The organism is Gluconacetobacter aggeris (assembly GCF_014174395.1).
Lineage (GTDB): Bacteria > Pseudomonadota > Alphaproteobacteria > Acetobacterales > Acetobacteraceae > Gluconacetobacter > Gluconacetobacter aggeris.
Window position 1 is genome coordinate 113,865 of sequence record NZ_JABEQD010000009.1, and the last position, 57,671, is coordinate 171,535.

Below are 57,671 nucleotides of genomic sequence, written 5' to 3' on the forward strand. Positions count from 1 at the left end.
TGAATGCGGCCATGATCGACCGGGTGAAAGGCTTCGCCGCCACCCTGCTGCAGGCGCCCTATGCAAGGGCCGAGATCGACGCGACGGCCTCCGGCGCGGCCGACGACGTCTCCACGCCCCGCCGCCTCTCGCTGGCGCGCGGCCTTGCGGTCCGGTCGATCCTGATCCATACCGGCATCGCCTCGACCCGGATCTATGTCCGCGCGATCGGCGTGCCCCCTCCCGGGGCAAAAAGCCCAGACAATGTGCCAGACAGCGTGAATGAAACGTTTCCGGATCATGTTGACGTGACCCGGTCGGATATGGTCGCCTCGGCACCCCCGCCTTCCCCCGCCCCTTCGGAGCAGCGTCCCGCGCCGTGACCCAGCCGACCACATATCTTCTGCGTATCGTCCTGTTCCTCACCGTCGTCGTGCTGGCGGCCGGCGCCCTGGGGCGCATGCTGTACACCGCCTTCTTCAACAACCCGATCCTCGATGGGCTCATCCTGGGCATCCTGGCGCTCGGCATCGTCTGGAACATCCGGATGGTCCTGCGCCTGATCCCCGAGGTCCGCTGGGTGGAAACGCTGCGCCAGCCGCGCGACGGTCTGGCCCAGCCCACCCCGCCGACCCTGCTGGCGCCGATGGCCTCGATGCTGGCCACCCGCAACCGCGCCGACCGGCTGGTCCTGTCCACCCCCGCGATGCAGTCGATGCTCGACAGCCTGTCCTCGCGCCTCGACGAGGGGCGGGAACTGTCGCGCTACATGACCAACCTGCTGATCTTCCTGGGCCTGCTGGGCACGTTCTACGGCCTGCTGCTGACGATCTGGTCGATCGCCGACGTCATCACCAGCCTGTCGGTCGGCTCGGGCGACCTGAACGCGATGTTCGACCAGTTGAAGACCGGCCTGGCCAAGCCGCTGCACGGCATGGGCACCGCCTTCTCGGGGTCGATGTTCGGCCTGGCCAGCGCGCTGGTGCTGGGCTTCCTGGACCTGACGGCGGGACAGGCCCAGAACCGCTTCTTCAACGAGCTGGAGGAATGGCTGGCCGGCCTGACCCGCATCGGCTCCGCCATCAGCGCCGGCGACGGCACCGACGCCGGCATCCCCGTCTACGTCCAGGCCCTGCTGGAACAGACGGCCGAGAATCTGGAAAAGCTGCAGGCCCTGATCGCCCGCGGCGAGGAAGGGCGGCACCAGCAGCAGGCCCTGCTGGTCAGCCTGAACGACCGGATCGGCGTCATGACCGAGACCATGCGCGCCAGCCACGTCCTGATGCAGCGCATGGTCGAGGATTCGGGCCAGCAGCAATTGCGCGGCATCGAGGCCCAGCTGACCCGCATCCTGTCGGACCTGGAACAGGGCCGCACGCAGATCGCCAGCGACATTCGCGGCGACCTGCGCCTGCTGACGCGCACCATCGCCGCGTCCGCACCCGCCGGCGCGCGCGCGCCCTGATCGCCCCCGGGATCGCGAGGTAACAGCATGGCACGCCGCCGCCGCCAGACCCATGCCGGGCTGGACGCCTGGCCGGGATATGTGGACGCATTGTCCACCCTGCTGATGGTCGTCATCTTCGTCCTGCTGGTCTTCGTGCTGGGGCAGGCCTTCCTGTCCGTGGTGCTGGCCAAGCGCCAGCAGGCGATGGAGCAGTTGACGCAGCAGGTCAGCAAGCTCAACGACATGCTGGCGCTGGAGCATGACCGCACCCGCACGCTCCAGCTCTCCGTCGCTTCGCTACGCTCGGCGCATGACAAGGACGTGGCGATGGCCTCGTCCCTGACCGCCCAGGTGTCCCAGCTCACGGCCGAGCGCGACAACCTGGCCCAGGCCAGCCAGCAGCAGGTCGCGGCCCTGGGCGCACAGCTCGAGGAACTCCGCCACCAGCTCGGCGCTGCGATGACGATGCTGGATATCTCCCAGCAGCAGGTCCACGACCGCGACCACAAGATCGACGATCTGGGGCTGAAGCTGAACGTGGCCCTGGCCGACAAGGTCGAACAGCTCCAGCGCTACCGGTCGGAATTCTTCGGCCGCCTGCGCGACATCCTGAAAGACCAGGAGGGCGTGCAGGTCGTCGGCGACCGCTTCGTGTTCCAGAGCGAGGTCCTCTTCCCCCCCGGCAGCGCCGAGCTGTCGCCCAAGGGCGTGGCCGAGATCCGGACCCTGGCCCGCACCTTCCGCCAGGTCTCGGGCCAGATCCCGTCCGCGATCCCCTGGATCATGCGGGTGGACGGCCATGCCGACCGCCAGCCGATCCACAGCGCCTTTGCCAGCAACTGGGAATTGTCGTCGGCCCGCGCGATCACCGTGGTCAAGCTGCTGATCGCGGAAGGCATCAGCCCCCAGCATCTGGCAGCCACCGGCTTCGCCGATTTCCAGCCGTTGGACAATCACGATACCCAGGCGGCCTACGCCCGCAACCGGCGCATCGAGTTCCGCCTGACCGACCGCTAGTGTCTTCCCAACCGCCCGGGCAGGTCGCCCGGATCTTCCGCAATACCGGTTACCTGCTGGGCGGCAAGGGGATGGCGGGCGTGCTCGGCTTCCTCACCACCGCGCTGGTCGTACGCGCGCTGGGGCTGGAGGGATACGGCACGCTGCTGCTGATGCATGTCTGCGCCTCGTCCTTCTCGGTCGGCACGCGCTTCCAGTCCTGGCAGCCCCTCCTGCATTTCGGCAACACGCTGTTCGCACGCGGCGAGCAATCACGCTTCCAGACCCTGCTGCGCCACTGCATGATGCTGGACGGGCTCGGGGCCCTGGCCGGCACGGCGGTGGCCCTGGCCGGGGTGGCCGCCTTCGGCCGGATTCTCGGCTGGCCGGCCAGCGCCCAGGGACCGGCGCTGGTCTACATGACCTCCGTCCTGTTCATGAACAGTTGCTGGGCGCTGGGCGTGCTGCGCCTCACCAATCGCTTCCGCCAATCCGCCCTGGCCGATCTGGCAATCAACACCACCCGCCTGACGGGTACCCTGCTGGGCATGGGCCTGCACTGGCATCTGGGGGGCTTCCTGACGGTCTGGTATCTCGGCACCGTCATGTCCTTCCTGGCCAATTGCAGCCTGGCATGGGTGGCCATCCGGCATGCACCCAGCATGCGGGGCTTCCGGCTGGCGGGCACGCTCTGGCAGACGGGCTTCGAGGGTATCTGGCGCCTCACCCTGTCGACCAGCGGCAACCAGGCGCTCGCGGCCCTGACTTCCCGCGTCACCGTGCTGCTGGTGGGGGCGGCGACCAATCCGGCCGCCGCCGCCATCTACAGTGTCACCTGGCATGTCTGCGACGCCCTGGCCCAGCCGGCGCAATTGCTGACGCCGGCATTGTATCCCGAACTGATCCGCCTGCGCGACCAGGGCGACCGCGCGGGCATGCGGCGCATCATGGTCCGAATCTTCCAGGTGCTCGGCCTGTTTTCCGCCGTGGCGCTGCTGGTGGCCGCCACGGTCGGTCCCTGGGTGTTCCAGACCCTGCTGGCGGTCCGAACGGACGATCTGGCGCTGCTGATGCTGCTGACTTCGGCGGCGATCCTGGATCTGTGGGACGTGCCGCTGGAACCGTTCCTGGTTTCGCTGGGCTATGCCCACCGCCTGTTCACCGGACGCATCGCCGCCACCACGCTCTGCCTGCCGGTGCTGTATGGGCTGGCACGCCTGTGGAGCGTGAACGGGGCCGGCCTCGCGACCCTGCTGGCCGAAGCCCTGATTCTCTCCACGCGCGTCGTCCCGTTCCTGCGCCTGCGGCGCTTGTAACGCGACAGGGGCCTCAGTTCCTGCAACCGCTCTCCAGAGGCTGACCGGAAATGTGGGCTGGCGAGCGAGAGCGGCCCTAAGGGCCGACAGCACCGAAGCATAGGAAACGCGCGTCGGATCGCCGCCAGCGCGCGTTTCCGGTCAGTCTCTCAGGCTTCGGCGGGAACGGGCACCGGATCGGTCGGATGCTGGGCACCACGATAGCGGTCGAACATGCTCATCTGATGCACGCAGCTCAGCGTGCAGGTCGGACTGCACGATTTCTCGGTATGATATTCGCGCTTCAGATCCGCGGGACCGTATTCCAGCAGCGGTATGGCCGGATAGCCGCGCTGCTGCGAACACCAGTGTACCTTGCCGTCCTCGGTCACATAGAGGTAGCGCGCCCCGGCGCGGCATTTCCAGTCATTCGGCTGGCCATGCATCAGGTTCTTCTGGAACAGCCGATAATTCAGCGTATGGACCAGCGAGGGCGAGATCTCGGTCACCCGGCGATAGGCCCGCATCTGCTCGTCGCTCAGCGCCTTCAGCCCGCCATGGTGGTCGTGCAGCACCCCCACCGAATGCTGCAATCCATAGCGTGCCGCCGTCTCGGCGATCGTCACCACATCCTGGGTCCGTTCACCGGTCACGCCAAGGACCGAATTCACATTGACCTTGAACTGCGCGTGCTTCGACAGCAGCGCCAGCCTCCCTTCGACCGAGGACAGGCTCTTCATCGAAATATCGTCGGGCGTGATGTTGTCGATGCTGACCTGCATCCCCTGCAACCCGGCCGCATTCAGCCGGTCGATCCAGGCGCGCGACAGGCGGAAGCCGTTGGTGATGGTCGTCACGATCATGCCATGGTCGCGGGCCACACGCACGATCCGGTCCAGGTCCGGATGCAGCAGCGGCTCGCCACCGGTAAAGGTGATCGAGGCCGTGCCGAGCTTCGCCAGATGGTCCACCCGCGCCTTGAGTTCCGCGAACGGAACCGGGGCGGAGAAATCGTCGAATTCATTGCAATAGCCGCAGGCCAGGTTGCAGCGGCGCGTCACCACCACCTGCGCCAGCAGCGGCGTATAGCGCGTGGCGATGGCCTTGGCCGCAAACCGCACCCCCGCACCCAGATTACTGATGCGGCGGGCCAGGGGAATATCGTTCATCGTTGCCATATCGTCCGAGGAACCGGCAAAAGCCGGAAAAGGGGGCGCATCATAGGGGCGACCCGGCATGCGCGATAGCCCGGCCCGAGGAGGAATCCGTCCCGCCATGGGCCTGGACCAGATCGTCATACCAGCATTCCAGCATCTCCGTCTGCCGCCGCAGGTCGAATCGCTCGACGACGAAGGCACGCCCGGCATGGCCCATCGCCGCGCGCCGCGCCGGGTCGGCCGCCAGAATGTCCATGGCGGCGGCCAGCGCCTCGACATCGCGGGGTGGGACGATCAGCCCGCTGCGCCCCTCCGCCACCCCCTCGGGGATGCCGCCGACCCGCGTGGCGACCACCGACACGCCGCAGGCCGCCGCCTCCAGCATCACCATCCCCAGCCCTTCCGCCCGCCCGTTGGCGGTCAGGACACTGGGCAGCACCAGCATCATCGCCCGGCGCATCCATTCCATGACCACCGCATGCGGCCGCAAGCCCAGGAACAGCACGCGCTCCCCCACGCCCAGCGTCCCGGCCAGCGCCTCCAGCCGCGCGCGCTGGGGTCCGTCCCCGATAATGGTCAGGCGCAGCCCCGGCCGGCCGGCCGCCATACGCGCGAAGGCCCGCAGCAGATATTCCGTGCCCTTCAACTCGATCAGACGCGCGACATGCAGGATAACCGGCGTTTCCTCCCCCGGCTCGCGTGGCTGGTATGCGCTGCAGTCCACTCCGATATAATGCACGCGCGTCCGTGCGGCCGGAAAGCCGCGCGCCAGCGCCTGATCGCGCAGAAAACTGGAATTGCACAGAAACAACTGCCCCTGCCGCGCCAGCGCGCGCCGATGCAGCGGATAGTTTACCCAGGCGGGCGAACGCAGAAAATACCGGTCGGGCAGGGTGACGTCGAAACCATGGAACGTCGTGACCAGCGGCACATCCAGCCGGCGCGCCACTTCCATGGCATAGACCCCATCGACCCCGAAATGGGCATGGACCAGCGCCGGCCGGTGCCCCGCCAGCAGCCGCAGATAGGGCGCAGGATCGCGCGTCAGCATCTGCGCCAGCATGCGGGGCCACGCGGCATGCCGCCACAGGTCCCGCAGCAGCAGCGTACGCGCCCCATCCGGCCCGTGCCCAAAGCGCATGCGCCCCAGATAGAGCGGCGCATAACGGCGCAGGGCCTGCGCCTGCTGGGCAATGAAAACCTCGGAAACCCGGAACTGATTCTGACGGAAGATGACGATTTCACGCAATAGCAGGGACTCTCTCGATCGCATGGGATCTCCGGGAGATGACGGGCAAACACGCGCCGGGTCACCGCCGGCGCGCATGCCCAGCCAGGCTCGGAGGCGGGCGGCACTCTACCGTCGGGCAACGACAAAACAAAAGGGCGCGGACTTGACGGCGATGCCGATAGTTCCGAAACCGGGCGCCGCAATCACTGCTCCCCCGGCCGAAACAGGCCGCCCTTCTTCCCGCGCCACGGAAAGCCGGCTGCCATGACCATTCCCGCCCGCATCCATTTCTGCTGGATCGGCCCGCGCCTGCCCTGGGCCTATGTCTTCGCCGTCCTCTCGGCCGCCGCGACGGGCGAAATGGATTCGGTCATCCTCCACCACACCGATCCGCTCGAGGATGGCCCGCAGAAACAGGCGCTGGAACGCGCGCCCGGTGTCATGCTGTCCCACGTCGACCCGCAACGCGACCTGCGGGTGGTGGAACAGGTCGCCGACCTGCCGGCGGGCAGCCTGGTCGCACTGTACGAAGGCGTACGCACGCCGGTCCAGCGCGCGGATATCCTGCGTACCGCGATCCTCTACCGCGATGGCGGTGTGTATCTGGACATGGACACGATCACCACCGCGTCGCTGCGTCCGCTGCTGCAATCCGGTCCCTTCGTCGGCACCGAGCGCATCGTCTGGCCGCCCCACGTCCGGGCCTCGCGTTCGCCCCTGCTGCGGGCAAAGCATATCGGGCTTTCTCTGGTACGCCAGGCGTTCCGCACACTGCCCGGCGGCTGGAGGGGGTTCCGCCGCATCGAACGCTTCTACCCGCTCGGACTGAACAACGCGGTTCTGGGGGCACCCCCCGGCGCACCCTGGCTGCGCACCTGCCTGCGCGCCATGCTGGCCCTGTCGCCCGAGGAGCGGCTGCGTCCCTACGCGCTGGGCCCCCACCTGCTGCAACGGGTGGCGGAGCAAAGCGGCACGGACGCGCTGACCATCCACGACCCATCCGTGTTCTATCCGGTCCCGCCCGAAATCTCGGAACATCTCTTCCGCACCACCCGGCGGGCACGGGCGCAGGATATCCTTCTGCCCCAAACATGCGTGGTCCATTGGTACGCATCGGTCCGCACCCGCTCGCGGGTGGCACAGATCACGCCGGCCTATGTCCGGGCGCATCGCGACAGCCAGTATTACAGTGCCCTGGTCTGCGCCACGATCCCCAGCCTGCACGACGATATCGATCCGGGCTGAGCATTCCGCCGGGTAACCCCTTCACCATTGACGGCAAACCCGGCAATCTCCAGAAACGGGCAATCGCCTGGGGGACGGTTTTGCAACCGCCGGTCCCGGGCGAGGGCCCGGACACGCATCTGCACCAAGCGGGGGAAACATAATCATGTCGATCGAGAGCATGAAATCACAACTCTCTGCCAAGCCTGGTTTTATCGCAGCACTGGACCAGAGCGGGGGCTCCACGCCCGGCGCCCTGAGCCATTACGGCATCCCCGAGAGCGCCTATCATGGCGACGACGAGATGTTCCGCCTGATGCACGAGATGCGTGTGCGCATCATCACGGCACCCTCCTTCATCGGTGACAAGGTCATCGCCGCCATCCTGTTCGAGCGCACGATGGACGGGCTGGTCGGTGAAAAGCCGGTTCCCTCCTATCTGTGGGAAGATCGCGGCGTCGTCCCGTTCCTGAAGGTCGACAAGGGTCTGGAAGACGAAGTGGACGGCGTGCGGCTGATGAAGCCGATCCCCGGTCTGGACCCGCTGCTGGCCCGTGCCGTCAAGCTGGGCATCTACGGCACCAAGGAGCGCTCGGTCATCAACCTGGCGAACCCGGAGGGCATCGCCGCCATCGCCGCACAGCAGTTCGACGTCGCCCGGCAGATCGCCGCCCACGGCCTGGTACCGATCCTGGAGCCGGAAGTCCTGATCAAGAGCCCGCAGAAGGCCGCCGCCGAGGCGATCCTGCGTGACGAGCTGGCGCGCGGCCTGGACGCGCTGCCCGGCGACTATCAGGTGATGCTGAAGCTGACGATCCCCGAAACCCCGGACCTGTATCTCGACCTGGTCCGCCATCCGCGCGTACAGCGCGTCGTGGCCCTCTCCGGCGGCTACACGCTGGACGATGCCTGCGCGCGCCTGGCCGCCAACCACGGCATGATCGCCAGTTTCTCCCGCGCGCTGGTCGGCGAACTGAAAGCCTCCATGACCGACGCCGAATTCGACGCCACCCTGGCGGCCGCGATCGACAAGATCTATCGCGCCTCCACCATCAAATCCTGAAAACCTGCCTGGAAATGCGCGCTGGCGGCAAGCCGGCGCGCGTTTCCTGCGCGTCGGTGCTCACGGCCATCAAGGCCGCTCCGCTCCGATGCTCGAAAACACACACCGGGCGCGGCCCTGACGGGCCGCTCTCGCTCACCAGCCCACATTTCCAGGCAGGTTTCTGAGGGCCTGACCGAAAATACGCGCTGGCGGCAAGCCGGCGCGCGTTTCTGGCATGACCGGCTTCCGCCCGGTCACACCGTCACGTCGACCGGGCGAAAGCGCATCCGCTCCAGCGCCTCGCGCGTCTCCGCGATCATCGTCCGGGGCGGCAGCAGCAGGCCCGGGCCGCTCAGGCCGGCCACCGCGCCCGCCAGCAGCACGACATTGCCCTCCCGCCCCTCCGCCTCTTCGAACAGGCGCGCATCGCCCCGCGGCGCCACGGCGCGTCCGGCAGTGACGGCAGCACGCACGGCCAGGTCCGGCCGGCCGGGCGACTCGAACAGATTCATGGCCAGAAACCCGTCCTCCGCCAGGCGATAGGCGGCATCGGTCAGAAACCCCGCCCCCAGCAGATGGCCGGGCACGACATCCCCCTGGAACGCATCGACGATAATCGCGCCGAACCGCCGGGTCGCAGGCAGCCCGCGCAGATACGCAGCACCATCCGTCGGATGGCAGGCAATCCACGGAGGCAGGCCGAAATGCTGACGGGCAATGGAAAAGGCCAGCGGATTCACGTCCACCAACTCGACCGAACGCTCCGCCCTGTCCAGCATCGTGGCCAGCGACCCACCGCCGCAGCCGATCACCAGCACCGGCTCGTCCGGCCGGGTCCCGGCCGGGGTCTGCATCAGGAAGCCGAACAGCGCATGGACATAAGGCGCGTAGCTGATGCCGTCGGCGTCGCTCTCGCTTTGGCAGCAGCGCCCCTGCCAGTAGATACGGCTCTCGGTCCGGATATCCTCGCTGATCCAGATATCGCCCTGATCGCTGGCATAATGGGCCAGCACCTCATGGTCGTCGGGGATGAACGCCGGCATGTCAGTGAACCGGCCCCGGCGGCGAACCCGACAACCGGTCGCGCAGATCGGCCACCGCCCCCGGCAAGGCCAGCCAGACCAGGATCGGCGCCAACCCCAGCAGCGCGCCCGCCCGCCACCAGCCATAGGCCAGGGCCCCGGCCACACCGCCGCCGGCAAAGGACAGGACGATCCCGCCATGCAGCGCCAGCCGCTGGCGGACCTGCGCCATCCACGCCAGGTCACCCTGCCTGCACACGGCGTCCAGCCAGTCCGCCAACTCGATCCCGAAATCGGTCAGCATGCCGGTCATATGCGTCGTCCGCACCCGCGCACCGGAAATGCGGGTGACCGTCGCATTCTGCAACCCCATCAGAAAACTCAGCCCATAGGCCAGCACCGCGCCGCGCAAACCGGCCTGCAACACCATGTCCAGCGTCCCCAGCATGGCCAGCAGCACCGCCTCCAGCAGGATACTGTAGGCATAGATGGCCCGGTGCCGGCGATGCCGCCCGGCATTGACCAGCAAGGCCGACAGGACCGCCCCCGCCACGAAGGCGGCAACCAGCCCCAGGCAGGAAAGCGCCGATGGCAAGTCGGCCGCACGCACATCCATCGACAGGCTGGAAAGATTGCCCGTCATATTGGCCGAATAATAGCCGACCGCGAGAAAGCCGGCCGCATTGACCGCACCCGCAACCGCCGCCAGCGAACAGCCCAATCGGCGGTCCATGACAAAGGTCCGGGCTTCCCCCTCGCGCAGCAGCATCCTACCCGCCCCGTTTCACGCCATCCGCCGCCATGAAGGATTGGAGCCCGGCATTCAGCGCGCGCTCGAAGGCGGCAAGCGTCTCTTCGCTGGCATAATGCTCGATCCCCTCGGCATCGATGCGAACATTTTCCGTGCTGATCCCCAACGCGGTCAGAAAGGATTCGACGATCCCATGGCGCCGGCGCACGTTGGTGGCCAGCGCCTCCCCGGCCGGGGTCAGGAACACGCCGCGATACGGCTTCTGCGTGACAAGCCCCTCATTGGCCAGCCGGGCCAGCATCTTCGCCACCGTGGGCTGGGAAACGCCGAGCCGCGCGGCGATATCGACCTGCCGGGCTTCCATGCCTTCATCGAGCAGATCGGCGATCAACTCGACATAATCCTCGACCAGCACATTGCGCCGGGCCGCACGATTGGCCCGAAATCCCTCGGATTGCACCTTCGCATCCACGATACGCGGCACGTTGGCGGCGGCCCCCGCTTGTCTTTTCAAAGGACTACTCTCGGCGAGACAATATTCTGCAAAGCATAAAACATTCCCTCCCTTCAGTCCATGAAGGCGACAGGGAGGAATGCCTAGCTCTGCCCCCCCCTCTTCCATGACGCTGGATACAGGGGCCTCGAACGTCCACGTCACGCCGTCCGGCTCATAACGATAGACGACCGACGCCCCGCGCACGGCCCGCGGATTCCGTTCGATCACCGCCGTCCCGAACCCCCGGACGGCGGGCGCCTGCACAGGGGGGCCACCTTTCTCCTGCCAGGCCAGGCGAAAGCGCTCATCATCACCCTGTTCCTGGATCGCCCAGTCTATCGTCACCGTCCCGCTTTCATTGGAAAGCGCACCATATTTGATGGCGTTGGTCGTCAGTTCATGGATCGCGAGCCCGATCCGTTCCGCCGTTTCGGGCAGCAGGCACAGCCCGCCCACACCGTGCAACAGCAGGCGCTTCTGGTTCACATCTCCGATCACCGCGGTCTGCGAGGTTAGAAGCATCTCGATCGTAATGCCCGACCACTGTCCGTTGATCAGCAGGTCCTGGTTGCGCACGATCGCGGCGATACGCTGGCCCAGGACCGAGACAAAGGGCGCATGCGGGTCCGGCACGGTCCGCCGGATCAGCGCCTGCACTACGGCAAGCATGTTCTTGGACCGATGGGTCAGTTCATGCATGAGCGACGCAATCCGCCGTTCGCTGGTGCGCTCCCCGGTCACGTCGCGGGACACGCAGAGAATGGCCTCCACATCCCCCTCCGCGTTTTTCACCGGCGTCAGCATATTGTCCCAGTGGCGCGGGTCCTGGCCCGGCAACTGGCTGACCCCGAGGAAACGCGCATTCTCCCCCTGCCGCGCCTTCAGCAGCGCCTGGCGTCCCGCCGGATGCGACTCTTTGGGCAGCAGGTGAAGCCATTCCATGCCGAAGCCGGACGCCTCGCCGACGTTCAGCGCCAGGCAACCGGCCCGGTTCATCTGCAGCAGCGTCCCATCCGGCCGAAGGAGCTTGATGCAATCGACGCTGACATTCAGCATTTCCGCCTGGAATCTGATATCCCGCAGAAGCGTCAGCTCGCGCCGTTTACGGGCATCGATGTCCGTCAAACTATGGAGCCAGCGGCACGCCCCATCCGCCCCACCGGGCAGCGGCCGCGCTCTCAGCAGAAACCAGCGCGCACCGTCGACCGGATGCACAAGCCGCAGATCGCTCTCGCACCCGCTGCCGGACAGCATGGCCTCCCGCAACGCCTGATCGACCCGGTGCCGATCCGCAGGAAGAACCCATTCCCTCCATCGCGCCGAAGCAAAGACCGCCGTCCCGTATGCACGCCAGGCCTGGTTGAAATAATCATGAAGACCGTCGCTGCCGCAGACGCAGACCATATCCGGCACCAGATCCAGAGACCCGTATCGATCTTCGGAAAATCCGTCTTCCTGCGGCATGCCTGCTTCTGACTGTCCAAACCTGTTCATCAGGGCCGATCGTATGACAAGCCAGCTAACAAATTATGGCATCAGCTCCTCATGAAGGAAAATTCATCCCTCACCCGAGATCGTTTCGGGAAATCTCCTCTTCCCGGCGACATGCGGCCCGCATGCCGCCGGGCGAGACAGTTGCTGTGGCGCCGGCTTCCTGCCATGCAGGCCCGATGACGCAAGACCGGGATTTTGAAATCTTCCTCGCCACCGCACCGGGCCAGGAAGACGCGCTGTGTGGCGAAATACGCCTGAAGGGCTTCAGGCAGCCGCGCGCCGTCCCCGGCGGGGTCGTCATCAAGGGCGGCTGGCCGGAAGTCTACCGGGCGAATCTGTGGGTGCGCGGGGCCAATCGCATTCTGGCGCGGATCGATGCCTTCCGCGTCGTCCATCTCGCCCAGCTCGACCACCGCGCCCGGCTCGTGCCATGGGCCAGCGTCCTGCGCCCCGACATTCCCTTCCGGGTCGAGGCCTCCTGCACCGGGTCGCGCATCTACCATGCCGGGGCCGCCGCCGAACGGATCGAGAATGCGATCCGCAAGACACTCGGCGCGCCCTGTTCGCCCGATGCCGCCCTCATCGTCCGGGTGCGGATCGACCATGATCTCTGCACGATCAGCATCGACAGTTCGGGGGAATTGTTGCACCGGCGCGGTCACAAGCAGGCCGTCAACCGCGCGCCGATGCGCGAAACCATGGCCTCGCTGTTCCTGCTGCAATGCGGCTATGACGGGACCGAACCGGTGTTCGACCCGATGTGCGGCTCGGGCACGTTCGTGATCGAAGCCGCCGAGATCGCAGCCCGGCTCAATCCCGGCCGCTCGCGCCATTTCGCGTTCGAACTGCTGGCCAATTTCGATGAACCCGCCTGGCAGAAGCTGCGTGACGTCAGGAGCATGCGTGTGCCCACGGCCCATTATTACGGCAGCGACCGCGATGCCGGCGCCATCACCATGAGCCGCGCGAACGCCGAGCGCGCGGGCATCACCGACTATACGACCTTCCAGCAGACAGCGATCAGCGACATCCGCCCCCCCTGCGAAACGCCGGGACTGGTGATCCTGAACCCACCCTACGGCACCCGCATCGGAGACAGGAAGGCCCTTGTCCCACTCTACCGCGCGCTCGGCCGCACGTTGGCGAGCCATTTCGCCGGCTGGCGGGTGGGGATCATCACCACGGAGCCCGGCCTGGCCCACGCCACCGGCCTGCCGTTCCTGCCCCCCACCGCGCCGATACCGCATGGCGGCCTGCGCGTAACGCTGTTCCAGACCGCACCCCTCGCCTGATACGCTGGCAACGGTGGCCTGCGGGCCGCCGCCAACGAGGCTTCCGGCACAGCCTCCCAGCCTCTCGCGTGCGGATGACCTGCCATGATCGACATTCGACAGATGCGCTATTTCGTGGTGCTGGCCGAAACGCTGCATTTCGGTCGCGCGGCCGAGCGCCTGCATCTGAGCCAGCCGCCCCTCAGCCGCCAGATCGCCGCCCTGGAAAAGGAATTGGGCGTCCGCCTGCTCGAACGTCATTCGCGCCACGCGACGCTCACCCATGCCGGACGCCGCTTCCTGGCGGATTCCAAGGCCGTCCTGGCCGCCTTCGACCAGGCCTGCCTCAACGCCCAACTGGCGGAACGCGGCCAACTCGGCGAACTCTCGATCGGCTTCATGATGTATGCGACCTACACGGTCATTCCGGGCCTCGTGCGCCGCTATGTGGCGAATTATCCCATGGTCCATACCCGGCTGCGCGAGGTCGTCCCCGGCTCGCTCGCCGCCGATCTCCTGGCAGGCCGCTTCGATGCGGGGATCATGTTCGATCCGGGCTTCATCCGTGGGCTGGAAACCAGCGCGATCCTGAGCGAGCCCCTCTGCCTGGCGGTGCCCGCGGACCACCCGCTTGCCGTCCGCCCGCTGATCGAGGCCAAAGACCTGGAGGACGAACCCCTGATCGCGGCACCGGTCGAAGTCTCGTCGATGCTGCGCGACGCCATCGTCCAATATTGCCGCTCAGGCGGCTTTGAACCCACCATCCGGCTGGAAACCCAGCTCCAGCACACGATCGTCAATCTGGTCGCGGAAGGGCTGGGCATCGCTCTTGTCCCCCAGGGAATCCGGAAAGTGACAGTCGCCGGCACCATTTTCCGCGACCTCGAAAATGCGCCGATCGTCAACCATGTCGTCGCATGGCGGCCAGGAAACCTGAATCCCGCACTCATTCCGTTCCTGAAGGAATGCGAACAAAAAGCCTAGAATATCCCCTTATATCTTCAAAATATCTTTCAGCTTCCACCCTGCCGGTCATGGCAGAAGCATGCCGGGTCATGATCGTCGATCATGCCGACAGCCTGCATCCAGGCATACACGATCACCGGTCCGACGAACCTGAACCCCCGCGCCTTGAGGGCTTTCGCCATGGCCTGCGACAGCGGCGATTGCGCCAGCACCACGCCGGTGGTGTTCCGGACCGGCGCATCCGGCACCATGCCCCAGGCGAACGCCGCGAAGTCCTCGCCACGCTCCCGCATGGCCAGATAGGCCCGCGCATTGCCGATCGTCGCCTCGATCTTGGCCCGCGCCCGGATAATGCCGGGGTCCGCCATCAGGCGCGCCACATCCCCCGCCTCGAAACGCGCGACACGCTCGGGGTCGAAACCCGCAAAGGCGCGACGAAACCCCTCGCGTCTGCGCAGCACGACCAGCCAGGACAAACCCGCCTGGAACCCCTCGAGGCACAGCATTTCCCAGAGCATCCGGCTGTCATGCACGGGCACGCCCCATTCCTGATCGTGATAGGCCCGCAGCAATGGGTCGGTCTGCGCCCAACGGCAACGGCTCAAGGCAAGAGTGGCATCATCCATTCCGGCAACATAGCACGGCACCCCTACCCGGCCGCCAGGGCCACATGATGCCCAGCGCCTGTGAACGCCGAAGCCTGCCGGCGCTCTTCACGTTGCACAATATGCTCCGCTCCCGGCAGGCATGCATGACCTATGGCTTTCCGGTCAGCGGCGCAACCATTCGCCCCTGGTCTTCTATTGTGCAGCGCTTTTGATCCAGCCCGCCGGATGCTTCCTGTTGTGCCGCAATTTCCCGCCGTGCGGCATCCAGCAGTTCCGCATGAGCCGGGTCGCTGACAAACTGCGTGAAGACGACACTGCCTGTCACAAAGCCGGCCCAGACATCCGACGCCCAATGTACACCGCATACGACACGGCTTTCACCATATTCGCGCCCACGTGCCAGAATCTGCCCCGTATGGGTGGGGAAAAGCGACGACAGCAGCAATGCGGCCGACCAGCCCGTGGTGGCATGACCTGACGGATAGGCATAATCCTCCGCCGCATCCTTATTGCGCGCCACGCAGATAGGGGCATCGTTTCCGACAAAAGGGCGCGGCCGGCGCACGATATTCTTCTGGATCTTGACCTGAACCTTAACCGCATCGCGCAGGGCGGAAACCAGCTTGAACAAGGCCGGATTGCTCTTGTCTGTCAGAGCATGACCGATCGCACAGGAAAAATCCGCCAGCAGAGCCTCGGGCTTGGCGTCCGCGTCCGCGCGCGCCAGCGCCCAGCGCGCGGTACCCTTCAGTGCGCGCGTTTCCGCGAAGACCGTGCGGTCATACGCCTCCATCGCCGAACCCTGCGCCGGCGGCGGTGGCGCGAAAAGGACCGGCGCTTCGGGCATGGTTTGCGCATGCATGGGAGCGGCCTGCGTCGTCGCGCAGAATCCGGCTAGGGCGAGGGCAAAGGCCGCCCGCCCGGTTGTCCTGAATGGGACCATGAAGCATGTCTCCGGAAAAAACGGCCCGCCGCACGAGGCGGCGGGCCCAGGATAAGAGAACGCGACCGATTGGGCGGATCAGAACCCGATGGGCACCGAGATCGACCCGAAGAAACCGCGGCCGGGCTGGGTGTTCCACAGCGCCACGCCCTCGGCCGTCGTCCCGGAATAGGCAAAGATCTTTTTGCTGTCGGCCAGGTTTGTCACGCTGAGCTGAAACTTGATCGGCGGCACGGAATGGTCCTTGCCGTGGACCGTGTAGCCGATCGAAACGTCGAGCTGGTTGAACGGATCAAGCCCGTTCATGGCCTTGCCCGCCGAACTGATCACGCCGGCGCGCGCGCCGATCCATTTATCGATCACCGAGGCATAGAGCCCGTTACGTTCATAGATCAGCCCTCCCGCCGCCGTGGAGTCCGGCGCGTTGGCGATCGGCGCGCCGGTACCCTGGGTCTTGGACTGGTTGAGGCTGCCATTGGCGAACAGCGTGAAGCCCGCACCCAGATGATAGGACGCTTCGCCTTCGATACCGTAATAATCGACGCCACCCTGGTTGTAATAGACCGTCATCGGACCATAGCCGGGGACGTTCTGATTGGCGCTGGTCACGAAATTACTGAAGTTGATGTAATACACATCGCCCGACAGGGTGAAGCGCCGGCTCTGCCAGGCCGTACCGATCTGGTAGTTCATGGTGTTTTCCGGACTGACCTTGTTGGCCGCCGGATCGGGTGTGTAGAAGTAGGCGGCATCGGGCGCCAGGAAGCCGCGCGCGACCTGCAGATAGGCCGACCAGTTCGGGTTGACCATGTAATGCACATTCAGCGACGGCATGGGCGCGCCGTAGGTCTGGTCATAGTTGAGCGGCGTACCAGTCTTCTGATTGACCGGCGCGTTGATCTGGCGAACCATGAGCGCGTATTTGAATCCCGGCGAAATCTCCAGGTTCGGCAGGGGCCGGAACGTCAGTTGCACGTATGGCTGCGCACTGAAATTGTCGAGCGTCATGAGCCGGTTGAGGGGAGCCGCCTGGTTGGTGAATGCACCGGTCGCCCAGTTGATGTTGCCCTGCTGGCGGGTGTCGCCCTGATGTTCCAGCCAGAAGCCGAGCTTCAGCTTCGCCAGACCAAAATCACGCTTGACGGCGAACGTATCGCCCCAGGCACGATAATCCTGCCGCATCGCCTGGCCGTATTCGCAACCCGGACCTGAATTATAGGTCATCTTGTTGGCACCGTACGTTCCGCCGCACGCAACGACATGTCCCTTCCAGACCGGCGCGACATTGAGATACTGCGCCTGGGTGGTGCCGTTCACGTCATTTTCGTTATGACCGTGATGGTAATAAGCGTAAGTATAGGCCTTGTTGTCGATGCTCCAGCCCCCGCCGATATCGGAATTCAGGCCGATATAAGCCATGTCGGTCTGGATGGTATCGACATTGTATTTGAAGTAGTTCTGCGAATTCGGGTTGTTCGACAGGCCGTAATCGGAACCGTAAGCGGCGATTTCGCCTGTCGTCACGCCGGGTGGCGCATGCTGGACCAGATTGTTGTACATCCCCATGAACGTCAGCGTAGTGTGGTCGTTGATCGGCTGGACCCACTTTCCGTAGAAATTGTAACGCTGCTGCCCCGCATAAGTCTGGTAGCCATCGCTCTGCACGCCACCGGCGTCAAAGACGAAAGATGCGTTGTTCAGTTTCTTCATCCGGCCGCTATTGAATTCGCCGCCATAAGTATAGGTATTCCAGGCCCCCATGCTGCCATAGGCTTCGACCGCGCGCCGGTCGGTCGGTGCCTTGCCGTTGACCGCAATGGTGCCGCCGAACGTCGCATAGCCCATCGTGCTGGCATCGCCCGGTCCGCGATCGACGCTGATCTCGCCAAGGTCGTGCGCGGTATAATAACCGGTGGTGTGATGCGTGAAGTTGTTGCCGTCGGCGAATGGTATGCCATCGAACAGGACGTTATACTGACCATCGGAGAATCCGCGGACCGACACCTTGTTTTCTGCCAGACCGGGCCCGTTCGATCCGATGGTCATGACGCTGGGCGAGAGCGCCACCATAGTGTCGTAACTACCCGACGGCGGGATGTTGTTCTCGATAAAGTGCTGGCTGATGACCGATGTCGGCTGGAAGGCTGTCAGCGGCGCCTTGGTCGGAGCCTGATAGGCTGCGGAATCGACTTTCGTGCGGCCGATCGTCTCGATCTGCTCGCCCTTCGGCGCTGCGGCGGCAGCCACCGCCGCACCGTTCTTTCTCGCCGCCCCCGACGTCACCCGGCCTTTCTTCTGCATGGTGTCGCGGGACACATCGGCGGTCGGCGCGGCGTGGGCGGCGGATACGCCAGACATCATGCCCATGCAGACCAGCGCGGTAGAAGCCAGGCCACGTGCCTTGCGCCCCGCCAGACGGCGTGACGATCGCTGACGAAAAAGAACAGGTTGTAACATTTGATCCTCGGAATAGTCGCCGCCGCCTCGGACCCCCCGTAGCGATCACGACACGACCGGCCTTCTATCACGCGACTCAAATCATTTTTGTGAAATTGATATTCCAGTTTTATGAAGAAAATATTTTTTTGTCTCTACTTTGCTTCGCATTCTCAAATAAAATTGCAAAAATATCACGGGAAATTAAAATAAAACGTCTGATGCCTAAAAGATTAGAAATGTAGCTTGAACTACAACCCTCCTTCTGACGCGACTCACCGCGCCAGATGGTCCAGCCGCAATCGTCCCCGCGCGTCGCTGAGCCGCGCCGACGTCAGGACGGCGGACATGGTGGCGCCGATCATGTTCCCGCTGACGATCAGGCTCATCAGCACGATCTGGTATTTCGACGCGTCGAGCGGATTCATCCCGGCCAGGATCTGGCCCGTCATGATCCCCGGCAGGGTGATGACCCCTGCTGCGGCCATCTGGTTCAGGGTCGGGATCAGCGCGGTACGGATCGCCTGGCGGATCAGGCCGTTCATCGCCTCGGCGCGTGTCGCCCCCAGAATCAACCGTGCCTCGATCGCGGCACGCTCGCGCGCGACCATGGACAGAAGCGTGTTCATCGACAGGCTGGTCGCATTCATCACATTGCCCAGCAACAGGCCCGTCATCGGAATGGCGGTGCGCGCCTGGTACCAGGGATGCGGCTGCAAAGCGGTCAGCAGCCCGACCAGCACCACGATGACCGTGCCTGTTGCCGTACTGAACCCGCCAATTCCAAAATGCCATACCGGCGTCAGTCGCGTGACCTGGCGCGACCCGACCTCGAATGTCGCCGCTGAGAACATGAAGGCCAGCACCAGCAGGGTCAGCCAGACCGACGACCGGCCGAAGACGAACAGCAGCACGCTTCCCGTCAGCACCAGTTGGACCGCCATGCGTATGCCAGCGACGATCAGCGTGCGGTGAATGCCCAGCGACAGTACCAGCGACAGCGCCACGCAGCCGACGATCAGCCCCCCCGCCAGGATCATGTCGCCGGTATCCAGCAGAATCGGCGTCATGACTCCGCTCCGACAAAATGCCCCTGCGCCAGTTCGCGGCGCAGGTCGGCCATCCGCGTCGCCTGCGCCGCATCGTGCGACACCAGGACGATCGCGGTCCCTCCGGCCATGGCCTCACGCATCATCGCCTCCACCATCAAGGTCGTCCCGCCGTCCAGGGCGGAACAGGGTTCGTCCATCAGCAGCGCGCGCGGTGCCAGGCGCAGCCCGCGCACCAGGGCCAGGCGCTGCCGTTCGCCGGTGGACAGGCGATGCACCGGATCGTTCAGCACCCCCCCACGCAGGCCGGCCTTCGCCATCAGATCGCGGGTCAGCGCATCGTCGGGCATGTGGTCCAGGACCGAATCCGACCACCAGCCCGGCTCGGCCGGCAGGTACACGACCTGCCGCCGCCAGCGATGGGCCGGCATGCCGGAACAGAACCGCCCGTCCAGCGCCACGTCGCCCTGATGGGGGTCGAGATCCGCCATCATGCGCAGCAGCACGGATTTGCCGGCGCCGGACATGCCGGTAATGACCAGGCACGCTCCCGCCGGCACGTCGAATGCGAATGGCCCGGCATGGCCATTGCGCAAGGCGCGCACGGAAAGACCCCGCGACAGCACATCGTCGGCCCGGGGCGCGGAAACGCCTTCGATCACGCTGATACCACCCGTTCGCTTCGACACGGCTCAGGACGCCGGATAGGCGAAGAGGTGCTGACCGTCGAACGTCAGGAAAGCCTGCTCGGGTGGACTCTCGGCCTCCAGACTATGCACCGACCAGTCCAGGGACGGCAGATGCCACAGGGTGCGCCAGCGCCCCGCCTCGAATGTCATGTCCATCCGCATCGCGACATGACCGCGCGCCCCCCGCCGCACACCTTCGGGACGCAGATAGGCACAAGCCGGTCCCTCATTGTCCACACCGACCGTCGTCACGTCCTGAAACCCGCCGGCACCGTCGAACCCCCATTGCCTGTCACGGCGGCGCAGCATGACCGGCAACGCGCCCTCGGCGCCGGTCATACGCGCGATGCGCGGCGAAAGCGGGCGGCGGTACAGCCCGTCCGGCGCGGCATCCTGCACGATCTGCCCGCCTTCCAGCATCAGGACACGGTCGGCCAGGCGCCAGACATCGACCGGATCGTGGGTCACGAACAATGCGGAACATCCCGTCTCGCGCACCAGGCGGCGGATCTGGTCGCGCATGCGGCCGCGCACCTCGACATCCAGCCCCGACAGGGGTTCGTCCAGCAGCAGCAGGTCCGGCCGCGCCGCAAGCGCCCGTGCCAGGCCGACCCGCTGCTGCTGGCCGCCCGACAATTGCGCGGGATAGCGCCCCTCCAGCCCCGCCATGGACATGTCACGCAACAGCGCGCGGGCCCGCTCCCCGCGGTCACGCCCGCGGCCGGGCATGGCTGTCACGATATTATCCAGACAGGTCAGATGCGGCCACAACGCATAATCCTGAAAGACCATGCCCAGGCCGCGCCGTTCCGGCGGCACGAAAATACCATCGGCATGATTGTCGACCCGCCTGCCGCGCAGCGTCACGCACCCCGCATCGGGCCGTTCCAACCCCGCGACCAGGCGGATCATGGTTGTCTTGCCGGACCCGGAGCCCCCCATCAGCAGCACGAACTGCCCGCGCGGAACATCGAGGGTAACGCCGCGCAGAACCCTTGTCCGACCATGGGATTTCACGATTCCATCCAGAGACAGGATGTTTTCAGGCATTTTCTTGCTCCAGGGACGGGGCTGTCCGGGCATTTCCGGCCCCTCCCATCCGTTCCGGTCCGGAACCGACCACCAGGCGAGGCACCAGGATAATCGCGGCCGCCGTCACCGCCAGGCAAATCCCCATCGCGACCAGCGCCAGCCGGGCCTCGGCACCGTAATGCAATGTATCATCCAGAGACAGCAGCTTGACACCCAGGGGCGCACTGCCCGCGGGATACAGGATTTCCGACAGGGGCAGTTCAAAAAACAGGGTCACGAACACCATGCCCCACGCCCAAGTCAGCCGCCGGAACAGCAGCGGCAGGTAGATCCGTTCCACCCGCCGCGCCAGCGACACCCCGTGCACGCGCGCAGCCTCGCCCAGCCCGCGATGCAGGTGCGCGAACGGCGCGTCGAGAAAGCGGATGGCGATCGGAAGGTGGCTGGCGGTATAAGCCAGGATCAGCAAAGCTGGCGTGCCGTACAGGGACAGGACACGCCCGTTGAACGCAATCACATAGGCGGCACCGAGTATGACGCCCGGCACTGCCATGTTGGCCGATGTCAGCCACAGCAGCATGCGCGCCACCACACGTCCCGAACCGCCGGCACGCATGCGCCCGCCCAGGATCAGGGCAGCCAGCAGAACGGCGAAGACCGCCGAAACGAAGGCATAGCGCAGCGACAGGCCGATCCCGCGCCACCCTTCCCCGTCGATCAACAGCGCATCGCCGCTACCGGTGTCGCCCATGGCCTGGGCCGCCAGGGCCAGCAGCGGCACCACCTCCCCCGCCAGCAGGATGCCCACGGTAAGAGACCACGCCAGCACGGTCATCCCCCGGCCGCAGGGCGCGACACCGGGACGATGCCGATGTCCTCCGCCCGCCATCGCGCTGCGCCGCGCCAGCACGGCCTGCACCACCAGGGCCGCCAGGGCCAGCAGTACCAGAACCCAGCTCAGCCGGGCGGCCCGGGTGAAATCAAGCGGAACGGTCGAGAGATCCTGATATATGGCATAGATGACCAGCGGCATGCGCGCCTGCGCGCCCAGGGTCGCCGCGATGCCGAAATCCTGTGATGCAGCCACCACCTGTATCGTGAATATGCTGCCGGATACCGGCAGAAGAAGCCGCAGCGTCAACCATGCGCGCCGCCACGCCGCGGGCACATGCACCCGCGATGCCGCATCCATGTCCGCACCAACCGCGTGCCATCCCGCGCGCGCCGCCACCGACGAAAAGGCCAACCCCTTGACCGTCAGCAGCGCAACGATCCCAGCCTCGCCATACAACAGGTGGCCGGCCGCCCCACCGGCCAGGAACGGCGCGGCAACCACGATCTGCCAGCCCATGGTCAGCAGATAGCTTGGCATCAGGAAGATACCCCACAGCGCCGCGGACAGCAGCCCCGCCCCACGCCACCGCCGACGTTCCAGCAGGAAACCGGCCAGAAGCCCAGGCGGAATGACCAGCAGCCCGGCTTCGGTGCTGAGGCGCACCGTGTTCCACAACGCTCCGGATGACAGGCCAGGGCCGGACGCCGCCCCCAGGCCGGGCAGAGGCGCCCAGTCCGGCATCAGCGGCAGCATCAGGAAGCGCGTCAGCGGATAGAGGAAACAGACTGCGATGACGGCACCGAACAGCACCGACGGCCCGCAAATTCCCATAAACCCGATCCAACGCCGCGCACCGCTCACCGCATGATCTCCTGCTGGAACCAGCCGGTCACCTCAGCCTGGCGCGGCCCCCAGATATCGGGGTCCGGATGCGACAGGACGATCCCGCCCGCATCCGGCAGGTCGGGCTGGGCGGGCCGGGCGGTCACGGGCCAGAACAATCGCTCGGCACCGGGCTGGCGCATGCGCTGGGACTGGATATCGGGGCGCATGATGAAACGCAGGAAAGACGCGGCCTCCTGCTGGCGGGCCGCTGGCCGGTCCGCCGCCACCGCCGCGACGGCAGGCAGGACGAAGGCCGGAGAGGGAATATCGACGACATAGTCGGGATTGGCGCGCGCCAGGGCAATCGCCGCCGCACTCTGCACGATCGCGGTCCCGATCCGCCCCACGCGCAGGGCCACCAGGACCGATGGGTTTGAAGGCCCGACCAGCAATCCACCCGCGACCATTCGCCGCAATGCCGCCTGTCCCGCCGGCCAGCCGCCATTCAGCGCCAACATCCCGGCCAGAAGCGGATAGGCCGGGCCGGACAATGCCGGATTGGCCATCCCCACGCGCGCGGCCCCCATGATATCGCGCCAGTTTCGTGGCGCGTGGCCCTGATCGCGGCGCGACAGGAAAACGCCCGCCAGCGTGAACCCGGTCACCTCATAGGATCTGTCGGCCGGCTGCAGGTCCCGTCCGGTCGGCGTCCAATCCAGCTCCGGCACCACGCCATGCGCCAGCAGGCGCGCCCGATCCAGGGCCACGGCGCCGCCATCGCCCTCGAACCACACGGCGTCCCAACGCGGATGATGCGCCTCGGCCGACACGCGTGCCAACAGCATCCCGCCTGGCATCGTCAGCACGGTTGCCGGCCGACCGGTTTCGCGGGCATAGGCGGCGACGATGGCAGGCGCCACGCCGACCGAACTATAGATGACCAGCCCCGGCCCACGCCCGCCCGTCAGGCTGGCCAGACACCACAGAACCAGCAGCAGCAGCGCGACGGAGGCCACACGCACGCGTGTCATGTCGGTCCCGTCATCCTGATCCGCACTCCGTAGCCGATGCAACGTGGTTCCTCTACAATTGTCGCAAACACTACGGAATGAAGGTTTGATGAACTTGGTGTCCCAACCTGCCCCGCCTGCTATGCCGGCGCGTTCGTGACGAATCCGGAGGCCCGAAACGTCTTGAAACCCGACCCGATCGCCGAGAGCCTGCGTCCCGATTCGGGACTGACCCCGATGGCGCGTCGGGTCGTCCAGTTCATCCACGCCAACCGTCCGCTGGCCCTGGCCAGTTCGGCGGCCGAATTGGCCGAACGGATCGGCACCTCCGATGCAACCGTGATCCGTTCGGTGCAGGCCATGGGATTCGACAGTCTGGCGGCCCTGCGTGCCGCATTGATCGCCAGCCTGACCCATGCGCGCGACCCGGCATCGGCATTATCCAGGACGATCGAAGATATCGGTTCGGACCTCGACGACGCCGTCGGCGGCATCCTGCAGACCCATGCGGACATGGCGGCCGCCCTGCAACATCCGGCCACGCGCCGGCATATCGCCGACGCCGTGCGGGCGCTGCATCCCTGTCCGCGCATCGTGGTCTTCGGCATCGGTCCTTCCAGGGGGCTGGCCGACTATATCTGCCGGGCCCTGAACCGAAACGGCCTCACCAGCCTGCCGATCGGCACCACCGGCCGCGCCTTCGCCGACGATCTGGTGGCGCTGCGTCCGGGCGACGGCGTCATCATCATGGCCTACGGGACGCCGTATCGCGAAATTGCGCTCCTGTTTCGCGAAACCAGGCGAATGGGCCTGCCGGCCGTGCTGGTCACCGACCGGATCGCGGCAGCCGATGTGCCGCCCGGCACCGTCATCGTATCGGCAATGCGCGGCAAGGAGGAACATATCGCCCTGCATTCAGCGACAGTGGCCGTTCTGGAAGCCATTGCCTTCGGCCTGTCGGTCGCCCGTCGCGATCATACTATGGCAACATTGGACCGCCTGAACGATTTCCGGAACCAGATCGAACAGTTCTGAACATTCTTTTGAAATGCGCGTGAGCGGGATCGGCTCGGAAGAGGACGGAGGCGGATTCCAGGCGATTCCGCAGGATGTCGCGCTCCCGTCGATCATGGTCCGGACTGGCCGGCCTGGATGCGTGCCCTGTTCTCGCATGGAAGGGCGATCAGGCAGCGCAATCCAGGCCCGTTATCACTCAATGTGATGGTGCCGGCATGCAGATGCACGATCGCACGGACCATGCTGAGCCCCAATCCATTCCCCGCTTCCGAACGACTATTATCGAGCCTGACGAAACGGTCGAACACCCGCTCAAGATCGCCTGCGGGAATGCCGCCGCCATTGTCGGAAATGACAAGCTGCACGCCGCCTTCCCCGATCGAGACCTCGAGCGTGATCGTGCTGCCCGGCGGTGTGTGATGAATCGCGTTTTCCAGAAGATTCGCGAGCATCTGGCGCAGCAGAACCGGCTGACCGGTCACGATCGCCTCAGGCGGGTGCGTCACGCGGAGAGTCTGCCGATGGTCTTCGATGATCGGCAGATAGATCTCCACCATTTCGCTGATCAGGACGACAAGATCCACCGCGCTGAACTCGTCACTCTGTGTCCGGGCCTCGATCTGGGCCAGGTCGAGGAGCGAGCCGAAAATCTCCAGCGCCCTGTCGAGTTCCTCTATCGAAAGATCGATCTGGTCTTTCAGCCCATCGACCGTCTCTTCACGATCCCTTGCCCTCTCCAGCCTGTGCCGCAGGCGTGAAAGGGGGCTGCGCATGTCATGGGCGATATCATTCGACACCTGGCGCAGGCTGACGATCAGGGTTTCATTCTGCCCCAACATCGCATTGAGGCTCTGCGACAGATGGTCGAATTCGTCGCCCGTCCCGCGCAGCGGTATACGGCGCGCGATATTGCCGCGCATGATGCTGCGCGCCGTCATGCTGATGCTCTCGATCCGTTTCAGGACCGCATTGCTCAGCAGCATGCCGCCGGCCAGGCCCAGGGTCATGAAGCCGAGGGAACTCCAGGCGACCGTGTTCCACAGATCATGTCTCAGCCGTGTCAACTGCGACGCATCGATCCCGACAAAGTAATAGCCGCCGTCAGAAAGTCGATATCCCTCGCCATAGACCGCGACCCGATGCGCGTCCTGGGGCAGCCGATGCGCCCAGGACAGCCATCGCGGTCCGGTGACCGGCCGCAGATGCAGCATGTTGCCCGCGACGACAATCTGTGCCCTGTCCTGCAAAAGATAGAAGAATCCAGGTTCGTTCCTGACAAGGGCTTTCACCACGGGCAGAAAATGGCTGACATCGGGCTGTCCCGCCGCGGCAAAGGTCTCCTCGCCTTCGTTGGTGATCGCCCGGCGGATCTGGCGCTCGAACAGGTGCTGGTTATGAAATCCTGTCAGGATGGTGATCAGCATGCCGGAGAGCAGGAAGAAACCGACGAAGCTGGTCACGATCCGGAAAGAGGATGTGCCGGCAATCTGCCTGATCGCGGCGATCCCACGCCTAGGGCTCAAGATCGGACTCTCTCATCACATAGCCGGCTCCCTTGATGGTATGGATCAGCGGCCTGTCATGTCGTCCCAGCTTCTCCCGCAACCGGGAGAGATGCGTTTCGACGATATTCGTGCGAACCGGGAAATCCATGTCCCACACATCCTTCAGCAACATCCGGCGCGAAATGATCGTTCCGGGATTGCGCATGAAATATTCAAGAAGCTTCAGCTCCTGTGGCTGCAGGTGGATCTTTTCTCCGCGCCTCGTGGCCTCCCGGCTCAGCAGGTCAAGCGCGACGTCGGCGACGCACAGCATTGTCACGTGCTGGCTCGGCGTGAACCTGCGCAGCAATACCTGCACCCGCGCGACAAGCTCCCGCAGCGCAAACGGCTTGATCATATAATCATCGGCGCCATGGCGAAGACCACGGACGCGACTGGATACCCCATCCATCGTCGTCAGAAACAGCACGGGCGTCATGATGTCGCGTTCGCGCATCTGGGTCAGGATCTCCAGCCCGCCCAGCCCCGGAAGCATCCGGTCGAGAATCACGATGTCCCATCGCTCCGAAAGGGCACGCCGTAATCCGTCCGGCCCATTCGCGACGGCAAAGACATCGATATCATGCTCCGCCAGGCCTTCCCGCAGATACGCCGCCGTCGCCGGGTCGTCCTCGACCAGAAGCAGGCGCGCGCGCGCGGTCAGGGCCATCGAAACAGAAAGATCATCTGGCTTGTCTCTCCTCCTTGCTGTTGCCCGTCAGGCCGCCAGCCGGACGAAACGGGCGGCATAGTAGCAGCAGAACCCGCGGAGAAAGCACCAGCAATGGCCTGAGCGGCCCTAATTGGCATTTGTTAATTTTTTGATTGCAATGCTTTGGAAGAAGATGCCGACAGGTCTATGCCACCGGAAACGACAATGGATGTCCGTCTTGCCGCCTCTTTGGCGTCTCTTTTTTATGCTGTCTTGACAGGCGTGGTCCTTATTGTCTGGTACGGTGCGTTCTAGGCCCCACGCCGTGGCGATTATCGCATCATGTTTACCGGGGACAATTTCTCCCGCGCCCGATGGATGGATGAACAATATAGCGCCAGTCTGCCCAGATAGAGGTAGATGACCGGCGTGGTATAAAGTGTCAGTGCCTGGCTGACAGCCAGCCCCCCGATGATCGCGATGCCAAGCGGCCGCCGCAGTTCCGCGCCATAGCCATGCCCCAGGATAAGCGGCAGCGCCCCCAGTGCGGCGGCGAATGTCGTCATCATGATCGGGCGGAACCGGAGCAGGCAGGCCTCACGCATCGCCTGCTCGGGCGGGACGCCACGTTCGCGCTCGGCATCCAGGGCAAAATCCACCAGCATGATGGCGTTCTTTTTGACAATGCCGATCAGCAGGATCACGCCGATCATGGCCATCAGCGAAAAATCCTCCCCGAACACCCACAGGGCCACCAGCGCACCCACCCCGGCGGAGGGCAGGGTCGACAGGATCGTCAGCGGATGGACGTAGCTTTCATACAGAATGCCCAGCACCATATAGACTGCCGCCAGCGCGGCGACGATCAGCAACGGCTCGCTGCTGGAGGAACTCTGCAACTGCGCGGCATTCCCGACAAACGCACCATGGATCGAAGGGGGCAGATGCAGGGCCAGAACCTGCGCCTCCACAACCTGCATGGCCCGGCCGAGGGGGACGCCCGTCGGCAGGTTGAAGGATATGGTGGTCGCGACTTCCTGCCCCTGATGGTTGATGGCAAGCGGCGTCAGACCCGCAATGGTGCGGGTGACGAAGGTCAGCGGCACCATCGTTTCCGCGCCGGTCGATACGGCTGATCCGGTCGAGGCCGAGCGACCGCCCGCCAGCGTGTTGGCGATCTGGTTGAGGAAGGATTGCGCGCCCTGCGCGCCCGCAGCACTCGTCGCCGCGGCTATGCGCACGCGCACGGTATTGGACTGCGTGCCGCCAGGCGGACTGCCGCCGGAAGTGCTGATCCACGCTTGCCGCAGGGAAGACGGGTCCTGCCAGAAACGGGGATCGACCTCCATGACCACGCGATATTGATTCAGGCTGTTATAGATGACGGACGCCGCGCGCTGCCCATAGGCGTCGAACAGCATGTTGGAGACAAGCTGCGGCGTCAGTTGCATCCTGGCTGCCAGGTCCCGGTCGATGGCAACGTTCACCGCCTGCCCGCCCAGCAGCACGTCGGACGACACATCCATAAGGGCCGCCTGGTGGGTCAGTGCGGTCGTCAGCCTCTGGGTCCAGTCATAAAGCTCCGCCGGATTGTCGCCCTGCAGCGTATATTGGTAGGCGGCATTGCTGGGCCGCGCGCCGATGCGGATGGCACCGCGCTGCAGGGCGAAGAAGCGGGCGCCCGTCATACCCGCCAGCCGCCGGTTCAGATGGGCGATGGTCGTCGAGGGCGGATAGGGGCGCCGGGACTTGTCGGTCAGGCGAATGAAGATATTCCCCTGGTTCGAAGATCCGCGACCGCCCAGAAAGCCGGCCACGGCCGCCACATCCGGGTCCTTCAGAAGCGCGGCCTGCGCCTCGTCCATCTTGCGGGTCATCGCCTGGAACGAAATGGCCTGGTCCCCCATCACCCGCCCCAGCAGCATGCCGGTATCCTCGTCGGGAAAGAGGCCCTTGGGCATCTGCGTATAGACCATGATCGTCAACCCGACCGTTGCGGGCAATGTCAGCACCATGATGCGCCGGTGACGCAGCGACCATTCAAGGCTGCCTGCATAGGCACGCAAGACCCTGTCATGGACCTGTTCCAGACGGGTCGCGAACCGCCCCGGTGTCTGCGAAGCAGCCCGCACGATCCGCGCACAGAGCATGGGCGTGAGACTGAGGGACAATGCCAGGGAAACGAGAAGACTGACCGAAACCGTCATGGCGAATTCGTGAAACAGGCGGCCGGCAATCCCCCCCATCAGGAGAATCGGCAGAAAGACCGCAATCAGCGAAAGGGTAATCGACAGGACGGTAAAGGCGACTTCACCGGCGCCCCGGATAGCGGCTTCAAAGGGCGTGGTCCCCGTCTCGACATGGCGACTGATATTCTCCATGACCACGATGGCGTCATCGACCACGAATCCGGTCGAGATGGTCAGCGCCATCAGCGACATGTTGTCGAGCGAATAGCCCAGCATGCTGATCACCCCCAGCGTGCCCATGATGGACGTGGGAATGACCAGCGCGGGCACGCATGTCGTCCGCCATGTCCCGAGAAACAGCAGAACCGTCAGCACGACAAGCAGGACGGACAGGACAAGCGTCATGCGCGTGTCGGCCAGTGAAGCCCGAATCGTCAGCGAACGGTCCATGACCGTCTGCAGGTCGATCCCCGGCGGAAGCGAAGCCTGGAGACGCGGCAACGTCATGTTGATCTGGTCGAGGGCCTGTACGATATTCGCCCCGGCCTGCATGAACACCTGCACGACAATGGCGGGCTTGCGGTCGAAATAGCCGGCATTGCGCACGTCTTCGACACCATCCTCTACCTGCGCGATATCCGTCAGCCGTACCGGCCGGCTGTTTCGCCAGGCGACGACGAGGTCACGATAGGCCTGCGCGCTCCGGGCCTGATCGTTTGTCTCCAGCGTGAAGCGCCTGTCCCCCTGGTCGATGAAGCCCTTGGGCGTATGAGCATTCGCCGAAGCCAGGGCCGCGCGGATATCCTCGAATCCGATGCCGAATTTGTACAGCGGCAAAGGGTTCATCTCGACGCGCACGGCAGGCAGGGCGCTGCCGCTGACCTGCACCAGCCCGACCCCCTTCACCTGTGCCAGGCGCGGAAGGATGAGATTGGACGCCTGATCGTAGAGCTGGGGCAGCGTGTAGGTATCCGACGTCAGCGCCAGGATCAGCGATGGCGGCCCGTTGGGGTTGGCCTTCGAATAGCTCGGGTTCTGGCGAAGCGTGGTCGGCAGATCCGCCCGTGCCGCCTGGATCGCGGCTTCCACATCGCGCGCCGCGCCATTGATGTCGCGCGAGAGCGCGAATTGCAGCGTGACGCGCAACTGCCCCTGGCTGGACTGGGACGTCATTTCGGTCAGGTCGGCGATACTGCCCAGATGCCGCTCCAGCGGTTCGGCGATGGAACTGGCAATCTGCTCGGGCGAGCCTCCCGGCTGCTGTGCCTGAACCTGGATGACGGGAAAATCGATATTCGGCAGGTCTGCGACGGGCAGCGCGACATAGCCGACGACGCCGCACAGAATGCACGCCACACTCAGTAATATGGTCGCCACGGGCCGGCGGATAAAGACAGTCGTCAGAAACATCGCGCATACTCTGGATTCCACCGGGCAGACAGCAGGATGCGGCGCATCCCATGGTGGTGGTCATCGTCTTCCGACAGGGAATCTCCATCCCGAAATATTGTGCGTCCAGCACATGAACCCTAAAATCTTCCCAACCGGCTCAGCGATATTCAGACACAAGACCGACCCAGACCCGCATTTTCAGCATCGGGACGCTTTAGCCTGACGGGAGCGCAATCCCGGGCGGCATGCCGGGTCCCGCCCGCATCCAGCTTTCCACTGTCGCCAATTCATCATATGGGCGCACTTCGTCGATTGTGATACGTCCCTCATAGATGCTGCCGCTTTCTCCATCGAGCGTGATCTCCGCCCCGCTGTCGAAACGCCTTCCCGCGATCACACAGTTTTTCCGGTCGGGCGCAACCACCAGGTCGGCGCATCCGACAATGGCGACCTTGCCGAGTTCGCGCGCCACGACCGCCGCATGGCTGGTACGGCCGCCATGCGCCGCAAGCAGCCCCTCGGCACTGGCGATTCCTTCGATATCCTCGGTCAGAAGGTCATTGCTGACCAGGATGGCCGGCCGCCCCTGCCGGGCAAACTGCCGGGCGACGTCCGCGCTCATGACAATGGCGCCCGTCGCGGCACCTATCCCGGCCGGCGTTCCTTTGGCAATCGCATCGCCATGCGCGCCCACCACGCTCCGGCGCGTGATGGCAGCGTAATCCAGCCCGTCCAATTGCCGCAGCGCCTCCTCGACGCCGATCAGGCCCTCGCGCACCATATCGACGGCGATCTTCAGCCGCGCCCAGGCGGATCGCTTGCCCGCGCGGGTCTGCAACAGGAAAAGCCGCCCGTCTTCCACGGTGAATTCGAAATCCTGCATATCATGGAATCTGTCTTCCATCTGCCGGGCGACATGCTCCAGGCCCTGTGCGACCTGCGGCATGATGCGGGACAGCGTGATGGCGGGGGTGACACGCCTGCGGCCGGACACCACGTCATCGCCCTGGGCGTTGAAGGAAAAATCCAGATAAAGCCGCCGCTCGCCCGTCGCAGGGTCACGCGTGAATCCCACGCCCGATCCCGATTTCGGTCCCGAATTGCCATAGACCATGCGCTGCACGGTCACCGCCGTCCCAGGCTGGTCCGTCAGGGACCTGATCCGCCGATAGGTTTTCGCGCGCTCCGACTCCCATGACCGGAACACCGCATCCACCGACAGCAGAAGCTGCTCCATGGGCGTATCGGGAAAGGCCCGTCCGGACAGGTCCTCGAAAATATCCAGATACCGCGACGCCAGGCCGCGCAGGGACAAGGTATCGAGATCGGACAGGCTCCCCGCCTGCCCTGCCAGCAGGGCCCCTGCCGATGCATCCTCGAAGGGCGCCGGGTCCAGGCCATGCACCACCTGCCCGTACGAGCGGACCAGTCGCGCATAACAGTCCCAGACAAGGCGGGGATCGCCCGTCAGCGCCATCATCCCCGGCAGGGTCGCGCGCGTCAGTCCCACATTCAGGATCGTATCGAGCATGCCGGGCATCGAGATAGGGGGACCCGAGCGGACCGAAACCAGCAATGGCCGCCGCGCGTCGCCGAACGCCAGGCCGGTCGCCTGCTCCAGACGGCTCAGCGGGCCGGCGACGCGCGCCCGGAATTCGTCCATCGGCGGCGGCCCATCGGCGATCCATTGGGCGCAGAGCGAGGTCGGCAGGACGAACCCGGGCGGTACAGGCAGGCCCATCGCGGCCAGAACCACAAGATTGAAGGCCTTCCCGCCAAGCAGGGACAGCGCCTCCGCCGGGGGCGGCAATATGCCCGCTTCGATGATCTGGATGGGGTCAGGTTGCAAACCACTCTCCCACGGCATGATCCGAGACGAGGCGACCCGCATTCAGCAACGCATCCGCCACCTCCTCCAGCCCGCCGCCCACGGCGGTCGCGACATGGAACAGCCGGGCGTCGACATCCGCCTGCATCAGATGCGTGAACAGACCGCGCTGGATGTCGTCCGTTGCATGCTCATGCTCGTGCAGCCGGTCGAGCAACCCCATGAACGCGCGCATGTCCCCCCGCGCGACGGTCCGGTGCCCGTTGCGCAGCGCGCACAGCAGACGGACATAATCCCTGACCGCCATGATGGCGCCCTCGACCAGAAGCAGGAACCGCTCGCGCAACCCGACAGGCAGGTCGCGGGGCAGAAATTGCAGAAGAAACGCCACCTCCTCGAATGTGTCGGCCGCATCGTCGGCCTCCGAGGCGATCATGCGCCAGGCGCGCACCTTGCCGTCGCGGGACAGGTCGCATATGCGCCCCACCTGCCGATCGGCAAGGGCTTCCCAGACCTTGGCCCGCGTGGCAGCCCCGGCGGGGTCCGCAACAATGTCCAGCAGCGTGGCATGCACCAGGTTGCCCAGGTCAAGGATCAGCGCGGCATGGTCCACGGCCTCATCAAGAATGCGGTCGGCCATGGAGCCCACGCGCATCATCAATTCCGCCTGCAACAGATCGCGGATCACGAAGGGCGACCGGCCATCGCGCAGGGACTCGCTGGCGATGCGCAACGTCTCCCGCAGGAATACCGTCGCCTCGTCCCGGCCGAGCGCACGCTCCAGGGAGGTATAGGAGACACCGCTGATCCGCGACACGGTTTCCAGCAGATCCTCGATCACCACCTCACCGCCGATTTCCAGATAGGCGCGGTGGCCATATTCATGATCGGCGGCCCAGTCCAGAATCGCGACCGCCTCCCGTCGCGCGACGAAACGGCCCAGGCTTTTCCGCGCCTTGTTCCAGTCGATGAGAAAGACCAGTGACGCTCCCAGTTCCTCCAGCGCGGTATCGAGCGTGGCCAGGTCGGGGGCCTCGAACGTTCCCACCGTAACCAGGAAAACATCATCCTCTCCCCCCCGCGCGCGCCGGTTGGAGACCGTCCACGAAAACCGGGGCAGGCGCCTCTGGAAAAAATCCAGTCGCTGCTTGTGAATATCACTATGGATAATGGTCAGGCGGCGCTCTTCGATCCGGGCGATCAGCACATGCGCGTCGGTCGTGCCCAGATCGTTCTGGATGGTCATATGACTGCCGTCGCGCATCGCGTTGGTGGCCAGCCCCGGATGGTTGAACTTCAGCGGCGCCGTTCGATTCAGCCCACGCATGAAGGCGACCAGGCGCTCCCTGTCCGCCGGGCCCAGCAGATAGGCGCGGGCGCCGGCAACATCGGCCTCCGCCAGGCCGGCGGCGATGTCGTTGATGGCCTTGTGCATCTCCATCACCAGGAGATGGAACGACACCTCATCCTCGCCCGAAACGCGCGACAGCCGCGAGACCAGGCCCGTCGGCAACACGTCGCCGTCCAGATGAAGGGACGCGCGAAGCGTCTCCTCGCGCCCGCGGAATGCGGCGGCCGCCGCACGGTCGAACAGGCGCGCACCCGCGCCCGCCTCCACCGCCGCGCACATGCGCGACAGATCGTCCCGCAGGCGCGCCATCACCCCGCCGATCTCCGGCACCCGGACACCGTCGCCGGTTCGCTCCAGCAGGGCGGGCGCATCATAAAGCGGGTCACGGTCCAGCCCGGCCATCGTCCGCTCGGCCGCCAGGCCGGCAAAACGCCCACGATCGTCCCGGTCCGACGCCTCGACGGCCTGCAGCCAGCTCAGCGCGAACTTTATGCGGCCATTCGCGGCCAGCCCGTCCGCAACCAGGTTGGGCAGGAGCAGCGCGCCCGGCGCAAGCTCGGCAACCACACCCTGCTTCTGAATGGTCATTCCGTCTTCCCTTCCCAGGAGGCCGGCCGGGCCGTTGACCATGTCGGTCGCGGGGAAACATGGTCCCTAAACGCCGTCATGGTGTCCGGTTGCATGCGATATGCCGCCCGTCATCACGAATCCCGGCGTGCGATTGAAGGGGCGCCGGCACACGCGCATCTAGGGTCATCGGGTGTATTCCGCAGGCGTATTCCGCAGGGGGGCACCCAAAACATTCATGCAGTGGTCCGCCGATATCCGACAGGCCACTCCGCAGCGGGGACCGCGTGTCATGCAGGTCAAGGACGTCATGACCTCGCCGGCAATCTGTGTCGCGCCAACGCAATCCATCACGGACGCCATCCGGCTGATGGTGGCGCACAAAATCAGCGGGTTGCCGGTCATCACCGAAAAAGGGCAACTGGTCGGCATCCTCACCGAAGGCGACCTCATGCGTCGGAGCGAACTGGAAACCGCCGGGCATTCATGGCTCGGCGACCTGTTCCGCTCGCCAGGGCACAAGGCCGAGGACTATGTTCACACTCATGGCCGCAAGGTTGCCGATATCATGTCGCAGCGGCCCGTATCCGTCGGGCCCGAGACCCCGTTGCGCGATGCCATCGCCACATTGATGCTGCACCATATCAGGCGCCTGCCGGTCATGAAGAACGATCAGCTCGTGGGCGTGGTCTCGCGTGGCGACGTGCTGCGCGCCTTGCTGCCGCTGATGTCCGGCGCGCCTGCCCTATCCGACGACCAGAGCATCAGGCAGTCCATCCTGAAGGAATACCAGGCGGCATTGCATCTGGGCGGCCGCAACACCATCAATGTCGATGTCAGGAACGGGGTAGTGGACCTCGACGGTACCGTCACGGACGAACGCCTGCGCACCGCCGCCCGCGTGGCGGCGGAAAACGTGAAGGGGGTCGTCTCCGTCGTGGACCACATCACCTGCATCGACCCGTTCGCAGGCGTCACCATCCCCCCACCTTCCCTGCCGTAAGAGGCTGTTTCGCGGCCAGAAAAGCAGGAGCGACGCGATGGCGGAGCCTTCAGACTCCCTGCGCTGGTTCGAAGATATCGGGCTTGGCGATGTTCCCCTGGTCGGCGGCAAGAACGCCTCGCTGGGCGAGATGTACCGGGGGCTGGCAACACAGGACATCCTGGTGCCCAACGGGTTCGTCCTGACGGCGCGCGCCTATCGCGCAGCACTGGACGCGGCAGACGCCTGGCCGGCCCTGCATGCCCTGCTGGACCCCCTGGACCCGACCGATATCGCCCTGCTGGCCCGCAACGCGGCCCAGGCGCGCGAACTGGTCTACGCCGCCACCGGCACGGAAACGCTGCGCCGGCTCGTCGCCGACGCCTATCGTCGCCTCGAAGCGCAATATGGTCCGGATGTCGCCGTCGCGGTCCGCAGCTCCGCCACGGCGGAGGATCTTCCCACGGCCAGCTTCGCGGGCCAGCACGAATCCTACCTGAATATCAGCGGGGCCGAGGCGGTCTTCGAAGCCTGCCGCCACTGTTTCGCCTCGCTCTTCACCGACCGGGCCATCGTGTATCGCGCCAATAACGGCTTCGACCATTTCAAGGTCAGCCTGTCCGTGGGGGTCATGAAGCTGATCCATGCCGACCGCGCCTCCAGCGGCGTCATCTTTACCCTCGATACCGAATCCGGCTTCCGCGACATCGTGCTGATAACCGGCGCCTACGGGCTGGGCGAGAATATCGTCCAGGGCACCATCGACCCGGACGAATTCTATGTCCACAAACCGGCCTTTCGCCAAGGACACCGCACCGTGCTGCGGCATGTCCTGGGACGGAAGCAACTGACGATGGGCCTGGAGCCGACCTCCGGCGGATCGCGCACCCAGAACGTGCCGACCCCGCCGGACCGCCAGCGCCAATTCTGCATCAGCGATACCGAAGCCCTGTCCCTGGCCGGCCAGGCACTGCTGATCGAGGATCATTATTCCCGACAGGCCGGCCACCCGGTGCCGATGGATATCGAATGGGCGAAAGATGCCGATGACGGCCGGCTCTATATCGTCCAGGCGCGGCCCGAGACCGTGGCCTCGCGCCGGGGCGCCGCCATGCTGGAAACCTATGCCCTGACGGGAAGCGGCCCCGTGCTGGCGCGCGGCCGGGCCGTAGGCGAGAAGATCGGGGGCGGCCCGGTCCGCGTGATTTCCACCCGTGCCGAACTCGCCTCCTTCCAGCCCGGCGACGTGCTGGTCGCGCCCTCGACCAATCCCGACTGGGAGGCGGTCATGAAGACCGCGTCCGCCATCGTGACCGACCATGGCGGCCGTACCTGCCATGCCGCCATCATCGCGCGCGAACTGGGCGTTCCGGCGGTCGTCGGAACCGGCGATGCGACCCGGGTCCTGCACGCGGGCCAGCGCGTCACGGTCTCATGCGCGGGGGGCGAGAGCGGAGAGATCTACGACGGCGAGATTCCCTTCACGGTCACCCGCACCGATGCCGGCAGCCTGCCGCGCCCGCGCACGCCGATCATGGTCAATCTGGGCAATCCCGAACTGGCCTTCCGCACGGCGATGATGCCCTGCGCGGGGGTGGGCCTGGCACGCATGGAATTCATCATCAGCGAATCCATCGGCATCCACCCGATGGCACTGGCGCACCCCGAACGCCTGACGCCCGACGACCGGCAGCGGGTCGCCGAACGCACGGCGGGCAGCTCCTCGCCCGGCGATTATTTCATCCGCACCCTGTCGGAAGGGATCGGCACGATCGCCGCCGCCTTCCATCCCCGGCCGGTGATCGTGCGGCTGTCGGATTTCAAGACCAACGAATATGCGGCCCTGATCGGCGGCACGACGTTCGAGCCGCGGGAGGCAAACCCCATGCTCGGCTTTCGCGGGGCGTCGCGCTACGCCCACCCGGCCTATGCCGACGGCTTCGCGCTGGAATGCGCTGCCCTGTCGCGGGTGCGCGGGGCCATGGGGCTGACCAACCTGATCGTCATGGTGCCGTTCTGCCGCCGGGTGGCGGAAGCCGAGCAGGTCCTGGCCGCGATGGGCCGCAACGGCCTGGCGCGCGGCAAGGACGGGCTGGCCGTCTACATGATGTGCGAAATCCCCAACAACGTCATCCAGATCGATTCCTTTGCCGCCGAATTCGACGGATTCTCGATCGGATCGAACGATCTGACCCAGCTCACGCTGGGCGTGGACCGCGATTCCGACATCGTCGCATTCGATTTCGACGAGCGCGACCCCGGCATGCTGGAAATGCTGCGCCTGGCCGTCACCGGCGCCCGCCGCAACGGACGCAGGATCGGAATCTGCGGCGAGGCCCCGGCGAACGACCCCGAGATCGCCCGCTACCTGGTCGCCATCGGCATCGATTCGATCAGCGTCAATCCGTCCAGCCTGCTGCGCACCATGGATATCGTCCGCCAGGCCGAAGACGCCCTGGCCTGAACGGCGCGCCACTCCCCCCTTGCGCGGGATCACCCGACATGTCCCAGACCATTGCGACCTTGACGCTCAATCCCGCCATAGACGTCGCCTGCGTCGCGGCGGAGGTGCATCCGACACAGAAGATCCGCACGACGAACGAGCGGCTGGACCCCGGCGGCGGGGGCATCAACGTCGCCCACGTCGTCCACGAGCTGGGCGGCGAGACCCTGGCCGTCATCATGGCCGGCGGCGTGACCGGGCGCCTGGTCGAGGAATTGCTCGACCAGGCCGGCGTGCCCTGGAAGAGCCTGCCGATCGTGGGCCGGACCCGCATCTGCCTGAACGTGCAGGAGCGCGCGAGCCACCTGGAATATCGTTTCGTGTCCGAGGGCCCGCTGATCGAGGCCATGGAATGGCGGAACAGCCTGGCACTCCTCGAAGAGCTTGACGCCGCCTGGGTCGTCGCAAGCGGCAGCCTGCCGCGCGGGGTGCCCGAGGATTTCTATGCGCGGGTGGCCGCCATCGGCGCACGGCGGGGCTGGCGCCTCGCCGTCGATACATCCGGCGCCGCCCTGCGCGCGGTCATGGGCCACGGGGTGGACCTGCTGAAACTCGACCATGGGGAATTCGAATCCCTGGTCGGCCATCCGGTCCGGGGCCAGGACGCCCTGGCGGCGGAAATCGGGCGGGTGCTGCGTGCCGGCGCGGCCCGGATGATCGCCGTCAGCCTCGGGCCGGACGGCGCATGGCTGGGGTCCGCCGCCGGCCTGACATACCTGCCCGCCCCGCCGGTGCAGGCACGCGGCGCCGTCGGCGCCGGCGACAGTCTCATGGCGGGCCTGGTGCTGGGCCTGACGCGCGGCATGCCCCCCGACGCGGCGCTGGCCCTGGGCGTCGCCGCCGGCTCCGCAAGCGTCGAACGCTATGGCACGGCCCGGGCCCGGCGCGAGACGGTCGAATCCCTGTTCCGGCAGATCAGGGCCGGCACCCTATCCAGCGCGGAGGACCCGACCGGTGGACCCACGACAGACACGACCCGCCTGGCAGGCTGAGCCGCAGGCCGAGGGCGCGATCCGCCTGTTCGCCCTGGCCGGCACCGACGGGCTCGGGCAGGCCATCGCCCGGCACCTGGGCCTGACGCTGGGCCGGCACGAGGAACGCGATTTCGAGGATGGCGAACACAAGACCCGCGCGCTGGACCCGGTATGCGGCGCGGATGTCTATCTGCTGCACAGCCTGCACGGCGGCGCAACGGGCAGCGCCAACGACCGGCTGTGCCGGCTGCTGTTCTTTATCGGCGCCTGCAAGGACGCCGGGGCCGCGCGCGTGACCGCCATCGCGCCCTATCTGTGCTACGGGCGCAAGGACCGGCGGACGAAGCCGAACGACCCGGTGACGACACGCTATGTCGCGACACTGTTCGAAGCCGTCGGAACCGACCGCCTGGTCACGATGGACGTGCATGACGAGGCGGCGTTCGAAAACGCCTTCCGCCGGCAGACGGTGGCGCTGACGGCCGTCCCCCTGCTGGTGGAGGCCCTGCGCGGCCTGACCGCCGAGTCGGGGGCCGATCCAGCCCGCCTGTGCGTCGTGTCGCCCGACCTTGGCGGCGGCAAGCGGGCCGAGCGCCTGCGCGGGGCGCTGGAAGCGGCCACCGGACACCCGGTCGGCGCGGCCTTCGCCGAGAAGCACCGCAGCGGCGGGCAGGTTTCCGGCGACCTGTTCGTGGGCGATGTCGCGGGGGCGACCTGTATCGTCATCGACGATCTGGTCAGCACCGGCGGCACGCTCGCCCGCGCGGCCCGCGCCGCGCGCGGCGCCGGCGCACGCCAGGTCGTGGCCTGCGTCACCCATGGCCTGTTCATGGCCGGCGCGGACGGCATCCTGGCCGAACCGGCCATCGACCGTATCCTGACAACCGACACGGTCCAGCCCATCCGGCTGCCGGACGGCCCGGCCCGGCGCAAGCTGCGGGTCCTCTCCGCCGCGCCATTGCTTGCCGAAGCCATCCGCCGGCTGCATCGCGACGCACCGCTGTCGGACCTCCTGGTCTTCTAGGGTCCGGCGCGGACCAGGGCGGCATGCTCCAGCCGCTCCAGCCGCAGCGCATCCGCCAGAGCCAGGCGCAGATAGGCGCGCGCCTGGCGCGGCCATTTTTCAGGCGTGCGCGGCCGGGCGTCGCACAGATGCATGATCGCCAGCCGGGCCCGCAGCATGGCGCGATAGCTGCGATAGAACAGCAGCAACCCGCCGGCACGCCCCCCGTGCAGGACAGGCCGCAAGCGCCGGCCGATCCTCTCCCCCGCCCAGGCCGCACCCAGACGCGCGCATTCCAGTTGCAGGAAGGCGATCTCATCCAGCGGATCGAGCGCCCGCAAGGCCGGGTCGAACTCCAGACAGTCGATGATGCTCACGCGCCCGTCCATCCAGATATGTTCCGGACGCAAATCCCCGTGCGCGTCGACGATGCGGCCGGCCCGCGCACGCGCCACGATCACCCCGAACCGCCGGTCCACAAAGCGCCCCAGGATCGCGTCCACACGCGCCACCATGCCGCGCGGCAGATGAAAGCGCGGGTCCTGCAACACGCGCCGGTGGCCGGACAACGCCCTCCGCCATGCCATCCGCAAGGTGTCCGCGGACCTGCGGACCGCAAGCGGGTGCGCATGCGCGTAGAACGACGCCAGTACGGCCGCCAGCCGGTCGAGCTGCGACGGCCGCACCGCATGCGTCAGCAAGGTCGACTGCAGAAACCCGCCATCGTCGAGGCGCCGCATGACGACCAGCCAGTCCACGACCCGCCCCGCCCCGCCGATGGCCAGGCCCGCAGCGCCCTCGACCAGCGGGACGACCCCCAGATAGACCTCCGGCGCCAGCCGGCGGTTCAGGCGATCTTCGGCACGGCAGGCATCGGCCCGGCGCGCCAGGGTGGAGAAATCCAGATAGGGAAAGCGCACCGGCTTCTTGAGCTTGTAGACGCGCCCCCCGGCCAGGAAGACCCAGGACATATGCGTCTCGCGCGCAATGACCGTGTTGACGGCACCACCATAGGTTTGCGGCCGGGACAGAAACCGGACCTTGCGCTCCAGGGATACAGGCGGCGCCGAAAGAGGCGCATCGCGCGCCATCCGGCCGGTCCGGGCCGGCGAGTGAACCCTGTCCGGCCGGGCCGGGATCACGCCCGGTCCCGGTTCCAGGGCCGCGCGTCGGGTGCGATGTGCTGCTGTCACGTGGCGTCGGCGGAACGCTGGATGACATTCCGCCCTCCCATTTCCCATCACATGGGGGCAGGAAGCGGACCGGAAAAGAAGCGGGCAGGAAAGTTCGTCGACCGGACGATCATGTTCCATGATGTGCCCGCTCTGGACGAAGACGATGCAAAACGCCTCCCGCCCTCACGTTCCCGCGCAGGAGACAGGAATGGCCGGCATGGCGGCAGACGTATGAGGCACGGCCGACAGATCGAATATTCGATTTCTCACAAACGAAATATATCGTTTTCCATCCCATATGGCACAGCGTTATCATCGGCGCCGGGTCAGCCGTGAATAAGAGACTGTTCCAAAAGCCTCCAAGGATAGATCGACATGAACACCATCGCGACAGGCACCGGCGCCATCCCGCCCTTCCATCTCGCCTTTCCCGTCCGCGACATTGCGGAGGCCCGCGCATTCTATGGGGAGCTTCTGGGATGCCCGGAGGGCAGAAGCGCGCCCGACTGGGTCGATTTCGATTTTTACGGTCATCAGATCGTCGCCCACCTGGCGCCGGCGGAACTGACACCGGCACAACGCAACGAGGTCGACGACCATGCCGTGCCCGTACGGCATTTCGGCATCGTGCTGCCCATGCCGGCCTGGCACGACATGGCGGAGAAACTGCGCGCGGCCGGCACCGCCTTCATCGTAGAGCCCTATATTCGCTTCAAGGGACAACCGGGCGAGCAGGCCACAATGTTCTTCCAGGACCCCAGCGGAAACGCGATCGAAATCAAGGCATTTGCCGATATCGGGCAGCTTTTCGCCAAATAGTCCCCGGCAGGGCCGGCGCCGGTCAGGCGCCGGGCGGCTGCACGCAGTGCGCCGGCGTCCGCCCCGCCAGCGCATCGATGACCTGCTGCGCGCAGAGCATCGCGGTCCGGCGCAGGGCCTCGCCCGTCGCGCCTCCAAGATGCGGCGTCAGGATCAGGCCGGGCGCCGATAGTACCGGGTCATGCGCAAGCGGGGGTTCCCGTACCAGAACGTCCAGTGCCGCCCCGGCCAGCGTTCCGGCCTGCAGGGCCGCGACCAGGGCGACACTGTCGATCGCGGTGCCACGGCTGGTATTGACGAGCAGCGCACCCGGTTTCAGCAGGGCCAGGGCGGCGGCGTCGATCGGGGTCGCCCCCGCAGCGCCCGCCGGCCGATGGAGGGAGACGATGTCCGCGCTGCGCAACAGCGCCTCCACCCCGTCCACCCGCATGACGCCGGCCTGCGCAAAGACCGCGTCCGGCACGTTGGGCGACCAGGCCACCACCCGCATGCCGAACCCCGCCCCCGCCATCGCCGCCACATGCCGGGCGATCGCGCCGAAACCAATCAGGCCCAACGTCTTGCCGGCCAGTTCAATCCCGCCGGCCGCATAGCGGAAATCCCACTGCCCGTCGCGAACGGCCCGGTCGGCAACGGGAATGCGCCGTGCGGCCGCCAGGATCAGCCCCATGGTCAGTTCCGCGACCGAGCGGCTGTTCGTATTGGGCGCGTTGGTCACCCAGATCCCCCGTTCCGCCGCTGCGGCAACCGCGATCCTGTTGGTGCCCGAGCCGTGACAGGCGACAAGGCGCAGATTGGGCGCGGCGCGGATGGCGGCTTCATCGAATCCGAGGTCGCGGGTAATGACAGCCTCGGCGCCGCCGATTTCAGCGGTTGCCGCCTCCATCGTCGCGCGGCTGGCATAGCGCGTGGCAACGCCGGCGCCATTCAGATACGCCACCGCGTCGGGATGGATCGGCTGGGTGATGAAACAGGTGGCCACGGCGTTATCCTTCCATCCCGACCGCTGCGGGCATGAGGGGGAGTCGGATCGCCCCGTCCGCGACCGTCATCTCGGTACCGAAGGGGCGGGACAAAGCGGCAAAAGCCTCGAGAATGCGCCTGGCCCAGGCACCCTGGGCCAGCATCGGCGTCCCGCGACGATGCGCCGGGCGCCCCAGCCCCAGCGAAACCGGATGGATGTCGATCCCCCGCAGCATGTCCCCCTCATAGAGGCAGACCGGCACCACGCTGTCCCAGAAGCGCTGATCGGCAGGGAAACCCTTGCGGTCGTTTTCGCCGCGTTCCTTGTAGAGGCGATGCGGCGTGACATCGGGCACGCAACGATAGGCAGCGTAGGAATCCATCGGCAGGCGCGCGACGCGTTCGTTCTGGCCGATGACATTGCCCAGGCCGAGAAAGAGCGGGCGACCGCGATACAGTTCCAGCCCGCGCAGCAGATGCGGGCCGTGACAGACGACGATATCCGCCCCCGCATCCACCGCCGCGCGCGTGACGGCGCGCAGGAAATCGTCCGGACTTTCGACATCCGGGACGCCATCGGCATTATATCCGCTTTCATGCGCATGCACGCTCACGATCACGACGTCCGACACCAGGCGCGCCTCGCCGATCCAGCGCGCGATATCCGCGACATCCTGGGCATCGGCCTCCGTACGGACGCGGGCGGAAACGCGAATCCCAGCCGGATCTTTTCATCCGGCACATGCCCAAGGCCCAACCGTTCGTAAATCCGGGTCAGATGGGCCAGATCGTCCGCCGTCACACCATGCGTGCGCGTGACATGCAGCGGATTGACGCCTGGGCGGCCCGTCCTCAGCGTCGCCGGCGGCATGACGGTCATGGAGCCCGCTCCCCGTCCCCCACGTCGGACAGAAGCGCGTCCGCGGGACTGGCCTGCTCCAGATGGGCGATCAGGGCGTCCAGGGCGGGAGAGGTCCAGCTCAGCATCGTCAGCACCCCGATCTCGCGCAGGATCATGTGCTCCCCCAGGGGGACCACGCGGATATTCGGCATGGCGCGGACAGCCAGGATGTACGGAACGATGGCAACGCCCATGCCGCAGGCGACCATCTGCAGGATGGCATGGACTTCCTCCGTCTCGATCGCGGTATTCGGCACGATGCCCTGCGCCTGCAGGAAGCGATCGACGGTCCGGCCACCGAACGACCGACGGTCGTAACGGATGAAGGGCTGGCCGACGATGATCTGCCGCCAGTCGCCCGGCGCCAGATGCGCCGGAACGACCAGCACGAAATTCTGCCTGGCCAGAGGATGCCATCCCAGATGCGGCATCAGCCCGAAAGGCGGCCGCACGATGATGACGGCATCGAGTTCACCGGCATCCAGGCGCTCCATCAGGCCCATCGACACGCCCGGCACGATATGAAGCGTGAGCGCGGGATAATCCGCCCTCAGGCTGGCCACCGCAGGGGCCAGAATCGTCGTGTGTGTGGTCGAAATGGCCCCGACACGCAGCCGTCCATGCACGACCATTTCGGCCGCCGGGTCCCGCATCTTGTCAAACAGGGCGAGAATATCCTCCGCATGACCAAGGGACAGACGCCCGGCCGCGCTCAGGGTCACCGACCGCCCGGTGCGCTCGAACAGGGCATGGCCCAGTTCCTGCTCCAGCCGCCTGATCTGCGCGCTGACGGCGGATTGCGTCAGCCCGACACGGTCCGCGGCGGCAGCAAAACTTCCAAGCCGGGCGGCTGCGGAAAACGTGCGAAGTTCCGAGATCATGGACCGACAATCAATTATTTTGTCTCTTACATCAATAATAATGCGATATTTTTGTCTCTCAGTTTCGTTCTACATTCAGCACAAAGAGAGGGTCAAGGAGATTGCGCATATCCGGCCATGGCTGACCTTATAAATTTCCCTTATAAAATCATAATTTTCTGAATATTTATTCATCTTGCACCATAAAAAACTCTTCCGCGGTCATAAAAAATCTTGAAGAGCCATTTGGTTTCGTGCTCGTTATGTGTGCGATTTGGATATGTTTCACACATGACCGCGGCAGTCTGCCGCCTAACGCATTCAGGAAGCTGTGACGATGCCAATGCATTCCGGGGCGAGGACTTTTCTACTCGGCAGCGCCGCGATGGGCGCGCTTCTGCTTCAGGGTGCCTTCGGCCCCGCATGTGCAGCCACGGCATCCCCCCAGCAGTCCGAGGCGACACACCTCCGCAAGCCCGCACGGCATGCGCCCGCCGCCGACACGCATGGCGTCACCGCGCAAGGCGCCACCCACCGGCAGGCTGCCGATAGCGCCGCGATCAGCAGCGCGCTCAAGGCCTCGTCCGAGGATATCACCGTCAGCGCCACGGCCGCGCCCGGCAACAATGTGCTTTCGACCTCGACACGACGCCACAGCACGACGCAGGTGACGGTCATCAGCGCATCGGACCTCAAGGCCACCGGCCAGACCAACCTGATCCAGGCATTATCGCAGATGATGCCATCCGTTTCGGCACCCCCGCTGCCGGGCGTGGGCAATAATGCATTCGTGCAGACGATGCAGTTGCGCGGCCTGTCCGCCGACCAGACACTGATCCTGGTGAACGGGCATCGCCGGCATCTGGGCGCCAACTTCAATGCGAACGCCGGACCGAACTGGGGCACGGAACCTGCCGATATCTCCATGATTCCGGTCGGCGCGGTCGACCATATCGAAGTCATTACAGAAGGGGCAACCGCGCTCTACGGCCAGGATGCGATCGCGGGCGCGGTCAATATCGTCCTGAAGGAGGATACGCAGGGCCTCTCGGCCGATTTCAAGAACAGCGGCTATTACGCAGGCGATGGCCAGGCCCTGGACGGCTCGATCACCAAGGGGTTCGCGATCGGCCGCCACGGCGGTTATCTCGACCTCTCCGCCCAGATCACCCATCAATTGCCGACCTCGCGCACGGGCGACTACATCAATCCCGCGACCTATCCCAACGATCTGTATTATGCATTGCCCGGCGGCCAGGCCGATCCGCGCACGGCCGCGCTGGGCCGCAACGTCCAGCGCATTCTGGGCATCCCGAAGCAGACGCGTGAGTCGATTTCCGCCAATATGGGCATTCCCATCACCGACAGCATCAAGTTCTACTCGACCGACACCTATGGGCACCGACGCGTCAACGCGGCCGAGAATTTCCGTTCCGCGGCAGACGACCTGACCGTCAACGCAATCTGGCCGAACGGCATGCAGCCCTATCTCGACCTGGAGGAAAATGATTTCGAGGTCGATAACGGCTTCAAGGGCACGACGGCCGGCTTCAACTGGGACACTTATGTCAATTATGGCCGCGACATCCAGCGCTACTGGATGCAGGACACCGACAACCCCACTTATGGCGTGAACAGCCCGACGAAATTCGCTACCGGTTCGGCCGTCACCAGCCAGTTGACGGCCGGCTTCAGGGCCTCGCACGCGCTCCGCCTGGGCTTCCTGCCCAAGCTGGCCAATGTGGAGTTCGGCGCGGAATATCGTCGCGACATGTTCGCCATGGGGCCGGGCGTCTACGAATCCTATGGCAACGGGGGCGTTCCGATCCTGGAAGGACCGAACGCCGGCAAGGCGGCCAATCCGGGGTCGGCCGACCACGCGGGCAATCCCCCGCTGGCCGTCACCAACCAGAACCGCGACGTCTATGACGGGCACGTCAATCTCGATTTCTACGTCCTGCCGCGTTGGGAATGGACGTTGGGCGGTCGCGCGACCAGCTATAACAACCTGGCCACCGTGACGACGGGGTCGGTCGGCACGCGCTATAATTTCTCCGACCGGTTCGCGCTGCGGGCCAGCATTAACAGCGGTTATCGTCCCCCCACACTCGGTCAGGAATATTATTTCTACTCGGCGCCTTTTGCGACCTATTCGATCGACCAGCTTCCCAGCACCAGCGCGCCGGCCCGCGCCCTCGGCGCCCAGGCGCTGAAGGGCGAGTATTCCCGCAGCTACAGCGTAGGCGTCGATGCAACCCCGGTCGACAACTGGCATGTCACGGGAAATCTCTATTACATCGCAATCAACGACCGCCTGGCCAGCACCACGACACTGGGCGGCGCCGGTGTGGGGAGATTGCTGGCCAATGCCGGTCTGGGCAATGTAACCTATGCCTCGTACTACACGAATCCAGTCAATACGGCGACCTACGGGGGCGACATCGCAACCGACTACACCCTCCACACCAAACGGCTGGGAACATTCCGTTTCGCGTTCAGCGTCAGCCTGACCGACAACGAGATCCGCAGCTCCAATGCGGTGCCCCAGGTTCTTCAGAGCATGAACCTGGCATATTTCAATCAATATGCCCGGACCGTCCTGCTGCACTCGGCGCCCAAGAACCGCGAAAACCTGAGCGTGAACTGGAGCTGGGGCAGATGGTCGGCCTTCATTCAGGAATCACGCTACGGCTCGCTGATCTATGCGGCGACACCCAGCCTGCCGACCAATCTGTGGCTTGTCGAGCGACCCGCCTTCATCACCAACATCGAAGTCTCCTACAGGATTTTGCCGCAATGGACCGTCGCGGTCGGCGCCAACAACCTTGGCGACAAATATCCCACGCGCCTGAGTCCGAAATCGATCGCCACGTCTTTCAACGCCTATAAATATTCGTTCTTTTCGCCCTACGGCTTCAACGGTGGCATGTATTATGTACGAACGGGCCTGAATTTCTGACCGCCCTGCTGAAAATGCGCCTGGACGAAAGCAGCCTTGCCGGCCGCGTTCACCCACTCGGCCGCATTTTCCAGACAGGTTCCCACACGCAGTTCACAGGATAGCGCCCTTTGCTGAATATCGTCCGCCCCGATGTCATGACACCGCGTCCTTTCCGCTACGTGATCTATGCGCTGGCGGTTGCGATGTGCGTCATCTGCTATGGGGACCGGGCGGCGCTTTCGGCCGGAATGCCGTCGATTGCCCATGAATTCGGCCTGACGCCAGGCGAAATCGGCTGGGTGCTGTCCAGCTTTCTCTGGTCCTATTTCATCCTGAACCTGCCCAGCGCGATCCTGCTGGACCGGCTGGGCGCGCGCACTGTCGGGGCCCTGGCGGTGGCGCTGTGGTCAATGGCCATGATCCTGGGCAGCCTGGTGGCCACCATTCCGGCCTTCATCGCCACGCGCGTGCTGCTGGGCATTGGCGAGGCCCCGACCTTCTCCCTGGGCAACAAGGTGGTGCGGGCCTGGGCGCCTCCCAACGAGCGCGGCCTGATGATGACGGCCTTTATCTGCGGCATTCCGATCGGCCTGGCATCCGGCGCCGCGGCAGGCGCATGGCTGATCGCGCATTTCGGCTGGCGGCCCGCCTTCGGCATTCTGGGGGCGGGCGGTCTGCTGTGGTCGGTGGCCTGGTGGTTCGCCCATCCCGCGCAGGCGGAACGCATCCACACGACGCGGCACGGAATCCTGTCCGTGCCGACATTGTTCGCTTCGTCCTCGTTCTGGGGCATCGTCATCGCCCAATGCTGCGCCAATTACGCAAATTTCCTGCTGATGTCATGGCTGCCGCTGATGCTGCGGCAGGTGCTGCACCTGGACATGGTGCAGGCAGGGACCGATACCGCCTATTGCTATTTCGGGGCCGCGGTCCTGTCTCTCACCGCGGGCAAGGCCGGCGAACGGCTGATGGCCGGGCAGCCGCTGCTCCGTGGCGCGCGCCGCCATGTCGTGGCCGTCTTTCTGGTCCTGGCCGCGCTGATGGGATTGCTGCCGTTCTGCACCACCGCCGGTACGATCATTCCCCTGCTGGCCGTGTCCATGGCCTTCATGGCCGCGGGAACAGGGGCCAACATGGCGCTGCTGGCTGATCTGGTCGCGGAGCACGACCTGCTGGGATCGGTCACTGGCCTGACATTGACCTTCAGCAACGGCCTGGGAATCGCCGCACCCATCATGACGGGCTATCTGCTGCAGGCCACGGGCAACTTCCATGACGTCTTCTACATCACCGCTGGCATCCTCCTGTGCGGCGCGGCGGCGGCGCTGACGATGCCACACCGCACGATCCATGCCCGGCCCGTCGCGCAGGACGCGGCAGGATGATCCGCCTGAGCATGGCCGGTACCGGCGCCATCCTGCTGGACGCCGCCATGGGCCCGTTCGACGCCGCAACGCAGCGCCGGATCTGGGCAGCGGCACGCGCCCTGGGCGGCGCACCGTCAGTCGTGCAGGCGGTGCCGGGGGTCAACAACCTGCTGGTCACGTTCGATGCGCTCCACACCGAACCCGATGCGGTCGAACAGATGATCCGCCAGGCCTGGACCGCCGCCGCCGCCGAGGAAATCCCGGCGCGCGAGGTCGAAATCCCCGTCACCTATGGCGGCGCCTTCGGCGAGGATCTGGCCCTGGTGGCGAAGCATGCCGGCCTGTCGGAGGAGGCAACCATCGCCGCGCACCTGGCCGGGCGCTACAGCGTGGCCGCCATCGGGGCGATGGCGGGCTTTGCCTACATGACCGGGCTGGACCCGCGCCTGGCCGTGCCGCGTCGCGATACGCCCCGCCTGAGCGTGGAATGCGGGGCGGTGGTGGTGGGCGGGGGCCAGGCGGGCGTCATGCCCTGCACCGCGCCCTCCGGCTGGCACATCATCGGGCGGACGACCCTGCCGCTGTTCGACCCGCACCGCCCGGACCCGGGCTTCCTGCGCATTGGCGACACCGTACGCTTCACGAGGGTCGCATGATCGAAATCCTCGCCAATTCGGCGCTGAACACCATTCAGGACCGGGGCCGCCCCAGGGCCATGACCCTGGGTGTCGCGCGGGGCGGAGCCATGGACATGCTGGCCCTGGCCTGCGGCAACATGGTGCTGGGCAACGAGCCGGACGCGGCGGGGATCGAGATCGCCTTCTTCCCGTTCCGTCTCCGTTTCCTGGATGATCGCGCCTTTGCCGTCACCGGCGCGCGCGGCCCCGTCCGGCTGGATGGTGTCGACCTGCCGCCCGACTGGGCCATGATCGCGCGGGCCGGGCAGACGCTGCACTGCGACGCTCCGACCGAGGGATGCCGCACCTATGTCACCATCGCGGGCGGAATCGACGTGCCCCTGGTGCTCGGCGCCCGTTCCACCGACCTGAAGGGCGGTTTCGGGGGGCTGGAAGGGCGCGCGCTGCAAAAGGGCGACCGGCTGCCTTGCGGCATGCCCGCGACGCCCGGCATACCCCCGCACGGCTACGGCCTGGCGGTCCGATGCCCGATGCCCGACGCTGACGCCACGCGCGTGCGCGTGCTGCCCGCCGCCGAATATGATGATTTCACCGCCGAAGCGCGGCATGCATTCTTCCAGACCGCCTGGCGGCTGACGCCGAGCGCCAACCGCACGGGCTATCGTCTGGAGGGCACGCCCCTGGCCCAGCAACGGCCGCTGAACCTGTTTTCACACGGGATCGTGCCCGGAACGGTCCAGGTCCCCCCTGCCGGACAGCCGATCGTCCAGATGGCCGACGCCAATACCTGCGGCGGGTATCCGAAGATCGCCACCATCATCGAATCCGACCTGCGCCTGCTGGCCCAGACCCGCGTGAACGGCCGCATCCGCTTCGTCGAGACCACGCGCGCGGACGCCATCGCCGCGCTGCGGACCGAGGCCCGGGACCAGGCACGCCGCGCGGACGCGTTCGCCCATCTGCGCCACATGCTGATCCCGGCATGATTCTACAGGAGACCGTCCCCATGACCGACCGCAAGACCATCGACCTGAATGCCGACCTGGGCGAAAGCTTCGGCCACTACACCATCGGCAATGACGCGGCGATGCTGGACGTGGTGACGTCCGCGAACGTGGCATGCGGCTTCCATGGCGGCGATCCGGAAGTGATGGCCGCAACCTTCCGCGTCGCCCGGGACAAGGGCGTGGCGGTCGGGGCACATCCTGGCTTTCCCGACCTGTGGGGCTTCGGGCGACGCGTCATGCCGTTTTCAACCGGCGAGATCGAGCGGATCGTCGCCTACCAGGTCGGCGCGGCCCAGGCGCTGGCAGCCTATGCGGGGCATCGCCTGACCTATGTGAAGACGCATGGCGCGCTGGGCAACCTGACCGAGCGGGATCCCGCCGTGGCCGAGGCCGTGATCGAGGCCGTGCGACGCATCGACCCCACTCTGCCGCTGATGGCCATCGCCCTGAGCCATCTGGAACGGATCGGCCGCGAACGCGGCATGACGATCTTCTCCGAGATTTTCGCCGATCGCGCCTACACCGAGGACGGACACCTGGTCTCCCGCAAGGAACCGGGCGCCGTCCTGCACGACGCGGATTTCGCGGCCGACCGCATCGTCCGCATGGTGCGGGCCGGCGCCATCGAAACCGTGTCGGGCAGGATGCTGCCGACCCGGATCGATTCGATCTGCGTGCACGGCGACAACGCCGAGTCCGTCGAGGTCGCCCGCACCGTGCGGGCCCGGCTGGAAGCGGCGGGTATTGCATTGCGCGCGCTGACCTGAGGAGCCGCGCCCGATGACCGTCGATCTGGAGCGCATCACGATCCTCATGGAGCGGATGCACGCACTCGGCATTGCCGAGCTGGAATACACCCATGGCGACGAGCATGTCCGCCTGGTCCGGGACGCCTCCCCCCCGTCGTCCCCGCCAGCGGGGACATTGCCGGCCGCGACGCCGAACGTGCCGGCATCCCCCCTGCCAGCTCCCCCCGCGCCCCCCGCATCCTGCACGATCACGGCGACGATGTATGGCCAGTTCTACGCCTCGCCCACGCCGGGGGGCGCGCCCTTCGTCACCGAAGGCGCGGTCGTCGCGCAGGGACAGCCCCTCTATATCCTGGAGGTGATGAAGACCCTGACGCACGTCGAGGCCGAATTCCCCTGCACGATCACCGCAATCCTGTGTGAAAACGGCCAGGCGGTGGAGCCGGGGACCGAATTGTTCACCGTGGAGCGTCGGGATGCGTGATATCCGTACCGTCCTGATCGCCAACCGCGGCGAAATCGCCCTGCGCATCGCCCGCGCCTGCCGCCTGCTCGGGCTGCGCAGCGTGGGCGTGCATTCCGAAGCCGATGCCGGCCTGGCGCATCTCCGCCTGGTCGACCAGCGGATCTGCATCGGCCCCGCATCGGCGGCACGAAGCTATCTGGATGCCGAGCGCATCCTGCGCGCCGCCGCATTGACGGGGGCGGACGCGATCCACCCCGGTTACGGCTTCCTGTCGGAAAACGCCGATTTCGCCGAAGCGGTGGAACGCGCGGGCCTGGTCCTGGTGGGGCCGCCCTCCTCCGTCATGCGCATGATGGGCGACAAGATCGCCGCCAAGCAGCAGATGCGCCACAGCGGCGTGCCCTGCCTGCCCGGCTCGGACGACGCCCTGCCGGACGATATCGCCGAGGCCATGCGGATCTGCGACAGCGTGGGCTATCCGCTGATCGTCAAGGCGGCAGGTGGCGGCGGCGGGCGCGGCATGCGCGTCGTGCGCCGGCCCGAAGACGCGCGCGACGCAATTGAAACCGCGCGCGAGGAAGCCGGACGCGCCTTCGGCAACGCATCCGTCTATGCCGAGCGATTCCTGCAGCATCCGCGCCATGTGGAAATCCAGGTCCTGGCCGACGGGGTGGGCCAGGCCGTCTGGCTGGGCGCGCGGGATTGTTCCGTACAACGCCGGCACCAGAAACTGATCGAGGAAGCGCCCGCCATCGGAATTCCGCCCGACCGTATCGCCGAGCTGGGCGAACGCTGCGCCCGCGCCTGCGTCCAGATGGGATATGTCGGAGCCGGCACGTTCGAATTCCTCTACGAGGACGGCGCATTTTCCTTCATCGAGATGAACACGCGCCTGCAGGTGGAACATCCGGTGACCGAAATGACGACCGGCATCGATATCGTGCGCGAGCAGTTGCGCATTGCCATGGGGCACCCCCTGTCGTTCGGCCAGTCCGACATCGAAACGCGCGGCCATGCCATCGAATGCCGGATCAACGCGGAACATCCGGAAACCTTCGCCCCCTGCCCCGGCCTCGTGCGGACATGGCGCCCGCCGGGCGGCCCCGGCGTGCGGGTCGATACGCACCTGTATGATGGCTACACGGTACCGCCGCAGTACGACTCCCTGGTCGCCAAGCTGATCGTCCATGGCGCGGACCGCGCCGATGCGCTGGCACGGATGCGCGCGGCGCTGGACGAGATGATGGTCGAAGGCATCACCACCACCGCCCCGCTGCATCGCCGCCTGATGGATGCCGCGGGTTTTTGCGCCGGCGGCGTCTCCGTCCATTATCTGGAGGCATTGGCGGCCGAAGGGGCCACGCCATGACGATCCTGGACCAGTTGCCCGCGCTGGTCGCGGCCATGCGGCGCAATGCCGTCCGAGGCCTGACGCTGGGCGACGCCGAGACCAGGCTGACCCTTCGGCTGGCCGACGTGATGGCGGAGGCTCCCATGGCCCCCGCAGCCATCGTGGCGCCCACCGTGACGCGGGCCCTGAGCCCGGAGATGGGCGTCTTCCGCCTGGGCGCCGAAGGCGCACAAACAGGCGCACAGGTCGCATGCGGGACGATTCTGGGTTTTGTCGAGATCGGGCCGGCACTCCTCCCCATCCCATCACCGGCAGCCGGAACGCTCAGCGCCGTCCTGGCCGAGGACGGCGCGCCCATCGGCTTTCACGCTCCGGCCTTCGAGATAACCGATGCGTGAGCGGCATCTCCTAGAGCGACGAAGCCGAGCGCGACGCCTGTTCGTAGAATCCCGTCAGCACGCGCAGCGCTTTCGCGACCTCGCCGATCTTCACGCCGCCAGGGTTCCGGTCCGGGGGGATGAGTTCCAGCAGGCAGACCTTGCGGATACGGGCATAATCCTCGCAGACCGCCCGCCCCTTTTCCGTCGTGCCGACGAAAACCTCCTTGCCGTCGCGGCGGCGGGTGATGAGGCCCAGCCGGTCCAGTTTCTTCATCGCATAATTGAGATAATGGCGTTCGGACAGATTGAGCGTGAACATCAGGTCCGAGATGCTCTTCTGCCGATGGCGGTGATTGACGCTGTGCAGGATCAGCGCATCCAGCGGGGAAAGGTCGGGCAGGTTCGCCGCTGCCATGCCGCGCACCACCCAGCGCTGGAATGCATGATTGACGACCGTCAGTGCGAATTCGAACTCGCTGAGATCTTCGTTTCCAGGACTGGCGAGATGCGACGACGACACGATGAAGGCGCGTTCCATCGCCAGGGCCAGCGCTTCGGGCGGCTGTTCCGCGCGCGCGCGGCGGCCAGGTTTCGTGTTCGTCATGAGGCCTCTCGCTCCCGTCAGTTCGGCGCCGGACCATGGCGTCGCGTCCTTATCCTAACCTGAACCCGGAGGCAGGGCATGTCCCCCAAGATGCAAATTCGCCTGGCCGCCGATATCGGCGGAACGTTCACGGACATCGTGCTGGAAACCCCGCATGGACGTCTGACGCGCAAGGTCCTCACGACGCCGCATGCGCCCGAGGAAGGGGTGATGACCGGCATCGGCCTGATCCTGGCCGATGCCGGGCTGGCCTTCACCGATGTCACGGTCTTCGTCCATGGCACGACGCTGGCGACCAACGCCATTATCGAGCGGCGAGGCGCCCTGACGGTACTGGTCGGCACCGAGGGATTTCGTGACGTCCTGGAAATCGGCACGGAAAGCCGGTTCAACCAGTATGACATCATGATCCAGAAGCCGGCGCCGCTGGTTCCCCGTACCGCGCGCTTCACGGTGCCGGAGCGCATGGACGCCAGGGGACGGGTCCAAAGGCCGCTGGACGAGGACGCGCTGCGGGCGCTGGCGCCGCGCCTGCGCGCCGCGGGGGCCGAGGCGATCGCGATCGCCTTCATGCATGCCTACGCAAATCCGGACCATGAGCGCCGCGCCGGCGAGATCCTGGCCGAGGCCCTTCCGGACATTCCGATTTCGCTCTCCAGTGCGGTCTGCCCCGAAGTGCGTGAATATGAGCGCACCTCCACCACCGTCGCCAATGCCTATGTCCAGCCGCTGATGGCCGGCTATCTGGGCCGGCTGCGACAGGCGCTGGATGCGCAGTCGTTCCATGGGGCGCTGTATCTGGTGACGTCGGGCGGCGGACTGACGTCGCTGGAAACGGCGCGGCAATTTCCGGTGCGCCTGGTCGAATCCGGTCCGGCGGGCGGTGCGATCTTCGCCGCCCAATGCGCCGAGCGCCTGGCCGAGGATCGTGTCCTCTCCTTCGACATGGGCGGCACCACGGCCAAGATCTGCCTGATCGAACAGGGTCAGCCCGCATCCTCGCGCGTGTTCGAGGTCGATCGCACGGCCCGTTTCATGAAAGGGTCCGGCCTGCCGCTGCGCATTCCCGTCATCGAAATGGTCGAAATCGGCGCGGGGGGCGGGTCGCTCGTCCATCTGGACGCCATGAAACGCGTCGTCGTGGGGCCGGAAAGCGCGTCATCCGTGCCCGGGCCGGCCTGTTACGGGCTGGGGGGCACCCGCCCGGCCGTGACCGACGCGGACGTGACGCTGGGCCTGATCCAGCCGGAGGCCTTCGCCGGCGGCAGCATGACCCTGCAACCCGAGCGCGCGGCGATCGCCTTGCAGCAGGCCATCGGCACCACGCTGGGCCTGTCGCCGGAAATGGCGGCCCACGCGGTCTATGAAATCGTCTGCGAGAACATGGCCAGCGCCGCCCGCGTGCATGCCGCCGAACGCGGGGCGGTCATCGGTACCCACACCATGATCGCCTTCGGCGGCGCGGCCCCGCTGCATGCCGCCCGCGTGGCCGAAAAACTGGGGGTCCGCCGGCTGGTCGTGCCGTCGAATGCCGGCGTGGGGTCCGCCGTCGGCTTCCTGGCCGCTCCGGTCTCGTTCGAAATCGTCCGCTCCTGCCCGGTGCGGCTGAATGCCGGCTTCGATACCGCCACCATCACCGCCCTGCTGGAGGATATGACGGAGACGGCGCGGGACATGGTGCAGGACGGCGCCGACGCCGCGGCGCTGACCATCCGGCGCGGCGGCTTCATGCGCTATGTCGGACAGGGGCACGAAATCATCGTCTCCCTGCCGGACGGCCCCCTGACACCCGACGACCTGCCGGCATTGCGGGCGGCATTCGAGGCGGAATATGCCCGCCAGTTCGAACGCGTCATCCCCAACGCTCTGGTCGAGATCCTGAACTGGTCGGTCTGTGTTTCGACCACGCCCGCAAAGCCCGAACCTTTCGCCCCCACGCCGGCGCGGCGCGGGGCGGCGCCGGCACGGACGCGCCGCCTGTTCGACGGGGCCAGGGGCCAGTTCGTCGAACTGGCGGTCTATGACCGCGACGACATGCGCCCCGGCAGCCTCGTTCCCGGGCCGGCCCTGATCGCCGAGCGCGAGACCACCACCTACGTTTCGGCCCGCTTCGACGCCTTTATCGACGGCAGCGGCAATATCGTCATGGACATGAAGGAAACGGCCCAATGAACGCGCGGAGCCAGATCGATCTCCAGATCATGTGGAACCGCCTGATCGCCGTCGTCGGCGAGCAGGCGCAAGTCCTGATTCGCACGGCCTTCAGCCCGATCGTGCGCGAATGCGAGGATATTTCAGCGGGGATCTTCGACCTGCGGGGCCGCATGATCGCGCAGGCCGTGACCGGTACCCCCGGCCACGTCAACTCGATGGCGGAATCGGTGGGGCATTTCCTGCGCCACTTCCCCATCGAGACCATGAAGGACGGCGATGCCTACATCACCAACGACCCGTGGATGGGCACAGGGCATCTGAATGATTTCGTCGTCACGACTCCAGCCTTCCATCGGGGCAAGCTTGTGGGACTGTTTTCCTGCACCAGCCACCTGATGGATATCGGCGGTCTGGGTTGCGGCCCGGAAGGGACGGACGTGCTGATGGAGGGGCTGTCGATCCCCATGCTCAAGCTGATCGACCAGGGCCGGGTGAACGAGACCCTGATGGCCATGATCCGCACCAACACTCGCCTGCCGATCGACACCGAGGGCGATACCTACTCCCTGGCGGCCTGCAACGATGTCGGCGTGCGCGCGCTGCGCGCGATGATGGACGAATTCGCCATCGACACGCTGGAACCGCTGGCCGATTTCATCATCGAACGATCGTACAATGCCGTCGTGGAAAAGATCGCCGCCCTGCCACGCGGCACATGGTCGTACGACATGACGATAGACGGCTACGATACGCCGCTGACGCTGCGGGCACGCCTGACGATCGATGCCGATGGCGTGCTGGTCGATTATGACGGGTCGGACCCCGTCGTGCCGCGCGGAATCAACGTACCGCTGGCCTATACCAAGGCCTATACGGTGTTCGGCCTGGCCTGCGCCATCGCGCCGGACGTGCCCAACAATGCCGGATCACTGGCGGCCTATCGCGTCACCGCACCGGCGGGAAGCGTGCTCAACGCACCGCACCCGGCGCCGGTCTCCTCACGGCATATCGTGGGGCAGATGCTGCCGGACATGGTGTTCGGCTGCCTGCGCACCCCCCTGCCCGACCGGATCCCGGCGGAAGGCACATCCTGCCTGTGGAACATCACGGTGCGCGGAAACTGGGCGCCGGCCGGACAGGATACGATTCAGGCCTTCGCGCTGGCCATCACGACCAATGGCGGCACGGGGGCGCGGCCGGGCCTGGACGGGCTGTCGGCCACCGCATTTCCCTCGGGCGTCCATGGCACACCGATCGAGATCGCGGAAATCCAGTGTCCCCTCATTTTCTGGCGCAAGGAATTCCGCGAAGGCAGCGGCGGCGACGGCGAGACCCGCGGCGGCCTGGGCCAGATCATGGAGATCGGCAGCACGGAACAGCGACCGTTCGAACTGCTGGCCGCATTCGACCGGATCAAATACCCCCCGCGCGGCGCAGCCGGGGGCAAGGACGGCGCCCCCGGCTGCATAAGGCTGGCGGGCGGAAAGGAACTG

Annotated in this window: 47 protein-coding genes and 1 pseudogene (2 of these 48 cut by a window edge); 24 read left to right on the plus strand and 24 right to left on the minus strand. The window is 65.9% G+C overall.

Going from position 1 to position 57,671, the window contains the following annotated elements; translation table 11 throughout:
- The 4 genes in view from HLH36_RS13330 to HLH36_RS13345 are tightly spaced (at most 27 nt apart) and all read left to right on the plus strand, a layout consistent with a single transcriptional unit that may run on beyond the window.
- Positions 1-362 carry the end of an OmpA family protein gene (locus HLH36_RS13330; protein WP_246376820.1) on the plus strand. It extends 442 nt beyond the left edge of the window, so only the last 362 of its 804 coding nucleotides appear in the window; the start codon falls outside the window, past its left edge; its stop codon occupies positions 360-362.
- The gene (locus HLH36_RS13335) at positions 359-1,444 is read left to right on the plus strand and encodes a flagellar motor protein MotA (RefSeq protein ID WP_182986847.1); all 1,086 of its coding nucleotides are present in this window, start codon (positions 359-361) and stop codon (positions 1,442-1,444) included. Before HLH36_RS13330 ends, HLH36_RS13335 begins: the two co-directional genes overlap by 4 nt.
- Before the next feature lie 27 nt (positions 1,445-1,471).
- Positions 1,472-2,443 (plus strand): peptidoglycan -binding protein, encoded by a 972-nt coding sequence (locus HLH36_RS13340; RefSeq protein ID WP_182986848.1) that lies wholly within the window; start codon positions 1,472-1,474, stop codon positions 2,441-2,443.
- Positions 2,443-3,738 (plus strand): lipopolysaccharide biosynthesis protein, encoded by a 1,296-nt coding sequence (locus HLH36_RS13345; protein ID WP_338030457.1) that lies wholly within the window; start codon positions 2,443-2,445, stop codon positions 3,736-3,738. Before HLH36_RS13340 ends, HLH36_RS13345 begins: the two co-directional genes overlap by 1 nt.
- A 149-nt stretch (positions 3,739-3,887) precedes the next feature.
- Here the strand turns inward: HLH36_RS13345 and HLH36_RS13350 are convergent, their stop codons facing one another.
- The gene (locus tag HLH36_RS13350) at positions 3,888-4,886 is read right to left on the minus strand and encodes a radical SAM protein (RefSeq protein ID WP_182967842.1); all 999 of its coding nucleotides are present in this window, start codon (positions 4,884-4,886) and stop codon (positions 3,888-3,890) included.
- A 49-nt stretch (positions 4,887-4,935) separates the two neighbouring features.
- On the minus strand, positions 4,936-6,123 hold the full coding sequence (locus HLH36_RS13355) for a glycosyltransferase (protein WP_182986849.1): 1,188 nt from the start codon (positions 6,121-6,123) through the stop codon (positions 4,936-4,938).
- A 246-nt stretch (positions 6,124-6,369) separates the two neighbouring features.
- Here HLH36_RS13355 and HLH36_RS13360 point away from each other — a divergent pair, with 246 nt between their 5' ends.
- Together HLH36_RS13360 and HLH36_RS13365 are read left to right on the plus strand one after the other, a co-directional pair.
- The gene (locus tag HLH36_RS13360) at positions 6,370-7,350 is read left to right on the plus strand and encodes a glycosyltransferase (protein WP_182986850.1); all 981 of its coding nucleotides are present in this window, start codon (positions 6,370-6,372) and stop codon (positions 7,348-7,350) included.
- A 145-nt stretch (positions 7,351-7,495) separates the two neighbouring features.
- Positions 7,496-8,392: a fructose bisphosphate aldolase gene (locus HLH36_RS13365; protein WP_182986851.1), complete on the plus strand. Its 897-nt coding sequence runs from the start codon at positions 7,496-7,498 to the stop codon at positions 8,390-8,392.
- Positions 8,393-8,628: 236 nt separating this feature from the next.
- Here the strand turns inward: HLH36_RS13365 and HLH36_RS13370 are convergent, their stop codons facing one another.
- The 4 genes and pseudogenes from HLH36_RS13370 to HLH36_RS19855 all read right to left on the minus strand — a co-directional run.
- A complete protein-coding gene (locus HLH36_RS13370) occupies positions 8,629-9,417 on the minus strand; it encodes a spermidine synthase (protein WP_182986852.1) in 789 nt (262 codons plus the stop codon).
- A 1-nt stretch (position 9,418) separates the two neighbouring features.
- On the minus strand, positions 9,419-10,165 hold the full coding sequence (locus HLH36_RS13375) for a YoaK family protein (RefSeq protein WP_182986853.1): 747 nt from the start codon (positions 10,163-10,165) through the stop codon (positions 9,419-9,421).
- A 1-nt stretch (position 10,166) separates the two neighbouring features.
- Positions 10,167-10,661 (minus strand): manganese-binding transcriptional regulator MntR, encoded by a 495-nt coding sequence (mntR, locus tag HLH36_RS19850; protein ID WP_246376845.1) that lies wholly within the window; start codon positions 10,659-10,661, stop codon positions 10,167-10,169.
- 450 nt (positions 10,662-11,111) lie between these two features.
- Positions 11,112-12,137, minus strand: a pseudogene (locus HLH36_RS19855) (PAS domain-containing protein); the annotation flags it as partial.
- Between the two features lie 176 nt (positions 12,138-12,313).
- Between HLH36_RS19855 and HLH36_RS13385 the strand changes: the two are divergent.
- Both HLH36_RS13385 and HLH36_RS13390 read left to right on the plus strand, forming a co-directional pair.
- Positions 12,314-13,429: a THUMP domain-containing class I SAM-dependent RNA methyltransferase gene (locus HLH36_RS13385; protein ID WP_182986855.1), complete on the plus strand. Its 1,116-nt coding sequence runs from the start codon at positions 12,314-12,316 to the stop codon at positions 13,427-13,429.
- An 84-nt stretch (positions 13,430-13,513) separates the two neighbouring features.
- Entirely contained in the window at positions 13,514-14,392 is an 879-nt protein-coding gene (locus tag HLH36_RS13390; RefSeq protein ID WP_182986856.1) for a LysR substrate-binding domain-containing protein, read from the plus strand.
- A gap of 29 nt (positions 14,393-14,421) precedes the next feature.
- On the opposite strand, the gene HLH36_RS13395 is transcribed toward HLH36_RS13390, so the two are convergent.
- The 8 genes from HLH36_RS13395 to HLH36_RS13430 form a co-directional block, all read right to left on the minus strand.
- Positions 14,422-14,979, minus strand: a complete 558-nt coding sequence (locus tag HLH36_RS13395; protein ID WP_246376822.1) for a DNA-3-methyladenine glycosylase I — start codon at positions 14,977-14,979, stop codon at positions 14,422-14,424.
- Between the two features lie 151 nt (positions 14,980-15,130).
- On the minus strand, positions 15,131-15,925 hold the full coding sequence (locus HLH36_RS13400; protein WP_182986858.1) for an acid phosphatase: 795 nt from the start codon (positions 15,923-15,925) through the stop codon (positions 15,131-15,133).
- 78 nt (positions 15,926-16,003) lie between these two features.
- Positions 16,004-18,286, minus strand: a complete 2,283-nt coding sequence (locus HLH36_RS13405) for a TonB-dependent receptor (protein ID WP_182986859.1) — start codon at positions 18,284-18,286, stop codon at positions 16,004-16,006.
- A gap of 350 nt (positions 18,287-18,636) precedes the next feature.
- Complete coding sequence (locus tag HLH36_RS13410; RefSeq protein WP_182986860.1) at positions 18,637-19,431, minus strand: ABC transporter permease; 795 nt, start codon at positions 19,429-19,431, stop codon at positions 18,637-18,639.
- On the minus strand, positions 19,428-20,033 hold the full coding sequence (locus HLH36_RS13415) for an ABC transporter ATP-binding protein (protein ID WP_220792843.1): 606 nt from the start codon (positions 20,031-20,033) through the stop codon (positions 19,428-19,430). The genes HLH36_RS13410 and HLH36_RS13415 overlap by 4 nt, the downstream gene beginning before the upstream one ends.
- 69 nt (positions 20,034-20,102) lie before the next feature.
- A complete protein-coding gene (locus tag HLH36_RS13420; protein ID WP_182986861.1) occupies positions 20,103-21,149 on the minus strand; it encodes an ABC transporter ATP-binding protein in 1,047 nt (348 codons plus the stop codon).
- The gene (locus HLH36_RS13425; RefSeq protein WP_182986862.1) at positions 21,142-22,797 is read right to left on the minus strand and encodes an ABC transporter permease; all 1,656 of its coding nucleotides are present in this window, start codon (positions 22,795-22,797) and stop codon (positions 21,142-21,144) included. Before HLH36_RS13425 ends, HLH36_RS13420 begins: the two co-directional genes overlap by 8 nt.
- Before the next feature lie 26 nt (positions 22,798-22,823).
- The gene (locus HLH36_RS13430) at positions 22,824-23,822 is read right to left on the minus strand and encodes an extracellular solute-binding protein (protein ID WP_182986863.1); all 999 of its coding nucleotides are present in this window, start codon (positions 23,820-23,822) and stop codon (positions 22,824-22,826) included.
- A gap of 162 nt (positions 23,823-23,984) precedes the next feature.
- On the opposite strand from HLH36_RS13430, the gene HLH36_RS13435 reads away from it, so the two are divergent.
- Positions 23,985-24,836, plus strand: a complete 852-nt coding sequence (locus tag HLH36_RS13435) for a MurR/RpiR family transcriptional regulator (RefSeq protein WP_182986864.1) — start codon at positions 23,985-23,987, stop codon at positions 24,834-24,836.
- Positions 24,837-24,928: 92 nt separating this feature from the next.
- On the opposite strand, the gene HLH36_RS13440 is transcribed toward HLH36_RS13435, so the two are convergent.
- From HLH36_RS13440 to HLH36_RS13460, 5 genes are all read right to left on the minus strand, one after another.
- Entirely contained in the window at positions 24,929-26,341 is a 1,413-nt protein-coding gene (locus tag HLH36_RS13440) for a sensor histidine kinase (protein ID WP_246376823.1), read from the minus strand.
- Complete coding sequence (locus tag HLH36_RS13445; protein WP_182986865.1) at positions 26,331-27,032, minus strand: response regulator transcription factor; 702 nt, start codon at positions 27,030-27,032, stop codon at positions 26,331-26,333. Before HLH36_RS13445 ends, HLH36_RS13440 begins: the two co-directional genes overlap by 11 nt.
- A 314-nt stretch (positions 27,033-27,346) precedes the next feature.
- Entirely contained in the window at positions 27,347-30,613 is a 3,267-nt protein-coding gene (locus HLH36_RS13450) for an efflux RND transporter permease subunit (RefSeq protein ID WP_182986866.1), read from the minus strand.
- Between the two features lie 196 nt (positions 30,614-30,809).
- Positions 30,810-32,444 (minus strand): PEP/pyruvate-binding domain-containing protein, encoded by a 1,635-nt coding sequence (locus HLH36_RS13455; RefSeq protein WP_182986867.1) that lies wholly within the window; start codon positions 32,442-32,444, stop codon positions 30,810-30,812.
- A complete protein-coding gene (locus tag HLH36_RS13460) occupies positions 32,434-34,362 on the minus strand; it encodes a DUF47 family protein (protein ID WP_182986868.1) in 1,929 nt (642 codons plus the stop codon). The genes HLH36_RS13455 and HLH36_RS13460 overlap by 11 nt, the downstream gene beginning before the upstream one ends.
- A 271-nt stretch (positions 34,363-34,633) precedes the next feature.
- On the opposite strand from HLH36_RS13460, the gene HLH36_RS13465 reads away from it, so the two are divergent.
- The 4 genes from HLH36_RS13465 to HLH36_RS13480 are packed head-to-tail and all read left to right on the plus strand — an operon-like array spanning position 34,634 to position 39,824.
- Positions 34,634-35,344, plus strand: a complete 711-nt coding sequence (locus HLH36_RS13465; RefSeq protein ID WP_182986869.1) for a CBS domain-containing protein — start codon at positions 34,634-34,636, stop codon at positions 35,342-35,344.
- Between the two features lie 37 nt (positions 35,345-35,381).
- Complete coding sequence (ppsA, locus tag HLH36_RS13470) at positions 35,382-37,787, plus strand: phosphoenolpyruvate synthase (protein WP_182986870.1); 2,406 nt, start codon at positions 35,382-35,384, stop codon at positions 37,785-37,787.
- Positions 37,788-37,825: 38 nt separating this feature from the next.
- Positions 37,826-38,818, plus strand: a complete 993-nt coding sequence (locus tag HLH36_RS13475) for a 1-phosphofructokinase family hexose kinase (RefSeq protein WP_182986871.1) — start codon at positions 37,826-37,828, stop codon at positions 38,816-38,818.
- Positions 38,781-39,824: a ribose-phosphate diphosphokinase gene (locus HLH36_RS13480; protein WP_182986904.1), complete on the plus strand. Its 1,044-nt coding sequence runs from the start codon at positions 38,781-38,783 to the stop codon at positions 39,822-39,824. The genes HLH36_RS13475 and HLH36_RS13480 overlap by 38 nt, the downstream gene beginning before the upstream one ends.
- On the opposite strand, the gene HLH36_RS13485 is transcribed toward HLH36_RS13480, so the two are convergent.
- Entirely contained in the window at positions 39,821-40,996 is a 1,176-nt protein-coding gene (locus HLH36_RS13485; protein WP_182986872.1) for a hypothetical protein, read from the minus strand. The two genes, HLH36_RS13480 and HLH36_RS13485, sit on opposite strands and share 4 nt — an antisense overlap.
- A 357-nt stretch (positions 40,997-41,353) precedes the next feature.
- On the opposite strand from HLH36_RS13485, the gene HLH36_RS13490 reads away from it, so the two are divergent.
- A complete protein-coding gene (locus HLH36_RS13490) occupies positions 41,354-41,797 on the plus strand; it encodes a VOC family protein (protein WP_182986873.1) in 444 nt (147 codons plus the stop codon).
- Between the two features lie 22 nt (positions 41,798-41,819).
- Here the strand turns inward: HLH36_RS13490 and HLH36_RS13495 are convergent, their stop codons facing one another.
- From HLH36_RS13495 to HLH36_RS13505, 3 genes are all read right to left on the minus strand, one after another.
- Positions 41,820-42,779 carry an NAD(P)-dependent oxidoreductase gene (locus HLH36_RS13495; protein WP_182986874.1) on the minus strand — a complete coding sequence of 320 codons (960 nt, stop codon included), beginning with the start codon at positions 42,777-42,779 and terminating at the stop codon, positions 41,820-41,822.
- Between the two features lie 4 nt (positions 42,780-42,783).
- The gene (locus HLH36_RS13500) at positions 42,784-43,392 is read right to left on the minus strand and encodes a CapA family protein (protein WP_338030458.1); all 609 of its coding nucleotides are present in this window, start codon (positions 43,390-43,392) and stop codon (positions 42,784-42,786) included.
- A 244-nt stretch (positions 43,393-43,636) separates the two neighbouring features.
- A complete protein-coding gene (locus HLH36_RS13505; protein ID WP_182986875.1) occupies positions 43,637-44,542 on the minus strand; it encodes a LysR substrate-binding domain-containing protein in 906 nt (301 codons plus the stop codon).
- A 316-nt stretch (positions 44,543-44,858) separates the two neighbouring features.
- Between HLH36_RS13505 and HLH36_RS13510 the strand changes: the two genes are divergently transcribed.
- The 8 genes from HLH36_RS13510 (at position 44,859) to HLH36_RS13545 (ending at position 53,438) form a co-directional block, all read left to right on the plus strand.
- The gene (locus HLH36_RS13510; RefSeq protein ID WP_182986876.1) at positions 44,859-47,480 is read left to right on the plus strand and encodes a TonB-dependent receptor plug domain-containing protein; all 2,622 of its coding nucleotides are present in this window, start codon (positions 44,859-44,861) and stop codon (positions 47,478-47,480) included.
- A 110-nt stretch (positions 47,481-47,590) separates the two neighbouring features.
- A complete protein-coding gene (locus HLH36_RS13515) occupies positions 47,591-48,847 on the plus strand; it encodes an MFS transporter (RefSeq protein ID WP_182986877.1) in 1,257 nt (418 codons plus the stop codon).
- The gene (gene pxpB / locus HLH36_RS13520) at positions 48,844-49,485 is read left to right on the plus strand and encodes a 5-oxoprolinase subunit PxpB (RefSeq protein ID WP_182986878.1); all 642 of its coding nucleotides are present in this window, start codon (positions 48,844-48,846) and stop codon (positions 49,483-49,485) included. Before HLH36_RS13515 ends, pxpB begins: the two co-directional genes overlap by 4 nt.
- Positions 49,482-50,453, plus strand: coding sequence for a 5-oxoprolinase subunit C family protein (locus HLH36_RS13525; protein ID WP_182986879.1), 972 nt, complete (start codon positions 49,482-49,484; stop codon positions 50,451-50,453). Before pxpB ends, HLH36_RS13525 begins: the two co-directional genes overlap by 4 nt.
- A gap of 20 nt (positions 50,454-50,473) precedes the next feature.
- Positions 50,474-51,241, plus strand: a complete 768-nt coding sequence (locus HLH36_RS13530) for a LamB/YcsF family protein (protein WP_182986880.1) — start codon at positions 50,474-50,476, stop codon at positions 51,239-51,241.
- A gap of 13 nt (positions 51,242-51,254) precedes the next feature.
- Positions 51,255-51,707: an acetyl-CoA carboxylase biotin carboxyl carrier protein gene (locus tag HLH36_RS13535; RefSeq protein ID WP_182986881.1), complete on the plus strand. Its 453-nt coding sequence runs from the start codon at positions 51,255-51,257 to the stop codon at positions 51,705-51,707.
- The gene (gene accC, locus HLH36_RS13540; protein WP_182986882.1) at positions 51,700-53,058 is read left to right on the plus strand and encodes an acetyl-CoA carboxylase biotin carboxylase subunit; all 1,359 of its coding nucleotides are present in this window, start codon (positions 51,700-51,702) and stop codon (positions 53,056-53,058) included. The genes HLH36_RS13535 and accC overlap by 8 nt, the downstream gene beginning before the upstream one ends.
- On the plus strand, positions 53,055-53,438 hold the full coding sequence (locus HLH36_RS13545; RefSeq protein ID WP_182986883.1) for a hypothetical protein: 384 nt from the start codon (positions 53,055-53,057) through the stop codon (positions 53,436-53,438). The genes accC and HLH36_RS13545 overlap by 4 nt, the downstream gene beginning before the upstream one ends.
- 10 nt (positions 53,439-53,448) lie before the next feature.
- Here the strand turns inward: HLH36_RS13545 and HLH36_RS13550 are convergent, their stop codons facing one another.
- The gene (locus HLH36_RS13550) at positions 53,449-54,024 is read right to left on the minus strand and encodes a winged helix DNA-binding protein (protein ID WP_182986884.1); all 576 of its coding nucleotides are present in this window, start codon (positions 54,022-54,024) and stop codon (positions 53,449-53,451) included.
- Positions 54,025-54,102: 78 nt separating this feature from the next.
- On the opposite strand from HLH36_RS13550, the gene HLH36_RS13555 reads away from it, so the two are divergent.
- Positions 54,103-56,196: a hydantoinase/oxoprolinase family protein gene (locus HLH36_RS13555; RefSeq protein WP_182986885.1), complete on the plus strand. Its 2,094-nt coding sequence runs from the start codon at positions 54,103-54,105 to the stop codon at positions 56,194-56,196.
- Positions 56,193-57,671 carry the 5' portion of a hydantoinase B/oxoprolinase family protein gene (locus HLH36_RS13560; protein WP_182986886.1) on the plus strand. It continues 135 nt past the right edge of the window, so only the first 1,479 of its 1,614 coding nucleotides appear in the window; it begins with the start codon at positions 56,193-56,195; its stop codon lies off the right edge, out of view. Before HLH36_RS13555 ends, HLH36_RS13560 begins: the two co-directional genes overlap by 4 nt.

Coding starts and splice junctions, on each gene's coding strand:
- HLH36_RS13340 (WP_182986848.1), top strand. CDS start 1,472: ATGGCACGCCGCCGCCGCCAGACCCATGCCGGGCTGGACGCCTGGCCG.
- HLH36_RS13350 (WP_182967842.1), bottom strand. CDS start 4,886: ATGAACGATATTCCCCTGGCCCGCCGCATCAGTAATCTGGGTGCGGGG.
- HLH36_RS13360 (WP_182986850.1), top strand. CDS start 6,370: ATGACCATTCCCGCCCGCATCCATTTCTGCTGGATCGGCCCGCGCCTG.
- HLH36_RS13365 (WP_182986851.1), top strand. CDS start 7,496: ATGTCGATCGAGAGCATGAAATCACAACTCTCTGCCAAGCCTGGTTTT.
- HLH36_RS13370 (WP_182986852.1), bottom strand. CDS start 9,417: ATGCCGGCGTTCATCCCCGACGACCATGAGGTGCTGGCCCATTATGCC.
- HLH36_RS13375 (WP_182986853.1), bottom strand. CDS start 10,165: ATGCTGCTGCGCGAGGGGGAAGCCCGGACCTTTGTCATGGACCGCCGA.
- HLH36_RS13385 (WP_182986855.1), top strand. CDS start 12,314: ATGACGCAAGACCGGGATTTTGAAATCTTCCTCGCCACCGCACCGGGC.
- HLH36_RS13390 (WP_182986856.1), top strand. CDS start 13,514: ATGATCGACATTCGACAGATGCGCTATTTCGTGGTGCTGGCCGAAACG.
- HLH36_RS13400 (WP_182986858.1), bottom strand. CDS start 15,925: ATGGTCCCATTCAGGACAACCGGGCGGGCGGCCTTTGCCCTCGCCCTA.
- HLH36_RS13405 (WP_182986859.1), bottom strand. CDS start 18,286: ATGATGTCTGGCGTATCCGCCGCCCACGCCGCGCCGACCGCCGATGTG.
- HLH36_RS13410 (WP_182986860.1), bottom strand. CDS start 19,431: ATGACGCCGATTCTGCTGGATACCGGCGACATGATCCTGGCGGGGGGG.
- HLH36_RS13420 (WP_182986861.1), bottom strand. CDS start 21,149: ATGCCTGAAAACATCCTGTCTCTGGATGGAATCGTGAAATCCCATGGT.
- HLH36_RS13425 (WP_182986862.1), bottom strand. CDS start 22,797: ATGGGAATTTGCGGGCCGTCGGTGCTGTTCGGTGCCGTCATCGCAGTC.
- HLH36_RS13430 (WP_182986863.1), bottom strand. CDS start 23,822: ATGACACGCGTGCGTGTGGCCTCCGTCGCGCTGCTGCTGCTGGTTCTG.
- HLH36_RS13445 (WP_182986865.1), bottom strand. CDS start 27,032: ATGGCCCTGACCGCGCGCGCGCGCCTGCTTCTGGTCGAGGACGACCCG.
- HLH36_RS13450 (WP_182986866.1), bottom strand. CDS start 30,613: ATGTTTCTGACGACTGTCTTTATCCGCCGGCCCGTGGCGACCATATTA.
- HLH36_RS13460 (WP_182986868.1), bottom strand. CDS start 34,362: ATGACCATTCAGAAGCAGGGTGTGGTTGCCGAGCTTGCGCCGGGCGCG.
- HLH36_RS13465 (WP_182986869.1), top strand. CDS start 34,634: ATGCAGGTCAAGGACGTCATGACCTCGCCGGCAATCTGTGTCGCGCCA.
- ppsA (WP_182986870.1), top strand. CDS start 35,382: ATGGCGGAGCCTTCAGACTCCCTGCGCTGGTTCGAAGATATCGGGCTT.
- HLH36_RS13475 (WP_182986871.1), top strand. CDS start 37,826: ATGTCCCAGACCATTGCGACCTTGACGCTCAATCCCGCCATAGACGTC.
- HLH36_RS13490 (WP_182986873.1), top strand. CDS start 41,354: ATGAACACCATCGCGACAGGCACCGGCGCCATCCCGCCCTTCCATCTC.
- HLH36_RS13505 (WP_182986875.1), bottom strand. CDS start 44,542: ATGATCTCGGAACTTCGCACGTTTTCCGCAGCCGCCCGGCTTGGAAGT.
- HLH36_RS13510 (WP_182986876.1), top strand. CDS start 44,859: ATGCCAATGCATTCCGGGGCGAGGACTTTTCTACTCGGCAGCGCCGCG.
- pxpB (WP_182986878.1), top strand. CDS start 48,844: ATGATCCGCCTGAGCATGGCCGGTACCGGCGCCATCCTGCTGGACGCC.
- HLH36_RS13525 (WP_182986879.1), top strand. CDS start 49,482: ATGATCGAAATCCTCGCCAATTCGGCGCTGAACACCATTCAGGACCGG.
- HLH36_RS13530 (WP_182986880.1), top strand. CDS start 50,474: ATGACCGACCGCAAGACCATCGACCTGAATGCCGACCTGGGCGAAAGC.
- HLH36_RS13535 (WP_182986881.1), top strand. CDS start 51,255: ATGACCGTCGATCTGGAGCGCATCACGATCCTCATGGAGCGGATGCAC.
- accC (WP_182986882.1), top strand. CDS start 51,700: ATGCGTGATATCCGTACCGTCCTGATCGCCAACCGCGGCGAAATCGCC.
- HLH36_RS13545 (WP_182986883.1), top strand. CDS start 53,055: ATGACGATCCTGGACCAGTTGCCCGCGCTGGTCGCGGCCATGCGGCGC.
- HLH36_RS13550 (WP_182986884.1), bottom strand. CDS start 54,024: ATGACGAACACGAAACCTGGCCGCCGCGCGCGCGCGGAACAGCCGCCC.
- HLH36_RS13555 (WP_182986885.1), top strand. CDS start 54,103: ATGTCCCCCAAGATGCAAATTCGCCTGGCCGCCGATATCGGCGGAACG.